Raw genomic sequence first — 57,124 nt, 5'->3', positions numbered from 1 at the left:
GGGTGCGCAGACTGTCATCGATGTTGTGCCCATGACCGTTCAGCCCGAATGGCTAACCGAGGAGGAGGCCGTGAGAGACGGGGTTGAATGGGGACGCCGGTTCATCGATCGCGAGTTCAACACGCCGCAGTCCCGCTCCTGGGTCGCCGAGCGTTCGCATGCGGAAAACTGGTTCCGCAATACCGAGGAATCCGATGGCTCGGAAACACGCGTGAGTGACGCATAGAGCCCGCGGGGCAGGATTCAAGGCAATCCTGGCCGCGCCGTGTGAATGCCTTACCGCGCCACGGCTCGCCGATCAGTGCTTTCGCCCGAGATGTGCTTCGATTTGCCTGGCATTGAGCGTCGACAGGTCCTCGCTAACCTGCTCGAATATCAGCCGGCGTGTGTCCTCGCTGAGATTCGCCTTGACCATGCCGAGGAATTTGGGCTCGATGGCAAGCCTTAATCGACTGTAGAGTTGATGGAGCCGGCCCGCTTCCAGATAATCGGAAACGCGCTTTGCGAATTTCTCACGGTCTTTTTCCGTGAGCATCGTGCCGGTGTATTCCGTGTTGATGAGACTCTCTTTCTCCTGCAAGTCTAGCGTCAGTCCTGGCGTCAGGAAAACCCGCGCGCGACCTCCGTCAGCCACCACAAGCCAGGTCATATCGATCATCATGCACCTCCAGGCAGGGATTAGTCCGCGTGTACGATAGCAGTTCGAGCGCACGACGCCCACGCCCGGCACACCGATTCATAGTATAGGTCTCAAAGTTCACGCCGAAGCCGCTTGTACGCCTTCAAAGTGGCTTCGGGTTTCGATCGGCCGACCTGCATATCCCGTACCAAACAGAGCGCCCCTGTCTGACAAACTGGGCGCCAATGCCCCGCATGGTGGCGCCCCGGGCTCGCTAATCAGAAATTGAAGTTATCGATATTGCTCGCATCGAACGTGGTCGGCGGTCCGAGAATGATTTCGCCCTGCGGTCCAATCGTGCGCTTGCCGAGCTTGCCTGCATCAAACGATTCGCCTTCCTTGCCGGTGATCGTTCCCGAGCACAGCGCGGCCGCCGCATAGGCTGCCAGATAACCTAGCTGATTCGGGTCCCACAACTGGAACGCCTTGACCGTTCCGTTCTTCACGAACGCACGCATCTGGTTTGGTGTGCCCAGCCCGGTCACCTGCACCTTACCCTTACTTGACGACGACGAGATATAACGCGCCGCCGCCGCAATGCCCACCGTAGTCGGCGCGACGATCGCCTTCAGGTTCGGATACGCCTGCAGCAAGCCCTGCGTTTCGACGAACGACTTCTGGTCGTCGTCGTTACCATACGCGATCTTCACAAGCTTGATCTTCGAATATTCGGGCTTTTTCAACTCCTCCTGCATCCACTTGATCCATGTGTTCTGATTGGTCGCGTTAGGCGTGGCCGACAGCACGGCGAATTCGCCCTCGCCGCCCATCAGCTTCGCGACCAACTGGATCTGACCTCGACCGATGCCCTCCGCGTTCGCCTGATTGACGAACAGCTGACGGCCCTCAGGCGCCGTGTCGGAATCGAAGGTCACGACCTTGATGCCTTGCGACATCGCTTTCTTCAGATAGGGCACGACCGCATTCGCGTCGTTGGCCGCGATCACGATCGCGTCCTGACGCTGCGTGATCAACGTGTTGATGTATTGCACCTGCGAAGATGCGCCCGCATCCGACGGCCCCACTACCTTGCCCACGCCGCCGAATTCCTTGATCGCGGCCATGCCGCCGTCGTCGGCAATCACTTCATAAGGGTTATTGATCTGCTTCGGCACGAAGGCAATCTTCAGACCGCTTTTCAGACCGGCAGCGGATGCCGCGCAACTGATCGCGACGAGAGCGACGCAGAGCGCGGCCTTGCCGGTATGACGTAGAGGATTGAACATGAGGCGTCTCCTGCTTTGTTGTTGGACGAATGGCTGTCCGGGTTGTCGGCATTTGGTATTCGGTATTTCTTCTGGAGCCGGTTAAGGAAAACGTTATAAGGATGCAGCGGACTTCGCGATAAAACGCCGGTCACGCGCCGCCCGCCAGCGGGCAACCAGATTGGGAATCAGCACTGACGCCAGCAGCAGCACACCGGTCACGATCGTCAGCGTTTCGCTCGACACGTCGTCGAGTGTCAGCGCGTTTTTCAGCACGCCGATAATCAGCAGCGACAGCAGCACGCCGAACATCGAGCCGCGTCCACCAAAGATACTCACGCCGCCGAACAGCACCGCCGCGATCACCGACAATTCGAAACCTTCGCCGTTGTCGCCGCGTGCGCTGGTGAAGCGCAGCGTATACACCACGCCGGCCAGCGCGCTCATCGCGCCGGACAGCACGAATAGACGCAGCCTGATCTTCGCGACTTCGATACCGGAGAAAGCCGCGGCGGTCGAATTCGCGCCGATTGCGTAGAGGCTGCGGCCGAACGCGGTGGACTGCAGCAGCACGGTAAACAGCACCGCGCCGACAATCACGATCGCAAAGGGCAACGGGATGAAGGTCGAGCCGACCGTATCCATGCCGAACGCCGTATAGGCGGGCGGAAAATCCGCCACGGCCTGATCGCCGAGCAACACGTAGGCAAGGCCCCGGAACAGCGCCAGCGTGCCGATGGTGACCGCGAGCGAAGGCAGATTGAGCTTGACGATCACCAGACCGTTCAGCAGACCCGCCAGCGCGCCGGCAATCAGAACGAGCACGATCACCACCGGCATCGGCAGGCCCATGTGCCATAGCACCCCCATCAGCGCACTGGAGGCGCCCAGCACCGATGCCACTGACAGATCGATTTCAGCGGCCACGATAATCAGCGTCATGGGCAGCGCCATCAACGCGATCTCGGTCAGATCGGCGAGGATATTGCTGACATTCGCACCGGTGAGGAACACCGGCGACAACCACCGCCCGAGCGCAAGCGACAAAGCCAGCACGACAACCAGCAGCACTTCCCATTGCAACGGCGTTTCGCGTTTGCGCGTGAGCAGCGCGGAATCGGGTTTAGCCATGATCGCGTTTCCTCATCATGCGTTTGGCGACGGAGCGGGCCAGCAAGGTATCGGCGGTAATCGCGGCGACGATCAGCGCGCCCTGGATTGCCTGCTCCCAGAATGGTGAGACGTGCAGCACGACCAGCGCGATACTGATCACACCCAGCACGAGCGCGCCGAGCGTGGCGCCGAGAATAGTGCCCACACCGCCGGTGATCGCGACGCTGCCCACCACGGCAGCGGCAACCACCTGCAATTCGATGCCCTTCGCGGTGCTTGCGTCGACGGTGCCGAAGCGTGCGAGCCACAACGCGCCCGCAAAACCGGCAATTGCGCCCGACAGCAGAAAACCCGCCATCACGCGACGCTCGACGTTCACGCCGGCAAGCCGCGCCGCCTCCGGGTTCGAGCCGATCGCGTAATGCTCCCGTCCGCCGCGAAACTGCTTCAGATAAACAGCCAGACCGGCAAGCACGACGAGCGCGATCAGCGCGAGCGTCGGTATGCCGAAGAAGGTGCCGGTAGCGAGATGGGAAAACGCATCGGGCAAACTGGTCGCGTTGATCTGGCCGCCGTGTACCCATGCATAGTCCGCGCCGCGAAAAATGTAGAGCGTGGAGAGTGTCGCCACCAGCGAGGGCACCCGCCCCACCGCAACGAGTAACGCATTGATACTGCCCGCCACCAGACCGATCGCGAGTCCGGCCAGCAACGCAACGATCACCGGCATCTGCGGAAAAGCGACGTACAGACTGCCGACCGCATAGGCGCTGATGCCGACCGTCGAGCCGACCGACAGATCGATATGCCGCATCAGGATCACCACCGTCATGCCGGCTGTCAGCAAGCTGATAATCGACACATTCAGCAGCACGTCACGCAGATTCTGCAGATTCAGAAACTGCGGCTTCGCGAGCCCCGTGCCCACAATCAGCAGGATCAGCACGACAAACAGCGTGGTCTCGCGGCTCTTCGCGAGGCCCGCGACGAAACCGCCGGGCGCGCTGCCGCGCCCGGGAGCCGCCGCCTGAACCGGCGCGGGATGGGTGGAGGAATGGCGCATCATGCCGCGTGCCCCAACGGAGGAAGCGGCTGACCGAGCGCGGCGCCCATGATGCGCTCTTCGTCGGCTTCGGCACGCGCGATATCGGCGCTGATACGGCCCTCGTGCATGACCAGTACGCGATCGGCCATGCCGAGCACTTCCGGCAACTCGCTCGAAATCATCAGCACCGCCATGCCGTCGCGCACCAGTTCGGCCAGCGCGCTGTACACCTCGGCTTTGGCGCCGACGTCGATGCCGCGCGTGGGTTCGTCGATGATGAGCACCTTGGGATGAGTGGCAAGCCACTTGCCGAGCACGACCTTCTGCTGGTTGCCGCCGGAAAGCGTGCCGACCGGCGCATTGGGGTCGGCCGCCTTGAGACGCAAGCGCGTGCCCCATTTATCGGCCAACTGTGTTTCGCTGCGGGTGGAAATCAGGCCATGTTTGACGAGACGTCCGAGCACCGTCATCGAGGCATTGCGCGCGATGCTCAATTCCAGTGCCAGCCCTTGCTGGCGACGGTCCTCCGGAACCAGCGCGAGACCCGCGCGTACTGCCGCCGCCGGACTACCCGCTGCGAGCCGCTGCCCGCCGATCGAGATCTCGCCCGAGTCGAGCGGATCGATGCCGAAGATCGCGCGCGCCACCTCGCTGCGACCCGCGCCGACGAGCCCTGCCAGCGCGACAATCTCGCCGGCGCGGACCTCGAAGGAAATGTCCTTGAAAACGCCCACGCGGGTGAGTCCACGCACGGACAGGCGCACTTCGCCCGGCGGGCGTTCCGCTTTCGGATAGAACGTCTCCAGATCGCGGCCCACCATCTTCGCGACAATGGATTCGGTGGTGAGATCGGCGGTCAGGCCGTCGAACACCTTCGCGCCGTCACGCATGATCGTGACCCGTTGCGTCAGCGTGAACACTTCGTCCAGCCGGTGTGTGATGAACAGAATCGCGACATCGCGTTCGCGCAGCTTGCGCACGATTGCAAAGAGCCGCTCCACTTCGGGCAGCGACAAGGCGGCGGTCGGTTCGTCCATGATCAGCACGTTCGCATTCAACGACAACGCCTTCGCAATCTCGATCACCTGCTGATCGGCAATCGACAGGCCACGCACCAGTTGATCCGCCCGCAGATCGACCCCGAGCGAGGCCAGCAAGCCGTCCACTTCGCGCCGCATGGCGTCGTACTGAATGCGGCCGATCCGGTCGACCGGCTGCCGTCCCATGAAGATGTTCTCCGCAATCGACAGATCGAAGAACAGCGTCGGCTCCTGATAGATCACCGCCAGACCCGCGTCGCGCGCTTCGGCAGGTGTCGCGAAGCGACGCGCCACACCGTCGACGCGCAACTCGCCGGTATCCGGCTGATGCACGCCCGCCAGAATCTTCACGAGCGTCGATTTGCCCGCGCCGTTTTCGCCGAGCAATGCATGGACTTCACCCGGCCACAATGCGAGGTCGCCGTCGGATAACGCGCGGACCCGGCCGAACGATTTGCTCGCGTGCCTTAGTTCGAGCCTGGGCACAGCGGATGGGGATGGCTGCACTACGTGTCTCCTTCTTTTTTACTTTCGGGAATGCGTCAGACGCGCCCGGTACGTCAAATACGATAGATACGCTCCGCGTTGCGGCAAAACAGTGCTGCTTTTTCAGCATCGCTCGCACCGTCGACGATCGACGCATACGCGTGCCACAAGTCCTGGTAAGAACCGAACAACCGGTCGACCGGAAAATTCGACGCGAACATGGCGCGCTCGACGCCGAACGTATCGATCGTTTCGAGCACATATGGCCGCAAACTCTCGACCGTCCACTGATGATCGAACATGGCAAGCCCGCTGATCTTCACCGCGACATTCCTGCACCCGGCGAGCAATCGCATGCCGTCGCGCCACGCGCGATAACCGGCGACACTGCTGCGGTCCACGAACATGCCCGCATGGTTGACGATAAAAGCCGTATCGGCATGGGCGCGCGCCAACTCCGCTGCCGCTTCCATCTGCGACGGATACAGTTGCAGATCGAACGACAGGTCGTGACGGCGCAGCAACGCAAAATGCTCACGCCACTGCGGCTCGCGCATGAAATGACGGCCCACGTAATCGAACAGCTTGTTCTCGTGCACGTTCAGGATCTGCCTGATGCCACGCATATTGCCGAACGACGCATGTGCCTCGAGTAGTTCCGCTGCATTCGCCGCGGACAGATCCACTGCGGCGACAATCGCATCCGGCATGCCGCGCGAGCCCGGACGCTCCGCAATGGATTGCAGCCAGCGGGTTTCCTCAACGGGATCGGCGGGGTCGTGATTCGCTTCCACGTGCACCAGCTTCAACACCTCGATATCGCCCGCCTCGCCAAGCAGATCGTCGAGCAGATAGTCGTGCTTCAGCGCGCGCGCGTCTCCCACGAACGACACGCCCGGGTTTTCCAGCCACGGATAACGATGCGTCTTCAGGTCCCACAAATGGATATGCGAATCGACAACCTGCATGCAACATCCTCCACGCCAAGGCCCAGGCAAAATCAGCTAGGTGAACTCAAATGAAAGACCGGTTCGAGCGGTTGCTGAAGCGGCGTATGGTCGGGGGCCGTGTGCATGATGTCGGCCATGTAATCCCACCATTTGCGCATCACGTCGAGTTGCGGCAGCGCGTTCATCGTGTGATTCGTGGTGCGCGTCAGAACCGCGAATAGGTGGTTAGATTCGGCGTCGAAGAAAATCCGATAGTCGTGCACGCCGGCGTTGTGCAATGCATCAACCAGTTCAGGCCAGATCTGCGCATGACGTCGCTCGTATTCTTCGCGCATGCCGGGGTTGAGCACCATCCGGAAAGCGATTGTTTCCATTGCGGCCTGTCTCCCGTCGTATCCGGGCGCTTTCCCTGAGAAGCGTGGAAGCGTCCGATACGACTATAATTCCTGCGTCGATAGCATCTCAATCCGTTGTTGGGATTGGGCGATCCACAAACCGAATCGCACCGGAATCATGAGCCAACACTCAGCTGCCATCGCACTCGTCAATCGGCTCAAGTTCAAGCACCTCGCGCTGCTCGTCGCGCTCGACGACGCGCGCAATCTCCATCAGGCCGCCGAGGCGATCAATGTCGCGCAACCCAGCGCGAGCCGCATGCTCGGCGACATCGAGGAAGCGTTTGGCTTCCTGCTGTTCGAACGCAACGCACGCGGCATGACGCCCACACCGCTCGGTGTCGTCACGCTGGCCTACGCGCGCCGGGCACTTGCCGAGCTGACCCGGTTTGCCGAAGACCTCGAGGTCAAACGGCGCGGCGGACATGGACAGTTGACCGTCGGCGCCATCATGGGCGCCGCGCCCGATCTGCTGGCCATGGCGGTCGCCGCCCTGAAAACCGAAAGCCCCTTGCTGAACGTGCGCATTCTGGGCGAAACCAGCGACCAGGTCGTGCAATTGCTGCATCGCCGCGAAGTCGACCTGGCACTTGGACGCCTGACCAGTCCGTTGCAGCACAACGACTTCAGTTTCGAGCCGCTCGCCCGCGAAACCTTGCTGCTGGTGGTGCGTTCGGTGCATCCGCTGGCGCAGCGCTCGCGCATTACCTTGCGGGAGCTGATCGACTGGCCGTGGGTCGCGCAACCGGTCACCAGTCCGGCACGCGTGCTGTTCGAAGAGGAGCTCGCGCGTGCCGGCCTTGCGACGCCGGTCAATCTGACCGAGTGCGCGTCGATTTTCGCGACGCTGCAACTGCTCGAGAACTACGACGCCGTGGCCATGCTGCCCGAGTCGGTCGTGCGCGATCATGTGCGCGGCAAGCTGCTTGTCGCGCTGCCCCTCGAAATCGGCAAGAGCCTCGCCGGGTTCGGCATTCTCACGCGCAAGGAAGAAGCCCTCGCCGATCCGGCACTGCGCTTTATCGAACTGCTGCGTGGCTTCTCGCGCAAGCTGAAACGCGACGATTCCAGCACTGCGATCACCGAACCTGGGACCGTATCCGCGCCGGTTAGCTGAAGGCGGCCTCATCGCGTCGCTGTCGCGCATCACTGCAAGTTGACGAACAGTCCGCCGTCCACCAGCAGCGCGGCGCCTGTGACGTAGCGCGCGCGGTCGGAAGCGAGAAATACCACGCAATCGGCGACATCCTCCGGACGGCCCAAGCGGCCCAGCGGAATGCGCTTCTCGAAGTAGGCTTTTTTCGCTTCGTCGGCGAGATCTTCCGCGTTCAGATCGGTCGCGATCGTGCCCGGCATGACCGAGTTGCAGCGAATGCCGTACGGCCCCAACGCTACCGCGCAGGACTGCATCAGCGAATGCACGCCCGCTTTGGTGGGCGTGTAATGCGTTTGCATGCCGCCGCCCACCAGGGCGCTGATCGAGCTGGTCGCGACAATCGCGCCGCCCGTGCCCTGCGCTTTCATCTGCTGCGCGGCGGCCTGCGTGACGTAGAACGCTCCGTTCAGATTGACGGCCACCGTCGACTCCAGGATGTCGGGCGGCATGTCGAGAAAGGCGTGGAACGGGCAGATGCCGGCATTGCTCGCGAGCACGTCGACCCGGCCAAACGCTTCAACCGTTTGGCGCACGAGTTCCTGACCGGTTTCGCGCGCGGCGACATTGCCTTCGACTGCGATCACGCGCCGTCCCAGCGCTTCGATTTCACCGATCACTTCCGCGACGGCCGAGCGCCGTCCGTACGATGCGTCGTTATCGCCCCAGTAGTTGATCGCCACATCCGCGCCTTCGGCGGCGCACGCAACCGCTATCGCGCGGCCAATGCCCCGCGAACCGCCGGTGACGATCACGACCTTATCCTTGAGCAACACGTTCCTCTCCTGTTGGCTGAATCAGTACGATGTCTTGCAGATCGAAATCGAGGCTGCATCGCCTTTCGCGCGCATCCAACGCGCTCAGCGCGGATAGGGCCGCACCAGTGCGCATTCCGGATTGAGCCGCACGCCGAAACCCGGTGTGTCCGGCACTTTCATTCGCCCATTCACCGGCACCGGTTCGTCGAGCAGCAGCGGCGTAAACATCGGCACCACTTCATCCGCTTTCGGCGCCATCATCAGAAACTCGGCGAACGGCGAGTTGTGCCGCGTAACGACGAAGTGATAGCTATATACCGAGGAGCCATGCGGCACCACCATCACGTTGTGGGCATCGGCGAGCGCGGAGATCTTGATGAGTTCGGTGATGCCGCCGCACCAGCCCACGTCCGGCTGGATCAGATCGCAGCACTGCATTTCCAGCAGCATGCGAAAGCCCCAACGCGTCGCTTCATGCTCGCCGGTCGACACCATCATGCCGCGCGGCACGTTGCGGCGCAGTTCGGCGTAACCCCAGTAGTCGTCCGGCGGCAGGCACTCTTCGATCCATTTCAGACCGTACTCATGCGCCGCCTGCGCGAGGCGCGTTGCATACGGTACGTCGAGACTCATCCAGCAGTCGTACATCAGCCAGAAGTCGTCGCCAACCCGGCTACGCATCTCGGCGAGCTTGTCCAGATTCTTTCGAAGACCATCCTCGCCTTCCGCGGGACCATGCTGCAACGGCAATTTCCCGCCGATGAAACCCATCTCCTTCGCGAGATCGGGACGCGCGCCGGTCGCGTAAAACACGAGTTCGTCGCGCACGGGGCCGCCCAATAGCTGGTACACCGGCTCCTTGCGGACCTTCGCGAGCAGATCCCACAACGCGAGATCGACACCCGAAATCGTATTCAGCACCACGCCTTTGCGCCCGTAGTACAACGTCGAGAAATACATCTGATCCCACATTTTCTCGATATCGGTAACAAGCTGGCCTTCGAGAAAACGTGCGAGATGTTTTTCGACGATGAAGGCGCCGATCTCACCGCCCGTTGTTACCGCGAAACCGACCGTGCCGTCGCTCGCTTCGATCTCGACGACCAGCGTGCCGAGCACGTTGATACCGAACGACTGGCGGCTCTGACGATACTCGGGGTAACGCGCCATCGGTGTGGAAATGTGATCGTCGATCCAGTGTCCGTCGGGTTGATCGTGATAATCCGCCCCGCCGCCGCGGACGATGAAGGCACGCACGTGCCGGATAGTAGGCATGGCCATGAAGAGGGCTCCGTTGTTGGTGCGTCTGACGCGCAGCCGAAAATGCGCCTAGCGGGCGCGGTGCAGCAAGTGCTGGAAAGACCCGGATGAATGGGCGCCGTCACGTCGCAATAGCGTGCCGATCATGAGCGCCGCGAGCAGACTCGACACGCCCAATACGATCAGCCCGGCCGAGGTTGAGGAAAAGGTCCGTTCCGCGGCGGTGCGCAGGCTGGGCGCAATAAATCCACCAAGGCCGCCGAGCGAATTGATTAGCGCGATGCCACCCGCCGCCGCGGCACCCGTGAGGTAGCGCGTTGGGAAGGTCCAGAACAGCGGTTGCGCCGCGATAAAGCCGCTGGCCGCGAAGCACAGCGCGATCAGGCCGATCGACGGGCTATGCGCGAGTCCCGAAGCACCGATGCCGAGGCCCGCGAGCACCAGCAGCGCGACAGCCCAGCGCCGGTGCCCACCCGTACGGTCGGCACGACGCGGCACGTACCACGTCACGGCCAATGCACACAGCCACGGCAACGCGGCGACGAGGCCCACGCGCAAGCCGACCGTCGTACCGAGCAAAGCGGCCACCTGTTGCGGCAAATAGAAGATCACCCCGTAGACACTCATCTGGATCAGCAGATAGATCGCCGAGAGCAGCAACACCCGGCGATCCACCAGCGCGGCGAGAATATGATGCGGCCCATGCGCGGAAGCGGCGCGCGCATCGTCGTCGAGCGCGGCGCGCAAGGTGCTGCGCTCTTGCGCGTCGAGCCAACCCGCGTCTTCAGGGCGATTGTCGAGATACCAGAACGCCCATACGCCGACCATGGAAGCCAATGCCCCTTCGATCAGAAACAGCCACTGCCAGCCGGCCAGACCCATCATGCCGTGCATCTCGAGCAATGAGCCCGACAACGGACTGCCGAAGATAAACGCCAGCGGCGCGCCGAAATAAAACACGCCGACCGCTCGCGCGCGCGCCGTTTGCGGAAACCAGTGGGTCAGGTAATAGATCACGCCGGGGAAGAAACCTGCTTCGGCGACACCCAGCAGGAAACGCAGCGTGTAGAAAGCAGTCGGCGTATGCGCGAGACACATCGCCGCCGAGACGAGCCCCCAGGTCACCATGATCCGGCACATCCACGCGCGCGCGCCGACCCGGTGCAGCAGAAGATTGCTCGGCACCTCGAACAAGGCATAGCCCACGAAGAACACGCCCGCGCCGAACGCAAAAGCCGCATTGGACAGACCCGTATCGTGCTGCAACGCCTTCTGCGCGAAACCGATATTGGCGCGATCGAGAAACGCCAGCACGTACATCAGCAACAGAAACGGCAACAGCCGGCGCATGACCTTGCTGTTGATCGCCTCCAGCGAAGCGGGCGAATGCGGATTCATGTCGTCTCCTTCGCAGAGCATGCGGGTCGCGCTCTGCGTTTTTTACTCTTGCACTGCCACGGCCGCCGCTCAGGTCACCCGGCGATAGCTCAGTAAGTGGCGCGGCCGCCGGACAGATCGAATACCGAACCGGTGCTGAACGCGCAGTCTTCGGAGGAGAGCCAGAGAATCAGTGACGCTGCTTCTTCCGGCAACAGAAACCGGTTCATTGGAATCTTCGAGAGCATGTAGTCGATATGCTGCTGCGACATCGAATCGAAGATCTCCGTTTTGGCTGCGGCCGGCGTGACCGCGTTGACGAGGATGTTCTTCGTCGCCAGTTCTTTGCCGAGCGATTTGGTCAAACCGATGAGTCCGGCTTTGGAGGCGCTGTAGTGCGAGGCGTTCGGGTTGCCCTCTTTACCGGCCACCGAGGCGATATTGACGATTCGCCCGTAGCCTTGCTTGAGCATCTGCGGCACGACCGCGCGGCAGGTGAGATACGGGCCGATCAGATTCACGTCGATCACGCGGCGCCAGACCTCGGGGTCCAGCTCCCACGTCGCGCCGTTGCCGCCGGTGATGCCGGCGCAGTTGATCAGCACGTCGATCGCACCATGCGCCGCGAGTGTTTGCGCCACTGCCTGAGCGACCGATGCCTCCTGGGTGAGTTCGACCGTGACGGCCGTTACCTTGCCCAGTTCGCTGAGTTCTTGCTGACTACGCGCGAGCCGCTCGGCGTCGATGTCCCACAAGGCGACCGATGCACCCGACTTCAGCGCTCGTTGAGCCACCGCGTAGCCAATGCCGCGCGCGCCGCCGGTAATGGCGACAACACGCCCCTCCAGATCGATTCGGTTCATTGCTGTGCTCCTGCGGCAGGCCTTGGCGGCTTGCCTTTCAGTTGTTGTATTTCTGCTGATCGTGCTGCGTTTGCTTTCGTTCAGTCAATATACGAGCGGTGCGATACGCTAACAATCCGTGTATTGAAGGAGGTGATAACAAAAGCGAATCGGTGGGTGCCGTCTTCAGGTTTGTTCCGTGGCGACTGGTTCTTCGTAAATCAAACCTGTCCTGAGTAAATAAACCTGTTCTGCCGATTTCCTGTAATTGAAACTGGCCAGACTCCGCCGGCGTATGACTGCCGTTTGTAAATAGACGTGGCCTGGCAACCGTCAATCCGTTGCCTAGCGTGGGCTTCGCGGCAGCGCGGTCTACTAGACGGAAAGTAAGCAGGCGTGCTTTGACGCGGCAGTTTTGACTCACCCGAAGGCTGGAGCTCCTCCAGTCAACTTGTGCCATCACGACAATAGTCATCGAACACGCCCGGCGCATCGTCGCTATATGAGTCGAGCAACCAGCGACCGCGCAAATGAAACTCACTGCCCTATATCAACAAAAAGTCCAGTCCGTAGAGCCATTCATCGATTCACGACCGTCGAGCATGACATGAATCTGCGAGTTTGCTGGCCCAGCGCTTGCCCGCGTTGCCCTATGAAGGAGCACTGTTCACCCAGCGACTATCGCCGTATCCGAAGATGGGAGCACGAAGACATACTGGAAGCTATGGAGCGCCGGCTTGACCGGAAGCCCGATGCAATGACCATCCGCCGAAGTACTGTCGAGCATGTCTTCGGTACGCTCAAGCACTGGATGGATCACGATCTGTTGAGGTCACTCACGAAACAAACGGCAACTTGCTATCGCGCGCGGCGGCCAGCATGGAGAGCGTGATCTTGCGCACTTCCAGCTTGCTCTGCGTGATATGCGCGCGCAACAGGATGATCGCTTCGGTCACCCGGTTGCGTTCGATCAGGTTCAGCATGGTGGAATGCTCGTCGTAGGTGGCGCTCGTGCGGTGCGGTTTGAGGAAGTCCAGTCGCCGCACGATGCGGATGCGCTCGGTCACTTCGTTATGCACGCGCAGCATCTCCGCGTTGCCGGTAGCCGCGACCAGTTGACGGTGGAAGTTCTCGTCCATGCCGAACATCTTCACCGGGTCGCTCTCACGCGATTCGGGTTCGACGCACCATATCGTTTTTAGCGCTTCCACGGCGGCGTGCGCGACGTCGCCACCCGCCCCCACACGTTCGACGGCCGCCACTTCCAGTACGATGCGCAAATCGTAGAGTTGATCGAGCTGATCGAAATTGATCGGCGAGACTTTCCAGCCGCGCCGGAAGCCGACTTCCAGATAGCCCTCGCGTTGCAAACGAAACAGGCCGTCGCGCATCGGCGTGCGCGACACGCCGTAGTGTTGCGCGATGCCGTTTTCGGAAAAGCGGTCGCCGGGAAACAGGCGAAAGCTGAAGATATCGTTCTTCAGTTGCTGGTACACCTGCTCGGCGAGCGGATTGGCTGCCGCCGGCACGGCAGGCATGTCAGGTGCTGCGGGAGTCTCGAGCAGATTCGTCGTATCGTCGTTCATTGATGCCACATCCCCTTTTTTCTTATTATCGGCGTTTCATGGCATGGCGATAAGGCTGACGTGCGCCGCAACGATTTTCCAGCTGTCGGCGGGACCAAACCTCGCCCACGTCTGCATCTGGCGGCCGATCAAAGGTGTCGCGTCGCTGGTAAATTCCGTGCTGACGGTGGCGAAGTCCGTGCCGAACGTCGTCACCACGGTGCGATGCAGTTTGCGCGACTTCGGCACCGGCTCGCAAGTCTCGCGCCACGCGCGGATCGCTTCGCCGCCATGCTGGATTTCGGCGATGCCATAGCGGACCGTCTCCGGCGTGTGCCAGAAAAGCGCGTTCATCGCCGCAACGTCGTTGTCGACCAGCGCCCGCTCGTATTCGATAAAGGCTGCCTGCACTTGAGCTACCACTTCGGGCTGATTTATCTCCATGCCGGGATCGTCTCGTCGAGTTTCGTCAATGAAGAAAGCGGCGCGGTCCAGCCGACAATACCGCCTTGCGAACGCACCATGTCGAGCGTCGCCTGTTTGAACGCGGGGAAATAGCTGGCGGTCGCGTCTTCGATCAGCAAACTGTCGTAGCCGCGGTCGTTGGCTTCGCGCATCGAGGTCTGCACGCACACTTCGGTAGTCACGCCCGCGAACACGAGATGCGTGATGCCGCGCATCGCGAGCTCTTCGCCGAGCCGGGTGGCGTAGAACACGCCCTTGCCAGGTTTGTCGATCACGAGTTCACCGGCAAGCGGCGCGAGCGGCTCGATGATCGCATTCCCGGGCTCCCCGCGAATCAGGATGCGCCCCATGGGTCCTGCATCGCCGATGCGGGCGTTGGGCGCACCTCTGAGCCGTTTCGCCGGCGGGCAGTCAGACAGATCCGCCTCATGCGATTCACGCGTATGCACCACGAGCCATTGATGCCCGCGCGCGAAGGCCAGCAATGCCGCGACGGTCGGCACGATCTCGGCCAGCAGCGACACGTCGTTACCAAGCGATTCGCCGAAGCCGCCCGGTTCGATGAAATCGCGCTGCATGTCGATTACGACCAACGCGGTTTTCGTGGGGGCCAAGGTGAAGGGACCCGGTTTGGCGTCGATCGTCAACGGGGTTTGCTGTGTCATCCGATGGCTTCCTTCATTCTCTCTGTGGGTACGGCGTGATGCGCCGGGGCATCGCCGTGCCCCGCCATATGCTGACCGAGCACGGTCCGGTCCGCGCGCGCCGCAGGCGTCTCGAACACGAGTTTGCCCTCCGCGATCACCACGATGCGGTCCGCCAGTTCGAGCAGTTCGTCGAGGTCTTCGCTAACCAGCAGCACCGCCGCGCCAGCATCGCGTGCGGCCATCAGACGGGCATGGATATCGGTAACCGACGCGAAATCCAGACCGAACACAGGATTCGCGACGATCAGCACATCCACCGGCTGTCCGAGTTCGCGTGCCAGCACCGCGCGCTGCACATTGCCGCCCGACAGCGTGCCGATGGTTCGTTCGGGTAGCGGTGGACGCACATTGAACTCGGCGATCAGCTGCGCAGCGCGCTCACGCATGGCACGCCGGTCGAGCCACCAGCCGCCGCGCCGCAACGGCTCGCGATCGAAGTCGCGCAGCGCGAGGTTCTGCGCCACGCTCATTGCGGCGACGCAGGCGTTTTTCAGTGGTTCCTCTGGAATCGCGAACACGCGCCTTTGAGTCATCTCTTCACGCGTTGCATGGTAGGCCTTGCCCGCCACCTCCATGTCGCCGGCTTTCACGCGACGTTGACCGACCAGCGCTTCCACCAACTCCTTTTGTCCATTGCCGGAAACGCCCGCAAGCCCGAGGATTTCGCCCGCGCGCACGGACAGCGTCGCGTGCTTGACTGCTGTGTGGCCGCGATCGTCTTCGACTGAAACGTCGTGCAACGCGAGACGCACCTGCGCCGTTTCGTCAACGGGTTTGCGTGGCAGGCGCTCCACGGTCACCGCGGCCATCACCGGCGCTTCGTCCTTCAAAGAGACCTCGTTCGGCGCATGCGTAGCGACGGTGCCCATCATCCACGCTGCGAGCTCATCGCGGCTGGTGTTGGCAACCGCGCTCGTGCCGACTTGCCTGCCCTTGCGCAACACGGTGACGTCGTCGGCATAGGCCATCACTTCGCGGAACTTGTGCGTGATCATCAGCACCGTCAGCTCGCCGCGCGAGGTCAGATCGCGCATCAGGCCGAGCACTTCGTCCGCTTCCTGCGGTGTCAGGACCGAAGTGGGTTCATCGAGAATCAGGAAGCGCTGCTGCAAATATAGCTGCTTCAGGATCTCGAGTTTCTGCTTTTCACCGGCAGCGAGCATGGCCACCGGCGCGTCGAGCGACAAGCGGAACGGCATGCGCTGCATGAACGCTGCAAGCGCGGCGCGCTCGCCCTTCCAGTCGATTTTCCACGGCATCCGCCCGTGCGCGAGCAGCAGATTTTCTTCGACCGAAAGGCCGGACGCTAATGTGAAATGCTGATACACCATGCCGATGCCGAGCGCCTGTGCATCACGCGGCGACGCGATGTGGACCTCACGATCATCGGCGGCGATCTGCCCGTCGTCGAGCACGCCGTAGCCGACCAGTCCTTTCACGAGCGTGCTCTTGCCCGCCCCGTTCTCGCCGAGCAGCGCGTGAATCGTGCCGGCTTTGACCTTGATCGAGACGCTATTCAATGCGCGAAACGCGCCGAACGATTTGCTTGCGTTCAGCACTTCCACACCCAATGCCTTCGGCGCCGTGGTCATGATTTATCTGCCTGAAGTGGCGAGCGCCGCTGCTGGCGCCGCCGTCTTGGCCAGTAGCGTAGCCAGCAGCGCATGCGAATCCGATACCGTGCCGAACACACCGCCTTGCATGGTGATCATGTGCAACGCGGCGTCGTGATTGCCCTTGTCGGTCGCGCCGCAGCAGTCGGCCAGCACCGTGCATTCGAAGCCGCGATCGTTAGCTTCGCGCATCGTCGTGTGGACGCAGACGTCAGTAGTGATGCCGGTCAGCACCAGATTGACGATGCCGCGCGTTCGCAGGATCAGTTCGAGATCCGTCGCGCAGAAGGAACCCTTGCCGGGTTTGTCGACGATGATTTCACCTGGCAGCGGCTTTAGTTCGTCGATGATTTCCCAGCCCGGTTCGCCGCGCACGAGGATCTTCCCGCAGGGGCCGTCGTCGCCGATGCCTACACCGTCGGTGCCCGCGCGGCGGCTGCGCCAGCGCTTGTTCGCGGGCAGGTCGGAGAGGTCCGGTCGATGCCCTTCACGCGTGTGGATGATCGTGAAACCCAGTTCGCGCATCGGCTTCAGCACGCGTTTGATCGGCTCGATCGGCGCGCGCGTCAGCGACAGGTCATAGCCCATCTTGTCGACATAGCCACCATGGCCGCAGAAATCCGTCTGCATGTCGATAATCACGAGCGCCGTGTTGTCCGGTCGCAGGTCACCGTCGTAGGGCCACGGGTAGGGTTTTGCTTCAATGAATCTGTTCATGGCGGTGAGATCCTTGTTAGGTCCTGGCGAGGTCTTTGAAGGCACGCATGGCAGGGCAAAATCAGTGGGGCAAGCTCAGCGAGTCAGGCTCAGCTCGCCCGGCGCGCCAGTCAGCGTGCGATCCGGACGGCAATTGACGATCATGATCGCGAGCGTCAGCACATACGGCGCCGCGTTGTAGAGGTAGTAGCCGCTCGTCACGCCGATCGCCTGCAACGCCGGCCCGAGCGCGCCGGCCGCACCGAACAGCAACGCGGCCCACAGGCAACGCAAGGGCTGCCAGCGCGCGAAGATCACCAGCGCGACCGCCATCAGTCCTTGTCCGCTGGAGAGCCCTTCATTCCAGCTCCCCGGATACACCAGCGAAAGATACGCACCGCCGATGCCCGCGAACACACCGCCCACCGCCGTCGCGGCGATGCGCACACGCGTGAGTGGATAGCCCATGGCACGCGCCGTCTCGGCGTGATCGCCGACCAGCCGCAGCACCATCCCCCAACGGGTGTTGCGCAAGCCCCACTGCAAAACGAAGGCCAGCACCATGCCGATCACGAACAGCAGGTTGATATGCAGCGCGTTATGCAATTGTGGCGACGCGGTCCACGTGCCGAGGTCGATGAACGGCAGCATCGGCGCCTGCGGTTCGATGAATGGCTTGCCGAGATAGAACGCGAGCCCGGTGCCGAGCAGCATCAACGCAATGCCGAACGCAATGTCCGACACGCGCGGCAACGAGCACACGAGGCCATGCAGGCAGCCGAGCAGCAAGCCGACGAACCCGGCCGCAAGAACGCCGGCCCACGGCGAGCCGGTCAGAAAAGCACCGGCATAGCCGCTCATCGCGCCCGACACGAGAATGCCTTCGAGGCCGAGATTCACGCGTCCGCCCTTCTCGGTTAGACACTCACCGAGACTGACGAACAGATAAGGCGTGCTGACACGGATCGCACCGGCGAACAGCGACAGCAACAGGATCACGATGGGCGAGTGCATATCAGGCATGGGTCTGCTCCAGTTGCACGGGAAGGTCGGCCTGCGCGGCGGCCTGCAATTTGACGCGCCAGGCGGCGATGCGCCCGCCAAGCGCTTCCCACGCGAGCAGGTTCGCAAACAGCAGGCCTTGCAAGACGAGCGTGGTGGCGTCGGGGAGATCGAGCCGGCGTTGCAGCAGCGAACCGCTCGCCTCGATGCCGCCGATCATCAGCGCGCAGGCGATGATCGCGAGCGGATTCTGCCGTGCGGCGAACGCCACGAGGATGCCCGCGTAGCCATAACCCGCCAGCAAGGATGCATTTGCGCTGCCTTGCACCGCCGCCACTTCGAACATGCCGCCGAGTCCGGCCGCAGCACCGCCCAATACGCACGCGGCAAGAGCCAGCAGATTGACCGGCAAGCCGACGATGCGTGCCGCACGATGACTGCCGCCCACCACGCGCATCGCAAAGCCCTTGGTGCTGAACTTCACGAACACCCACGCCGCAATGCAGGCGACGACGCCCCAGAACAATCCCCAGTGCGTGTCGAGTCCGGGGATCGAGCCGATCATCATCGCGTCGGGCACCGGATAGGTGGACGGCTTATTCAGGCTTGCGGGGTCGCGCAGCGGCCCTTCCACCAGATGTTTGAAGAGCGCGATCGCGATATACGACATCAACAGGCTGCTGATCGTCTCGTTGACGCCGCGCCACTGCCGCAACGCACCGACGGCCCCGATCCAGAACCCGCCGGCCAGCATGCCGGCCACCGCCATCAACGGCGTGGCGATCAGCCAGGGCGTGCCGTGTGGCAGCATCTGCGGGACGATTGCCGCGCACATGCCGCCGAGTGCGAGCGCGCCCTCGCCGCCGATCACGATCAGTCCAACCTGGGCAGGCAGCGCGACGCACAATGCGGTCAACATCAACGGCGACGCGCGCAGCAAAGTGCTCTGCCACGCGAACGACGAGCCGAAAGCGCCCTCAAAAATCAGCCCGATCGCATCGACCGCCGGCTGCCCCTGCACCAGCAGGAACAACGAGAACAGTAGCAGCGTGCCGAGCACCGCCAACGCGGTCGGCAGCGCGGGCAAGAGCGACAGCATCGCTCTCGCGGTAGGGGCATTGGGGCGCATCATGGCTCCTTCGCTCATGCAAACTCACACAATCACGCAGGCCAGGTTCAGATCTGGCCGACGACGCCCGCCACCAGATAGTTCATGCTTTCAAGCGTGTAATCGGTCTGTATGTGGCTCGCACCGGAGGCGATCGCCGTGCCGCCCTTGTTGTCCTTCATCGGTCCTTTGAAGATCACGAAATTGCCGGCCACCATGCTGCCTTTGATCGAGTCGGCGTTCTGCTTCGCCGGCGCGGTGACTTTCGCGCCGTACGGTGACATCTTCACGAAGCCCTCTTTCAAGCCACCGCGCAACACATTCGGTTGCGGCGTGCCGGCCTGTGCGCCCGTGACCAGTTGCTTGTACGGCGTCGCCCAGTCCCATTCCGCACCGGTCAGATAGCCTTTCGGCGCGAGCGCCGCCTGGCTCGCGTGGTAACCACAACTCATCGCGCCGCGCTTTTCCGCCGTTTCAACGACGACCTTCGGGCCATCGACGTGACAGGTCAGCACATCGCAACCCTGATCGATGAGACTGTTGGTAGCTTCCGCTTCCTTCACCGGCATCGACCAGTCGCCCGTGAAAATCACCTGTGTGGTGATCGACGGATCGACGGACTGCGCGCCAAGCGTGAACGAATTGATGTTGCGCAGCACCTGCGGAATCGGTTTGGCGGCGACGAAGCCGAGCTTCTTGCTCTTCGTCATGTGGCCCGCGACGACGCCGTTCAGGTACTGGCATTCGTCGATATACCCGAAGTAGCTGGTGATGTTCGATGGGTTGCCCTGCTTCCACAAACCGCCGCAATGCGCGAAACGCACCTTCGGATATTTGGCCGCCATCTTCAGCACATGCGGATCGAAGTAACCGAACGAGGTCGCGAAAATGAGCGTCGCGCCGTCCTGTTCGATCATCGCTTCCATGGTTTTCTGCACGGCGATGGTTTCGGGCACGTTCTCCTCTTCCACCACCTTCACATCAGGCATCTTCTTGATGACGGCGGCAGCAGTCGCCTGAGCCTGGTTGTAACCGTAGTCGCTGCGTGCACCGACGTAGATCACGCCGACCGTCGTCTTCGGCGCGGCAAACACTGATTGAATCGGCAGGATATTGCCGAGCGTCAACAGGCTGGCGCTCTTGATGAAATTGCGGCGACTGGTCATGGTGTCCAATTCCTGGTGGGGGGTGAAGAGCGTTGGCCCTCAGTTGACATTCAGGCTGTCGAGATAAGCGAGCCAGCCGCCAAACGAGGTGATGTCTAGTGCACCGCTGCCGTTACTGACTGCCGACGGCTCGCAGATGAAGCCCTTCACCGTGAGGCCGTTGGCGAGTTGCACGGAGCCGATACCGAGCGGTGCGGGCACGTCGGCGACAAATTTGCCGAAGCTGCGCAGCGGTATGTCCCAGACTTCCACGGCGATGGGTGCGCCTTGCTGGTCAGTGACGCGCACAAGGCCTGGTTTCGGCGGCTGCGTATTCGCAAGCGCGTAAAGCGTGTAAGAGGCTGCGGTTTGCGTCGCCGTGACAAAGCGCGCGCCGGCTTCCTGAAGCTGCCAGTTCAGCGGCTGGCCACGCAGATGCGCACCGACCACGGCAAGCGCGACGGTCGGCTCCTGAAACGGCAGTGGCGCGATCGTGTTTGCTGCAGGCGCGGTTTTCTTTTCAGCCACCGTCCCGGCCATGTCCGCAGCCTCATTCCCGAACAGCGCCTGGATCCGCGCGCCCAACTCGGCGAGACGCCGGTCCGCGCCGCTCGGCGCGATCAGTGTGACGCCCGCTGGCAAGCCGTCGTGGCGACGCTGACATGGCACGGCCAACGCGCACAGGTCGAGCAGGTTGACGAAGTTCGTGTAGTAGCCAAGCTGGCTGTTCAACTCGACAGGATTGGCCTGCACGTCGGCGCTCAACGGATGCGTCGGCGTGGTCGGGACGATCAGGATGTCGATCGTCTCGAAGAGCTGCTCGGCGTGCCGCTTCAGATCGGCGAGCGCGTACTGGCCATTGAACGCGTCAGCGGCACTGTAGCGATCCGCTTTGCCGATCACTGTGGCGACGACCGGATGGACCGCTTCGTGATGCGTCTCGAAGAATGAACCGAGCGCGGCGCGCCTTTCCGCCACCCAGGGGCCGTCGTAGAGCAGCGCGGAGACCTGTTGGAGCGGCTGGAAGTCGATCGGCGTGGGCGCGAGATGCAGATGGGTGGAAAGCGTATCGAGTGCGGCCGAGAAGGCCTGATTCGCCGCTGCGTCACCATAGAACTCGAGATGATCCGGCACGCCGATCCGCGGCGCGCCACGCAGGAGACCGAGTCCCGGGACCTTGCGCGAGTAGCCGTCGAGCGGATCGAAGTATGCGATTTCGTTGAACACGCGCCACGCATCGTCAACGTCGTGCGCGAACACCGAGATCGTGTCGAGGCTGCGACACGCCGGCACGACACCGCGCTTGCTAACGAGTCCAAGCGATGGCTTCAGGCCGACAAGCCCATTGAACCCGGCCGGCACGCGCCCAGACCCGGCCGTATCGGTGCCGAGCGAAAAGGCCACGCAACCCGCGGCCACGGCAACCGCCGAGCCTGAACTCGACCCGCCTGAGACGCGCTCTGGAAACTCGGTGTTCCGCACCGCGCCGTAAGGCGAACGCGTGCCGACGAGGCCGGTTGCGAACTGGTCGAGATTGGTCTTGCCGATCAGGATCGCGCCGGCGTCGATGAGGCGCTGCACGGCGAATGCGGAGGTGTCCGGCGTATAGCTGAAAGGCTCGCACGCGGCGGTGGTCGGCAAGCCGGCAACGTCGATATTGTCTTTGACTGCGAACGGCACGCCAAAGAGGGGCATCTGTTCGAACACGGCACTGCCCTGTTCTTCGTAGAGCGCTTCGAGCGCGTGGGCGCGGGCCTCCAGGTCTGCAGCGGGCACACGCAGGATCCAGACTCCCGGCCGGTCGATTTCAGCGATACGAGCAAGCGCCGACGCCACGACTTCAGACGGCGTAAGACGCTTGGCGGCATAAGCCGAAAGGAGACTACGGACCTTCAGGGGCGACGAAATGGGCACTGGTTTTCCTTGAGTCCAATCTTGAATACAAGTTTGGACTCAAATTAGCAGGAGCTATGCCAGGTGACTTTCAGGTTCGCCCGAACATGCTGCCAGCCTTACCAGGTTTGGTTTTGCGCCGATCCTCCCGCGAGGAGAACAGGCCACACCCCCGTCCTTCAATCAATGCGTCATGGTGCAGCGCTCCCCAACTCGGGGCTCCCGCGCCCTGCATTCGAGCCGGGCGCTTACGGCGCACCGGCGACGACAAACGCGCGCACCATCTCATGTGCCTGCGCCTTGTGATCTTCCTGCCACTGCGTGGCGAGCATGTCGGTGTTGAAAATCCGCGACAACGTAAAAGCGTTCGACTTGTGAAACGAACACAGACTCACCAGTGCGACATACAGATGAAGCGGGTCCATGTCCTTGCGCAACGAGCCATCGTTTTCGCCACGCGCGATCACCGTGCGCAGCAGGCTCAACACCGGCGACGACATTTCCGGAATCGCGCTCGAGCGCTTCATCACCCGGGCGCGGTTCAGATTTTCGAACGACAGGAGCTTCGACAGTTCGGGATGGGTCGCGAAGTGCCCCTCGATGAAATCGTAAAGCTGCACGATGGCCGTGACTGGCTCGATCTGGTCGACATCGAGCTTGAGTTTGAGTTCGGCTTCCCGCAGGCGCCCCAGCACGAACTCGAGCACCTCCAGATAAAGCGCCTCCTTGCCGCCGAAGTAGTGGTAAATCATCCGGATGTTGACCTTCGAGCGGCTCGCAATCGTCTCCACGCGCGCGCCGCTTAGCCCCTTGTCGGAAAACTCGGCGATCGCAATCTTGAAGATGCGCTGGCGGGTCGCCGCAGCGAGCTTCTGACGCTGGGTTGTGGGCGCGGTCGATGCAGCGGAGGTCGATCGGGCGGAAGCACGTTTCATATCGATGGAAAGCCTGGCGGTGGCGGGGTTGTGTCAAATGGATGCGTCAGGGCTGCGTGACTTCACGGGATTGTAAGCGCGGCCTCAGCGCCGGAACGGCTGGGTTAGCGCAAGCGGCGCGGTTTGCCGGCCGATCAGCCCCGCCACCGCGATCAGCGCAAGCAGATAAGGCAGCATCACCAGTAGCGCAGTCGGCACATGCACACCGATCAAGGGCAACTGAAACTGCAACGCGCTCGCGGCACCGAACAGCAAACACGCACCGGCAGTGCGGCCAATCCGCCAGTTGCCGAAGATGATTGCCGCAATCGCCAGGTAGCCAGCGCCACCGGTCATCCCTTCGGTGAAAGTGTGAATGTCGCCGATCGAAATGAAACAACCCGCGGCGCCCGACATAACGCCTGAAAACAGCACCGCGCCATAACGCAGCCGGGTCACCGAGAGCCCCGACTGATCGACCGACCTCGGCGCGGCGCCCACCGCGTGCAGCGCCACGCCAAGCGCGGTGCGCCGCATCACGAGCGAGGTTGCCAGCAGAATCGCGAGGCCAAGATAGACGAGCCACACCTGGTGAAACACGGGCTCTCCGATGACCGGAATCGCACCCAGACCGGGCGGCGACCAGCCCGCGAGACCGGGAATCACCGCGCTCGAACGTTCGCCGAACAGTTCGCGATAAGCGAGCGTCGTCGCGCCGAGCGCGAGGATGTTGATGCCGATGCCCGTCACGATCTGATTGGCGCGCAACGTCACGCTCAGGAACGCTTGCAGCAAGGCGATCGGCAGCACGCCGAGCATGCCGATCGCGAGACCCAGCGCCGCATTGCCGGTCGCCCATGCACCCGCCGCGCCGAGAAATGCGCCCGACAGCATCATGCCCTCCACGCTCATGTTGAGCACGCCGGCCCGTTCGCTGATCAGTTCACCCGTCGAAGCCAGCATCAGCGGGGCGGCAAACCGGATTGAGGAGCCAACGAAAACCGCTACGAATTCCGCGTTCATCAACGTGCTCCTTTCGGCTCGAGCCACAGCGACCCGCCAGCCAGCGCGACGATCACGACGCCCTGCACCACCAGCACCAGCGCCGACGGAACGGATGCGACCATTTCCATATTGATGCCGCCCGAGCGCAGAAAGCCGAACAGCAACGCCGCCGCACACACGCCGGTTATCGAGCCGCGCGCGAGCAAACCGACCACAAGACCGTCAAAACCATAGCCCGACGAGAAGCCGGCTTTCAGCGAATATTGATCGCCTTGCAGCATCAATGCGCCAGCGAGACCGCCGAGCGCACCGGCCAATGCCAGCGCGCCGACGATTGTCGACGTGATCGGCATGCCGGCGCGGCGCGCCGCCAGCGCGTTCAGGCCGACTGCGCGCAGATACATGCCGAAGCGGCTATACACCAGCGCCAGCGTCACCACGATGCACAGCACGAGCGTGATCGGCAAACCGATATGCAGCCCCGTGGAGCTTGCGCTCGACAGCAGCGGAAGTTTGGTCGAGTCGGGAATATCCAGCGACTCGGGCAGCGTGGCCGCGTTGGTCATCGGCTGGCGCAGCAGCGTTTCGGATTGCACGCACCAGTAGAGAAACCACACCGCAATGAACGTCAGCAGCAAGGTGCTGATCACCTCGCTGGTGCCGGCGCGCGCTTTCAGCCAGCCAGGAATCGCGCCCCATGCCGCGCCGGCCAGCGCGGCCGCCAGCATCGGCATGATGAATGGCAGACCGAGCGGCAAATGCGCGACGTGGCCATAGAGGCTGACGGCAGTGGCGGCGACGCCGCCCATCGCGATCTGCCCTTCACCGCCGACGTTAGTCAACTGCGCGCGGTTCGCCAGCACGAAGCCGCTGCCGACCAAGGCGAACACGAGGCTGCGATTGATCGACGCGCCGATCGCGTAAGGCGAGCCCCACGCACCGTCGGCGAAGGCGGCGAGCGCATCGCCGAGCGGCACATGAACGATTGCAATCAGCGCCAGTGCCGCCGCAACCGCGACGAGCGCCGCGCCCGCCAGTACGGCAGCGGTTCGCACGCGCCGCGAAGCGCGCCATGAGGCGATGGGCAAAGTGGTTAATGAGGTCGTGGGAGTCATGCTGTCTGGCCTGCCATCCATGCGCCAATGCGCTCGCGTTGAAGATTGAGTTGCGACGCATCCGGCACGCAGGTGCCCATGATGCGGCCGCGATACATGACGAGGACGCGGTCGGCCACCGTCATCAGTTCGTCGAGTCCAGACGAGATCAGTAATACGCCAACGCCCCGGTCGCGCGCGGCGCGAATGTGCTCATACACCGCCGCGACCGCGCCGACGTCGAGGCCTCGCGTTGGCTGCGCCGCGACCAGCACGGCAAGCCCCTCAAGCGTGAGCTCGCGCGCCAGCACCGCTTTTTGCTGGTTGCCGCCCGACAGACCGCGAAACGCGACGTCGGGACTCGCGGCACGCACATCGAAACGCTGCATCAGCGCGCGGGCGTCGCGCCGCATCGCGCGACGGCGCATGAAGCCGCGCCGCGTGTAGTCGTCGAGGCGGTTGAGAAAGAGGTTTTCGGTCAGGCTCATGTCGGGCACACAGCCAACCGCGTGCCGGTCTTCCGGTACCACGCCGACACCCACCTTCGTCAACATCTGCGGCGCGGCCTGCGTGCAGTCTTTGCCCTGCACGAAAAAGCGCCCGGCACTCGCTCGTTGCAAGCCGGCCAGCACCGCGCCGAGTTCGCTCTGACCGTTGCCCTCCACGCCCGCGATGCCGACGATCTCATTGCGGTTGACCACCAGCGTGCAGTCTTCGAGACGCGTGACGCCGTCGGCATCGCGCACCGTAAGGCCGTCGATCTGCAAGGCTTCGTCGGCGAGCGGCCTGGCGTAAGGTGAAGCGCTGCGGGGTTTCAGCGGCGCGGGCTTCGCGTCGTGGTCCGCCTCACGGTTCAGCTCATGGCCCTCATTCCCCGGCCGTTGAATCATGGCCCGCACGAGCGTGTCGACATCGGCCGACGGCGTGCTCGAACGAGCGACCACGCGGCCGCTTTGCAGCACCGTCGCGCGGCTTGCGATCCGGCGGATCTCCGCCAGCTTGTGCGTCACCAGTACAACCGCGCAACCGCGCGCGACAACCCGCGCACAGGTGTCGAGCAACGCATCGATTTCAGCCGGCAGCAGCACGGCGGTCGGCTCGTCCAGCACGAGAAGTCGAGGCTCACGGATCAGACACTTGACGATCTCGACGCGCTGTTTTTCGCCGACCGACAGATCCGCGACCCGCGCATCCGGTTCAAGCGCGAGCCCCAGATCAGCCACCAGCGCGCGCACCCGTTGCGCCTCGCGCTTGCGATCGAGCCAGCCGCGTACCTGGCCGAGCAGCAGGTTGTCGAGCACGCTCACGTCTTCAACGAGACTGAAATGCTGATGCACCATCGCGATGCCGTGCGCAAGGGCGTCGCGTGGACTGTGAGGCTGATACGGCTCGCCATCCAACCACATTGATCCCGCGTCGGGCTGATGCACGCCGAACACCACGTTGCACAGTGTCGATTTGCCGGCGCCGTTCTCGCCCAGGAGGCAATGCACTTCGCCCGCGAAGAGTTCGAGCGAGACATCGCTCAACGCCTGAAACTGGCCGAAGCGTTTGTCGATGCCGTCCATGCGCAGGACCGCGGCGGTGCGCGGCGCATCCCGACTTGCGCGGGCCATGGCGCCCTCATCGGCAAACGCCGTTGCGCAAGCGGCAGAAGCTGGAGTAGCGTCCATCTCAGCCTTCCGATACCTTGATCTTGCCGCTCTCGATGTCCTGTTCGATCTGCCTGATTTTCGTCGCCATCTCCGGCGTCGGCTTGCAGACAACCATGCCCGACGCCTTCGGCCCCATTGCCAGGCCGAACGCCTTATAGCCCGGCTGCCACGTGCCGGCCGCCATCTGGTCGATTGCATACTGCACCTGATAGCCGACGCCGGTAATCGAATACGCGATATACAGCGGGTCCGTGCCGCACCGGTCGGTATAGCTGCCGATCACATGCGTGTGCTTCTCGTTGGCCGCCTGCTCCATGCCGCGCAAGCCGAGATTGAGGATGTGATAGTGAACGTCCGCGCCCTGAGAGATGGCCGCCAGCGTGGCCTCCTTCGCCTTCGAAACATTGTCGAAATCGCCCGTGTAGCTCTCGAAGTACTTGATCTTCGGATTGATGGAGCGCGCGCCGTTGCCGAACTCCTTGCCGGCGTTGACGATTGACGGAATCTCCATGCCGCCCACGTAACTGACCGCGCCGTTCTTCGACAGCATCGCCGCGGCCGCGCCGGCGACGTATGCGATCTCCGCCTGCTTGACGTCATAGCCCGCCACGTTCGGCGGCATGTCCTGCCCCTTGTTGCCGCCGACGATCGCGAACCTCACATTGGGAAAGCGCTTGGCGATCTTCAGCACCGACGCCTGGGTCTGCCCGCCCACACCGATCACCAACTGGTTCTTCGACGCGAGGTTGGTCAGCGCCTGTTCCATGTCGGCGTAATTGATGTTTTCGATCATCTGCGTCTTGAGCTTCGGGCCCAGTTCCTTCTGCGCGGCAACGAGCCCGTCGTAGCCGGATTCCATCCAGCCCTTGTCCGATTTCGAACCGGGAATCAGCACGCCGACCCGCAGCGGATCGGCAGCAACTGCATGAACCGCGCTGGTGGATACGGCGAGCGCCACGACGCAGGTGGCGAGGGTTTTGAACTTGACGATCGACATTCTGGCATTCCTCTTGCGTTTGGTTTGGGTAAGTAGGTTATTCATGAACGAAACAGATGCAACTTCGATGCCATGCCGTGCTTTTGACAGACGCCGGACTTCGTTCCGATCTGCTCGAAACAACGGACTGCGCGCCGCAAACGCACCGTGCGGCAAGGTCCTGGCAGCACCATTTTTATGGCGATTCAGACACGATGGAGAACCTCCGATGAAACAACACGACGCATATGGCACAAGCGTTTCCGGCCAGTTGGGCCGCGACGGCCGCTCTCGCTGGAGTGCCAGCGAGAAACTGGTCGACATGTCCTTGCCCCCGCCCGAACCAATCGTCGCGACGCTGTCGTGCGAACCGCAAAACGTGCGCATCGACCTGCGCAGCACCGCGATCGTCGTCATCGACATGCAGAATGATTTCTGCACCAACGGAGGATGGGTTGCCCAGATTGGGGGCGATTTCGCGGTGGACCGCGCGCCGATTGCACCATTGCAGCGCCTGCTGCCGGCTCTGCGTCGCAGCGGCGTGCCGGTTATCTGGGTCAATTGGGGAAACCGGCCCGACCTCGCCAACATGCCGCCGAACCAGTTGCATCTATATAAGCCGACCGGAACTGGCACAGGCCTCGGCGAACCGCTCGCGAGCAACGGCTCGCATGTGCTTGAGAAGGATTCCTGGGCAGCTGCAGTGGTCGACGAACTCAAGCCGCTACCCGAGGATATCTGCGTGGACAAGTACCGCATCAGCGGTTTCTGGGACACGCCGCTCGACAGCATCCTGCGCAACCTCGGCATTCGCACGGTGATGTTCGCGGGCGTGAACACCGATCAGTGCGTGCTGCATTCGCTGACCGACGCCAACTTTCTCGGTTATGGCTGCGTGCTGGTGGAAGACTGCTGCGCGACGTCGTCGCCGGCGTTCTGCACGGAGGCGACCGTCTGGAACGTGAAGAAGTGCTTTGGCTTCGTCACGGATTCGGCGCGCATCGTCGATGCCTTGGCGGATGCTGCATGAGTGCGTTTATCTCTGGCCCACGCGTACGGGTGGCTGCGACTGCGAGCGGGCCGCTCGATGGCCTGCGCTTTGCGGTGAAGGATCTGATCGACGTCGCGGGCGTGACGACCGGTGGCGGCAATCCTGACTGGCGGGAAAGCCACGAGCCGGCGCGCTGTCATGCGCCCTGTGTCGGTGCGCTACTGGCTGCCGGCGCGACGCTCGACGGCAAGACGATTACCGACGAACTAGCCTATAGCCTCGAAGGCGCCAACCATCATGACGGCACGCCGCTCAATCCGCGTTGGCCGCATGCGTTGCCAGGCGGATCGTCTAGCGGCTCTGCGTCGGCAGTGGCCGGCGGTGAGGTGGACTTCGCGTTAGGCACCGATACCGGCGGCTCGGTGCGCGTTCCCGCTGCGTTCTGCGGGTTGTGGGGTATGCGGCCGAGTCACGATGCAATCTCGCTCGAAGGCGTGTTGCCCTTCGCCCCGTGCTTCGACACGGTCGGCTGGTTCGCGCGATCGATCGATGGGCTTGCCGCGGTGGGCGACGTACTGCTGCCGCAAGCGCCCTCTGCGGCTTCCTCGTCCGGGCAGCCGTTGCGCCTGGTTCGTGTCGCCGAGGCGTTCGCCGCTCGTGCGCGCAACGAGCCCGACGATGCTTTACGCCTTGAGGCGTTAGCTGAATTGTTAGGCGCGGACACGTCGCTCGATCTGTTCGCCGGGGACGAAGCGAGCTGGCTCGCGTGTTATCAGGCCGTGCAGGACCTTGAAATCGACGCCTCGCTCGGCGACTGGATCCGTTCGGCGCGGCCGCGTTTCGGTCCATCCATTGCGGCCCGCTTTGCGCGGCTGGAGACGCTCGATCGAAAGCAGGCCGCGCAATGGCGTGCCACCCAGCGCCAACTACGCAGCATGCTGGATGCGATGTTCGAACCCGATGCCGTGCTGCTCATGCCGACCACGCCCGTTGCGCTGTTGCCGAAAGACGCATCGGGCGCCGCAATCGGCCGCTTCTATGAAGCTGCGCTCACGATGAACTCGATCGCCGCGATTGGCGGCCTGCCGCAAATCACGCTGCCATTCACCGACGAAATCGATCGTCCGCTTGCGCTGTCGCTCATCGGCACGCGCGGCAGCGACCGAGCGTTGCTTGCCTTCGCGCGCGATCTATACGCGCAGCACACCTTGGCGAATCTTCAGTAGCGGAACATTGATGCACAATCTGAAACTCGCCAACAGCACCTGCGGCATGGTCACCAGCCCGCACGCCGCTGCTAGCGCCGCGGGTCTGGACGTACTGCGTGCGGGCGGCAACGCGATCGAAGCCGCGATTGCCATCGGCGCGGCGCTGTGCGTGACGTATCCGCATTTCACTGGGCTCGGCGGCGACGCTTTCTGGGTGATCGGCGACCGGCAAGGGACGTTGCGCACGGTGTCGGGCATCGGCCAGGCCGCGGCGCAACTGCCGCCGTACGGCGGCGCGATTCCTTTGCGCGGTGCTGCGTCAGCGATCACCACGGCGGCGACCGTCGACACGTGGCATCAGGCTTATCAAATCAGCCGGACGTCATGGGGCGGGCAGCAATCATGGGCATCGCTGTTCGATCACGCGCTTGACTATGCAGCGAATGGGTTTCCCGTCACGCCTTCGCAGCATTTCTGGCAAACACTCCGCGCCAATGAACTGCGCTCGTTGCCCGGCTTTGCGGCGACTTTCGCACCGCACGGCCGTATTCCTGCCATTGCCGAACGTTTCGCGCAACCCGCACTGGCCAAAAGCATCGAGCGGATTGCCCGCTTCGGCGCTCGCGAATTCTATGAGGGCGAGCTTGCAGAGCGGATCGCACTCGGTTTGCGCGAAGCTGGCTCGCCGCTGACGTTGAGCGATCTGGCGCGAACGCAAGCACGCGACGAGGCGCCATTGCGCGTGGCCTATCGTGGCGGTGAACTGGTCAGCATGCAGCCGCCGACTCAAGGGGTAACGACTCTGCAGATCATGGGCATCCTCGAGCGTTTCGATGTCGCGCAGATCGCCGAAGGCAGTGCCGATTACTATCACTTGCTAGTGGAAGCAGTGAAGTGCGCGTTTGCGGACCGCGACCGCTTCGTGTCCGATCCTGAGTTCAATCACGTGCCGGTCGACGACATGCTGTCGCTCGCCACGCTCGATGCGCATGCACGCTCGATCAATCTGCGTGAAGCGCGCGCATGGCCTCACGTATTCCGACCGGGCGACACGGTATTTATCGGCGCGACGGATAGCGAAGGCCGCAGCGTGAGTGTTCTGCAAACGGTTTACTTCGACTGGGGGAGCGGCATCGTGGCGGGCGACACGGGGATTCTGTGGCACAACCGCGGCGCGTCGTTCAGCACGAATCCAGTGCATCACAACGTCGTGCAACCGGGCAAGCGGCCGTTCCATACGCTCAACCCCGGCATGTATCTGAAGAATGGCCAGCCATACCTGCTGTTCGGTACGCAAGGCGCCGACGGTCAGCCACAAACGCTGGCCGCGATCCTCACGCGCCTGGTCGACTACGGGATGGACCCGCTCACTGCCCTCGCCCGTCCGCGCTTTCTGCTCGGCAGGACCTTCTCCGATACGCGCGATGCCTTGAAGCTCGAAGCAGACGCCGGCGCCGACGTGTTCGCCGAACTCGCTGCACGTGGGCATGAGATGAGTGTGATTCCGGCCCAGAGTCCGCTGGCGGGCCATCCAGGCGTGATCCGCATCGAGCCGGATGGCGCAGCAGCAGGCGCGCACGATCCACGTAGCGACGGCCGTGCGCTCGGGGTTTGAGTCAACTGAGCTTAATGCGATCACGTGTCGTCACGTGGTCGCTCGCGCTGAGGTATTGGCGTGTCCTTGTGAGACAGGTCCACATCATCACAAGGCATGGCAGAGGTGCCGATGTCGCTTCCGCTGTTGCCCAATCAGCAACGCTCTTGCCGACGTGCTGTTCCTGCCGCCCCCGTGGATCTGGAGCGCATGTCATAGGCATCATTCCAGCCTCCGGTTAGACTCGCTTTCTGCCGAACTTGCGAGGAGGTTTGCGACGTGACCCATAGCTCAGAAATCAAAGCGCTTCTGTTTGATGTGTTCGGAACAGTCGTCGACTGGCGCGGCGGGGTCGCGCGCGACTTGCGCCCTTTCCTTGGGCGGCATGCAGCATCGATTGACGCGTATGAGTTCGCGGATGCATGGCGGCGTCAATATGTGCCCGCAATGGGCGAGATACGCAGTGGCCGCCGGCCGTTTGTCCGGCTCGACGTACTGCACCGGGAAAACCTGCTCAAAGTGCTAGCCGACTACGGCATCGACGTCAGTTCGATTCCCGCGGATGAACTCGATGCGCTGAACCACAGCTGGCACCGCCTCGACCCGTGGCCCGATTCCATCGAGGGGCTCCTGCGGCTCAAGCGTCGTTTCATGATCGCGCCACTATCGAACGGCAATATCAGACTCATACTCGACATGGCGAAACGCGCCGCGCTCCCTTGGGACGCGATTCTGGGTGCGGAAGTCGTTCGCGCGTACAAGCCTTCGCCACAGGTCTACCTCGAAACGGCCGAGATCCTTGGCCTCGAGCCTTCGGAGGTGTGCATGGTCGCCGCTCACAATAGCGATCTGGCAGCGGCGCGTCAGTGCGGCCTCAAAACGGCGTTCGTCTTGAGGTCGACCGAGCATGGTCCCGCGCAAAAGACCGACTTGCATGCCGAGCAGGCCTGGGACTTCATCACGACGGATTTGAACGACCTGGCTACGCAAATCGGTTGCCCAACTTAGGTGTTCGGGTATGCATACGGCTGCTTTGTTTCAGCCGCGCCAGATCGGATCTCGTGCCAGGTCTTTAATCGCGCGCGCCGATAAGATGCCCTCCTCAACCGCCACGCACGAGGACGATCACACCTCGCCCTGCTCGTCTTTCCCAATCACAACGCTGGCAGGCGACGCAAACATGTAGCGTGGCACATCCAGGTTTTGCGGTGCGGGTTTATCTTTGAACACACGGCCAGCGAGATCGTATGTCGATCCATGACAGGGGCACAGGAAGCCGCCCGGCCAGTTGTCGGGCAGATTGGCTTGCGGCCCCTCTTGAAATCGCGGCCTGGGTGTGCAGCCAAGGTGCGTGCACACGCCGACAACCACGAGAAGGTTCGGGTGATTCGCGCGCGAACGATATTCATTCCTGCAGTAGTTCGGCAACGGCATGGAAAAAGGATGCTGGGTGGAAGGGTCCGCGACCATGGCGAGTGGCAGGCGGTCAGTGTCCCGACCAGCAGAACCGCCAGTAACTTTGGATGACTTAACGTCAGGTGGTCTCGCCTTACGTGGTTTTAACACCGCTTCCGCAAGTCCGTCGCGATGACGGGCAGCGGGCAGCGCACGCATCGGTTCAGTTCGCATGACATCGCTCCAGGCGACGCGGAAGGGGGCATCACGGGACCGCGCTGGCGTGAGCGCCGCGCATCCCTTTCCCTACAAAACCGATTTCAGCGTAGGACGCGATACTTAAACAACTCTTAAAACCCTCAGCGAGAGTTTTCGTGCCGTGGCGGCGGGTCAGGTACCCGGGCGACGAAGCCCCAAACTGTCGTCGCGAATCCGGGTTTGACGGGCGCCTTACTAATCAGTGCATGCCGGACACGCGATCGCTTTCGCCGCGGCCACCTGTTCGCTCCGCCCAAAACTCGCGAGCGCGGCGAGCCCCAGTAGCGCCAGACCGCTGCCGAACAGAAAGTCGGCGGAGATGCCGACATGGTCGACCACGACGCCGCCAATGAGCGATCCCAGCGCAATGGCAACCTGAATGATGCTGACAAACAGCGCTGAGCCCGCTTCCGGCAAGTCCGGCGTGGCGCGTTGAATCCAGATGCTGAAGCACAGCGGCAGCGCCCCGAACGAAACACCCCACGCGAGGACGAGCGCGGCGACGCCCGGCTGCGATTGCTGCAGGAGCGGCATTGCCAGCAGCGCGAACATGAGCAGGGACACCATCGCGCCAACCGATAGTTTCAGGTTGCGCGTCACCGTCGACGAAACGGCGAAGTTCGAGAAGAAGCCGATAATGCCGAAGCCGAGCAGCAGCCACGTGATCGTCGACATCGTAAAACTCGCATTGCGCAGCAGGAACGGCGTGATGTAGGTGTACGAGGAAAAGTGCGCGCCGAACACGAGCCCCACCATCACCATGCTTCTACGCGGATGCGGCCGGCGCAACAGCGCCACCAGATCGCGCAGCCGCAAGGCGGCATTCGACGGCAAGGACGGCACGAAGAAAAACTGGGCCACGAGCGCGACCGCGACCAGTCCGCCCGTCGCCATGAACGACGCGCGCCACGAAGCGAAGCTGGCGATGAACGTGCCGAGCGGCACCCCGATCACCGTTGCGCAGGTCACGCCGGTGAGAATCGTCGCCATGGCTCTGGCCGAATCCTTCGGCCGAACAAGACGCGCCGACGCTGCCGTCGCCAAGGTCCAGAATCCGCCCAACGCGGCGCCGAGCAGCGCGCGTCCAACCAGCATGAATAGAAAGTCCGGCGCAAATGCGGAAATCAGATTCGACGCCAGCAGCAAGGCGGTGAGCAATAGAAATACCCGCCGGCGATCCATCCGTCCGGCCACCAGCATCAAACCGGGCGCGGAGATGGCGGCAATGACACCCGGCACCGTGACCATCAATCCGGCGGTGCCGGGCATCACGCCCAGATCCGCCGCTATGCGTGGCAGCAGCCCAACGGGTAAAAACTCCGTGGTCACGAATGCAAAAGCACCGATTGCAACGGCCACGACAGCAAGCCACGAGCGCAGGGACGACGACGCCCCATCGTCCGGCGAGGCAGTGCTCGCCGGCAGATTATCTTCCATCAACATAGTATTGTTTGCGAGTAACTAAACAACGGGTGGGATTAGAGCAGTTGCACCGGACTAATCAATTCCCGAACGGCAAATCATGAATAAAAAGCAGGACGATAGTGGCGTGCCAATGATTGCAATTGGAAAAGACGGCGGGTGAAACCCTGAATGGGACACACCTTAACATCGTATTAAATCGCCCGCTGACGACTCCGTAAAATTGCAGTCGGGCGTGTGGGTATTTCGATCAGGGTGATGACGCGGCGCGAATCGATAACAGAGGCGGCGTGCCACTCCTCACCGCCTCCTGAATGGGCGCCTTGCCAAGGGCCCGCTATGGCCCGACTATTGGCCGAAATAGATCCTGCATAGCGACCCGGACGAGCACGGCCGCCCCTGCCGGCCTCCCGCTTGCGCCGTGCCCGCGGCGACGCCGCCATAGGAGACGTTCTGCACCGGCTGGGCGGCCGGCATCATGGTTTCACCGAACGACATGTCGGTGGTGTCTTGCACTGATTCGTTTGCGTTCTGCATCAACACCCGATCCGGCGCGGTTTCATCCTGCTGGCTGCCTGACGCGCCGGCCGTATTCGGTGCCAGTAAGAGAGCGGCGCTTGCCGATATCATCAATAAACGTAGTTTCATGTCCAGACTCCTCGAATCCGGCGCAGCAACTGTCATCCCCTTCAAAAAGAATTGATCCGCGAAAAAACGTCATATCGCCAGATCGAACTGACGGACGGGCGAATGCCTATGCGGGACTGCTGCGGCGAGTCACCGAACTAAACGGGTAAGTAGTTGCCAAACCTGTGACCGATCCGGGGTGTGCGGGTGGCACGTGTGGCTTGCCGGAATCGGTCGCCACCAGGCTGGAAACGCAGATTGTGGTTCCGCTGTTCCGTTATAGGTCGGCCACTGAGGATTTCAAACCCGGCGCGGCGAGCTGCTTGTACCCCGATCAGCGACATGCGACAACAAAATCAGTCAGGCTGGCGCGTGATTTACCCGAACAGTGCGTTATGATGATGGAATAACGCACAAATCAGCAGCCCACGCGAAACACCGGCGAAAGGCGGAGTGCGGGCGTGAGACAGGCGATTCGCAATCAATGTATCGTCATCACCGTTTTTTCCATCGCGGCCGTAAGGCTTACCCAGCCGTACCTGCCGCGCGGCGCAGCGCTTGAATATTTACTGATTGGCGCGGCCAGCCGTATAGGCGGCCACGCTGGGCATAGGCAGTAACGCAATTTATGAGGCACCGTTTTTACGCTGCCAGTAGGATTTCCTTCGATCAATAACCTTACCGCGGGCGGACCCCATTTACATGGGCTCAATGCTGTCGCGGCTCCCCCTTGCAATCTGCAACTGACAGAACGCCACACGCTTTAGAAGGACGAATATCTTATGGACGAAAGGAAGAGAGATAGCATGATTGCGTATCTCCGCCATCGCATGGAAGAGTTTGGTATCAAACCAGAAGACCTCGCCGCCGTGCTGGCGGCCGAACCGAAGAGGCAAGCCGCCGCGCGCTACCGCAGCGCAACCGGAGATAGCTGGGATGGCCAGGGAGAAATGCCTCAATGGCTTAAACAGGCAATTAGCGCAGGTCAATCAATTGACCACTTCGAATTATCGGCCACGCCGGCACCTGCTCCGCAGCCGAGAAAACAGGTGGATTGGGTAAACGACCCATTCGCCGGCAGCCCGCTTGCGCGTCAGACCAACCGCTAAGCCGTCAGATCGTACCGCTCACGCGAGCCGGCGCCTCCGTGTTCGCGGCAGTCTCCCGCGCCGCCGCGAAACGCGGCGACTCGATGAATGCGCTGACCTGTCGCACGATTTGCCAGAACACCTTTTCAAATACGCGGACCTGCTCCAGCTCAGGCAAGCCGTTGGCAAGCGGATCGGCAAAGATCCAGCTACTCAACGAGGGCTCACCCGGAAAGAGCGGCGCATGGTGCCCGGCAACGCATTCGTCCATGGCGATGACGATGTCCATTCGCGGCGCCCACTCGCCGGTGAACTCCAGCCAGCTTTTCGGGCTGAGCACGCCGAGGTCCGAAATACCCGGCCGCAATTGCGCGATCGCAGTCGGGTGAGCTCGCGCGGCCGGCTCCGGCCCCGCGCTGAATACGTCGAACCGGTGTCCCGCCAGTTCGCGCAGTAAAGCTTCGGCAATGATGCTGCGTGCTGAATTCTCGCGACAGAGAAACAGCACCTTGTATTTTCTGGTCACGCTCACCCCGTACCTGTGTTCTTTTTCTCTCTGACGGATTCTGCCGCAGCAGTCTTGCGCGTTCGTGACACTTCCATGACCCGGTTTGTTGCACGGCAAGAATGCTTTCAGTATGCTGTCAACCGCGCGCCAGCCACGCGGCCTTCGCGGTGACTGCAAGCGTGCACGAAAATCCCATAGCAATTAGAGACACATGAACGCTACATCGCTGAACCCTGCTGCCGGCCGGGACAAACTGGAATCCCTCGCTTACGCCAAAGTCACCTGGCGCCTCCTGCCCTTTTTATTTCTCTGCTACGTCGCGGCCTATCTCGACCGCGTCAACGTCGGCTTTGCAAAGCTGCAAATGCTCAACGACCTGCACTTTAGCGACACTGTTTATGGGCTGGGCGCGGGGATTTTCTTCATCGGCTATTTCTTTTTCGAAGTGCCCAGCAACGTATTGATGCACCGCTTTGGCGCACGCGTGTGGATCAGCCGCATCATGATTACGTGGGCGGTCATTTCGGCCGCCACCCTGTTCGTCAGCACGCCAACCCAGTTCTATGTGTTGCGATTCCTGCTCGGCGTCGCGGAAGCCGGTTTCTTCCCCGGCATCGTGCTGTACCTGACCTACTGGTATCCGGCCGCGCGCCGTAGCCGCGTCAATGCGCTGTTCATGATGGGCATTCCTGTTGCCGGCGTGTTCGGCGGTCCGTTGTCGGGCTGGATCATGCAGGCATTCAACGGCGTGCATGGACTCGCAAACTGGCAGTGGCTCTTTCTGCTGGAAGCCATTCCTTCGATCGTGCTCGGCGTCATGACGCTGAAATACCTGCCGAATGGTATCCGTTCGGCGAAGTGGCTCACGGAAGAGGAAAAGACCTTGCTCGAACAGCGGATCGCGCAAGACGGCGCCGGCAAGCTGCACGCCGGGCTGTCGAGCGTGCTGAGCAATGGCCGGGTGTGGTTCATGGCCGCGATTTACTTCTGCTGCATGATGGGTCTTTACGGCGTGAGCTTCTATTTGCCCACGCTCATCAAAACGGCCGGCGTGAAAGATGCACTGGATGTCGGCATGCTCACCGCCATCCCGTACGGCTGCGCGATCGTCGCGATGCTGCTGATCGCCCGCAGCGCTGACCGCATGCGCGAACGCCGCTGGCATTTCGCCGCCGCGAGCCTGATGGCGAGCGTGGGCCTGCTGGCTGCCACGTTTTTCACGTCGAACGTCGTTCTCGCGATGATCGCGCTGTCGATCGGCACGGCCGGAGTGCTCGCCACGATGCCGGTTTTCTGGGCATGGCCTAGCGCGATGCTGGGCGGCAGCGCCGCCGCGGCCGGCATCGGCTTGATCAACTCGGTGGGCAATCTGGCGGGTTTCGTCAGCCCGACTATCGTCGGATGGATGAAGGACGTCACGAACAGCACCAATGCGGGCATGATCGTGATTGCCGCGGCGCTCTTCGCCGGCGCCTGTCTGGCTTTCTTCCAGCCGCGCGAGCAGGTGCGCAAGTAAGCAGCCTGGGCGGCTTCAGTGCCGCCTGTGGAGGTTCTTTAGAACCGCAAGCCGTTCAGGAACTGGAACCAGAGTCCGCCCAGCACGCCGGCAGGGTGGGCATCGCCGGCACTTTCTTCGCGCTTGCGAGGATTGCCATGCTTGCCGGGGTCAGACGGCGTGCCCTGCCTGACGGTGGCGTCATCGTTCATGGCTTGTGCCTGCGCCGCGGCTGCAACCGTAGCTGCAACGTCGGGGGCCTCCGCTGCGTTTGTTGCCGCCTCGGCGGCAGCTTGCGCCCTCTCCGCTTCACGTCGCGACGCCTGCAAAGCCGACACGCTGTCGGCGATCTGCGCGGCTCGCAACGCCTCGCATCGACGCCCCAGCAGCACGCCGAACAGCACGTCGCGATTGTGGCCCTCATCGGCGAAACGCATGGCAAGCGACACCATCCCGGCATAGGCCACTTCGTCCGCGGCCCGCGCCGCCGTCTCGCGTTCGGCCTGCGCCTTCTGCTGGCGTGCGCGCTGCGCTTCCCAGCCGCGCATCTGCTCGGTATAGACCGTGTCATACACCTTGCGCTGCGCGGCGTCGGAGAGGATCGCGTACGCGTCCTTGATTTCCTGGAAGGTGGCGCGCGCAACTTCCTCGGCGCCGCTGTTGCGGTCCGGATGCCATTTCATTGCGGCCTTGCGGTAGGCCTGTTTGATTTCTTCGCCGGTGGCGTGCATGGGCACACCGAGCATGTCATAGAGGGTTGCCATTGCTTGCTCGACCTCGCGGGGAATCGCTTCGCGGACCATCGTAGCATGCGAAAAACGGCTTTATCGTGAAGTAGCCGGCGCTTCTGTCACCGAACCTCCAGACGAAAAAAAAGGCCCCGCTACTGACGTAGCGAGGCCAAATCCCATGTCAAGGAGATGTCATGGAGGAGACGGCTCAATCATAGCCGTGCGTCATCGCACCCCCAAACAATGGTTCGCCATATGCTTATCCCGTGCGGCTTCAACTGCATTGCACAGGATGGCGCATCGGGCTCCGAGCGGGTTCCGAGCGGGTTCCTAAGCGGCTTCGAAGCCGGGTTCAAGGCCTTCGTCAAACAGGCCCCCGAGCCGCCAGTTACCCCGCCCGGTTATATCGTTAGAACAAAAAGTCGCTTCGCCCGGCTCGCCGCGCTCATTAAGATAATGCTTCAAAGTCCGGTTCGCCCCGGTTCGTCTGCGCGCAGCCCCGCGCCAGCGTCCCGTGAGCCGCTACCGAAGGAGCATTTCGTTGACCAGTTTCGATCATCAGCGCCGGCCACTTGTCATCGGCATCGGCGGCACGACACGCGCGGCCTCGTCAACCGAGCGCGCACTCGGCTTTGCGCTGCGTGGCGCGGAAGCCGCGGGCGCGAATACCCGGCTGTTCGGCGGCACCTTCCTGCATAGCCTGCCCCACTACGCCCCGGAAAACCCTCAACGCACCGACGAACAGCTCGAACTGATCGAGGCCGTGCGCCATGCGGACGCGCTGATCATCGCGACGCCCGGCTATCACGGCGGCGTTTCGGGTCTCGTCAAGAACGCGCTGGACACGCTCGAGGAGCTGCGCGCCGACGAGCGGCCGTATCTGGATGGCCGCGCGGTCGGCTGTATCGTCACCGCGTATGGCTGGCAGGCCGCCGGCTCGGTGCTGACCTCGCTGCGCTCGATCGTCCACGCATTGCGCGGCTGGCCCACGCCGTTCGGCGCGGGAATCAACACGCTCGAAACGCGTTTCGACACCGTCGACACCTGTTCGGACGCCAAGGTTGTCGATCAGCTCGCCACGGTCGGCCAGCAGGCCGCGCAATTCGCGCTCGCCTTCAACGCGCATCGCACGCCGACGGCCGCGCCGCTCGGCCAGGCTGCCAGGGAAGCACAACCCGCCCGTTTGCTGCACGCGGTTTAAGCGCGCCTCGTGTGACCTCGTGGACCGCGCCTCGCGGTCCACGAATTCTGCAAGAATCCTCTGCGAACTCCCCTCGGCGGCCGATTTCCTCGACGCGCCGCGCCCGCTCCGTTCCAAACCGTGCGCCACATAACAGACCATCCGCGAACAAGGCTGGATAGTGTCTTTACGCTTGGCGACTATGGACCGATCCAGCCTCCTGAAGACCGTTCCAGAAACTCGCTGATTTGCTTACGAGGAAAGATTGGTTCACCCGCTGCGCGGCGCGGCCTACGCTTGATCCTGCCCGCTGACTCACCGGTTGCCTGACGCACAGGGTTGCGTCCCGCCTGCCGGCTCCCTGGCAACACACGCGGGCACACTCACTGCCACGACCATGAATTCACATATCCGCTACAAAGGCTACGAAGTCGCACCGGCTGCGCAACAACTGCCTAATGGCCTGTTCGCTGCCAATCTGACTATCGAGAAAACCACCGCAAGCCAGGGTCAGGCCTATTCGTTCGATGCGCTCGACTACTTCTTCGACGAAGAACATGCGCTCGCCTATGCGTTCCGCTGGGGACGCATGTGGATCGACAGCCGGAAATAGACCGGCAAACCGGCAAGCGCAGGCCTTCAGCACAGTCCTCATTGCTTATTGCGACACCTGACGTCGGTTTTGAAACGGCTGTGCCAGAATAGACGACACCTGATCTCAAGGAGTCGCCTGCAATGACGTGGACCGTCGATCAACAGTTAGCCCTAACCGCAACCGAAGCAATCGCCGCGATCCAGTCCGGGCGCCTCAAAGCCGCAGACTATATAGCCACGCTGCTCGCGCGCGCGGCATCGCTGTCGAGCCTCAATGCGCTCACCACGCTCGACCTCGACGGCGCACTGGCCGCCGCGCAGCGCATCGATGCATTGCCGCCCGAAGCAAAAGCGCAGTTGCCGCTCGCCGGTTTGCCCATCGTCGTGAAAGACAACATCAACACGGCCGGCCTGCAGACCTCGGCAGGCACGCCCGCTCTGGAGGGTTTCGTCCCGAAGACGAACGCGCCTTCGGTACAGCGGCTTCTCGATGCCGGTGCAATCGTGCTCGGCAAAGCCAACATGCACGAACTCGCGTTCGGCATCACGAGCACAAACCTCGCCACGCACGCCGGACCGGTGCGCAATCCGTACAACCCCACCCTGATCCCTGGCGGCTCATCGGGCGGCACGGCCGCCGCGATCGCCGCGCGCATTGTGCCCGCGGGTCTCGGCACGGACACCGGCGGCTCGACCCGCATTCCGGCGGCATTGACGGGCACGGTGGGGTTTCGCCCATCGGTCGGCAACGGTGGCGCCGAGCGGCGCTATCACGACCCGAATGCCGTCGTGCCGATCAGCCATACGCGCGATACGGTAGGACCGATGGCCCGCACGGTTGCCGATGTCGCTCTGCTCGACGGCGTGATCACCGGGGCCGGGCCGTTGCCCGTGCTTGCCTTGAATGGCTTGCGCATCGGTTTGCCCGCGCCGCTCTGGGACGAGCTCGAAAAACAGGTGGAAGAAGTCGCACGCGCCGCGTTGCGCCGTCTCGAAGCAGCAGGCGTCACCTTCGTGCCCGTCGCGATGAGCGAACTGGAAACCCTGAACGGCCTGGTCGGCGGTCCGATCGCAGTCCATGAGGCGCGCGAGGACGTGCGCGCGTGGCTCGTCGCCAACGACGCGCCGGTCAAGACCGTGGCTGAACTGGCGACCCGCATTGCGAGCCCGGATGTGCGCGCGATCTACGACGACGTACTCGCCGACGTGCTCGGCGATCGTTACGACGCGGCACTGCTGCAATGGCGGCCGCGTTTGCAGCAGTACATCGCAGCGACATTCGCCGACGAGCGTCTCGACGCGCTGCTGTTCCCGACCACTCGCCTCGCCGCGGCGCGCATCGACGACCTGAACGGTTCATCGAGCGTATCGATCGACGGCGCCGCGCCGATCGATACGATGGAAGCGTTCCTGCGCAATACCGATCCGGCCAGCACGTCCGGCATTCCGGGCTTGTCGCTGGCGGCTGGGCTGACCGCCGCCGGCCTGCCGGTCGGCCTGGAGCTGGACGGCCCGCTCGGCGAGGATCGGCGGCTGCTGGCGATCGGCGTCGCGGTCGAGCAATTGCTCGGCGTACTGCCGGCGCCGGCGCTCTGAGGGGCTGCTTGAAGATGCCTCTCAAGGATGCCGTTGAACATACCGCTCAAAAACCGCCGATCCGAGTGCTGCTGACCAGTAGATCAAAGCCGGCTCGTGTTCGGCAAAGGATTCTGCGAACCGTCTCGGCATTGGCGCTCGCCTGCATCGCCGCGGCCTGCGCGCGCCTTGCCGCAGTCGATTCGAATGCACTCTGGAAAATCGTCGATGTGCGTTGCGTCCCGTCGCAACAGGCCACCGGCACGCCGGGCCAGTGCACAATCGTCAATCTCGACAAACGCTATGCAATCCTGAAGGATATCGTCGTCCGCTCACAGCATCTACTGATTCCGACCGATCGCGTCACCGGCATAGAAAGCCCGTTCATTCTGGCGCCGAACGCGTCGGACTACTGGGACGACGCATGGACTTCGCGGCTTTACGTCGAGAAATCCGTCAAGCGGACCCTTCCCGACAATCAACTCGGCCTCGAGATCAATTCGCAATTTCGCCGCTCGCAAAACCAGTTGCATATTCATATCGATTGCATGCAGGGCAAGATAAGCGACGCACTGGCGCGTCACGCGAAGGACGCTCCCGGCGAATGGCATTGGGATACGCTCGACGGCCAGCGCTACCGGATCATGCGCGTCACTTCCCTCACTCAGGCCGACAATCCGTTTCGCATCGTTGCGCGTGATAACCCGAACAGCCAGGCAATGGCGATGCAAACCGTCCTCGTGACCGGCGCCGGGCCATCGGCGGAACAGGACGGCTGGCTCATCGTGAATAGCGGTCTGGATATCGACAATGGCAGCGGCACGGCGGAAGGTTTGCTCGATCATGCTTGCCGCGTGGCGGACGGCGGTTGAGCGCCGCTTGCCCGAGGTTCACAAAGCGTTCTGAGCGCCACGCCGCGTCTGGCCGCATTGCGTAAGGGCCCGCGATGTGTCCCCCGGCTTTTGCATCTATACGCAGATGCATTGCTGAACAAAATGGTTCTAGTGCTGCCAATTGGTCCGTAGGATCGGTCTAAACCTGCATTCCGACCGACCCAGCCGATGGCGATATATCTCGACGACACGCAACGCAAGGCACTCGCCCACCAGGCCGCAAGCTGGGCATGGCGCACACAATGGCCGACGTGGCTGCTGATCGTCACGATTTACGGAGGATGGTTCGGCGTAGCGATGCACGCGCGCTCGCTCGGCCTTCCACTGACGACCGCGCTGCTGGCGCTGTTGGGCGCCTGGTACATGTCCCTGCAGCACGAACTGCTGCACGGTCACCCGACGCGCTCGCCGCGCCTGAACGCACTGCTAGGCTTCGCGCCGCTCGCGGTGTGGTTTCCGTACAGCGTCTACCGCGATGCGCATCTTCAGCATCACGACGATCCGCATCTGACGCGCCCGGAGCATGATCCCGAAAGCTATTTCGTGAGTCCGCCTGTGTGGCAACGCGCCGGTTTTGCGATTCGCGCGCTGCTGACCTTGCGCAATACCTTTGCCGGCCGCCTGCTAGTCGGGCCGGCTTTCGCGATCGCGGCAACTGGCGCGGATGCGCTCGGCAAAATCAAACGTGGCGATTGGCGTGACGTGCCGATGTGGCTTGCCCATCTGGCCGCGCTAGCCGCACTGACGGTGTGGCTTCAGCGCGTCTGCTCGATCCCGGCGTGGGTCTTTATCATCGGTGCGGGTTATGGATCGTTGTCGCTCGGTTCGATCCGCTCGTTTCAGGAACACCGCGCGGCACATGCTTACGAGCATCGCACCGTTATCAACGAGGCTGCGTGGTTCTGGCGGCTGCTGTTTCTGAACAACAACTACCATCTGGTTCATCATGACTTGCCGCATGTGCCGTGGTTTGCGCTTCGGGGGGTTTATGAAGCGTCGCGGCAGCAGTACATAGAGCGATCGGGGGGCTTTCTGGTCAAAGGTTACGGTGAATGGTTGAGGCTTTACGCGGTCGCTCCGGTTGCTCGTCCGGTGCATGGAAATCCGCCTGATTTCATTCGAAATAATCCCCCTGCCGCAGCCAATCTTGCGGGCAAATAGCAGGTAAGACCCATGGTAGCTGCGCGTCGAGGAAAGCTACATGCAGCGGACCTATCCGCTCCTGCCCGTTCGTGAAACCTCAGTTCTCCGATACATCTCCGACGCTTTGCATCATCACTTCGAAGAGCACACGTTTCGCCGCGCTATCGAGCCGCGTATACGCAAGACCGATACCGGTACGGTGACCTGGAAGATCGAGCGGACGCGCCACGACCTTGGGCGGCAGAGCCAGCGCCGCAGCAGCCGGAATAACGCCAATGCCGAGTCCCGCCGCCACCAGCGCCAGCATGGTCGGGAATTCGCCCAACTCCTGAGCGATGTCGAGCACCGCGCCTTGCTGTGTCAGCGCAACCAGCATCTCGTCGTAAAAGCCGGGCGCGTATCGCCGCGAGAGCACGAAAGCGGGCGAGCCGCTTAGATCGGTCGGATGAATCAAGGGCTTCGCGGCTAGCGCGTGATCTTCAGGCACCGCCACCACGAACGATTCCTCGAGCACAATGCGCGTTTCGAGTCCTGCGCCGCTCGCGGGCATGCGTATCAGGCCGAAGTCGAGCTTGTTGCCGTGCAAGGCGGCGATCTGCTCCGGCGTCGTCATGTCCTTCAACTCCAGCGTAATGAGCGGATAGCGTGCGTGCATGCTGCGGATCAGATCAGGCAGCAGTTTCGGCAGGACCGACGACACGAACGCAATGCGCAGCACGCCAATCTCCCCACGCGCGGAAAGCCTCGCGGTCTGCTCCGCGCGCATCGCCTGATGAAGCGTGGCGCGCGCTTCGGGCAGAAAGAGCCGCCCGGTGTCGCTCAACGCAACGTTATGCCGGTCGCGCTCGAAGAGCCGCACCTCCAGTTCCTCTTCCAGTGCCTTGATCTGCATGCTCAGCGCAGGCTGCACGATACATAGACGCTGCGCCGCGCGGCCGAAATGCAGCTCTTCAGCCAGTGCCACGAATGCGCGCAGGTGCTTCAATTCCATGGTGTCTCTCCGCAAGCGGTCGCTTGTCATCACGAATCATGATAACAACGTCATGAAAGACTATTGGCGCGTTTGCTGCACTTGCGTTGAACTTGTGGGCATTCAAGGTTACGGGCTACCTCACTGGGCACCCAGTGCAGTCCGGGAAACGCCGGCCACCACGGCAATACGCCACAAAAGACAAGATCGGAGACATCGACATGTATTCATTCATCGCGAGCCGGACGCGCGGCGCGCAAACGCTCGCCGGTTTGACAATCGCATTCGCGGCATGCGCCGCACATGCCGCGGACTGGATCGTCTCGGGCAATGACGGCAAGTATCAGCGTGTCGAGGGGCGCGATACCTACCCAGCCAATGCTCAACCCGACACGCTCACGCTTCTCGACGCCAGCCGCTTTCCCCCTCAGGTCAAGGTTCAGGTAGAGGTGGAGAACGGTATCCAGGGACCGCCGCAGGCGGTCGCGGTCACGCCGGACGCCGCCGTGGCGCTGGTCGGCGCGCCCACCCGCTATGACCACGCCGCCAATAAACTACTGATGGATTCCTTTGTCCAGGTCGTCGATCTGCACGCGTCGCCGCCCGCTGTTAGCCGGCTCGAGATCGGCAGCCATCCGCAGGGCATCGCCATCGACCGCAGCGGAAAACTTGCGCTCGTCGCGTGCGTCGACGGCAGCGTGATGGTGCTCGGCATAGACGGAAACCGCGTGACGCTGGTGGATACGCTGAAGATCGGCCAGAAGCGTCTGGCCGGCGTGAGCTTCACACACGACGCGAGGCATGCGCTGGTTGCACTGCGCGACGAGCAAGGCGTCGCCGTGCTGAACGTCGCCAACGGCCATGTCACCGACAGCGGCGTGCGTCTGTCGAGTGGCGTCGCGCCCTACACCGTCGACGTATCGAGCGACGGCAAATGGGCCGTCGTGAGCGACGTCGGTCTCGCCGGCCTGTCCGGCTACGCGGGCACGCTCGCGGGCGACGCCGACGCGATCACGCTCATCGACGTGTCGCACGAACCGTTCCGCGCGGTGCAGCACTTCACGGTGCCGTCACTGCCCGAGGGCGTGGCGATCTCGCCCGACGGCAAGTGGATCGGCGTACAGGCCATGGACGGCTCGAACCTGACGCCGGACAACCCCGGACGCCATGCGCGCGGCAAGGTGCTTCTGTTCGCGATCCGCAACGGCCAGGCCGTGAAGATGTCCGAGGCGCCGGGTGGCGAAGCTGCACAGGGCATCGTGTTTACCGCCGACAGCAAGCATCTGATCGTGCAGTTCAACGTCGAGAAGCAGCTCGCCATGTTTGCGGTGAACGGCGGCCATCTGCAGGACACCGGGCAGCGCATTGCGCTGACGGGCGGCCCTTCGTCGCTTCGTACGACCCCGCGCTGACCATCGTCAACTGAACACAACAGGGAAATAGCCCATGCGCTTCATGCCTCACTCGATTCCGACGCTATGCGGCTCGCTCGCCGGCCAGCCATTCACGTTCAACGTCAAGGTGCACAACGCGGCTTATCAGGCGCTCGGCGTCGACTATACATTTGTGAGCTTCGGTATAGAGGACGTCGCCGGTGCGATCAACGCGATGCGCACGCTCGGCATTCGCGGCTTGAATGTGACGATGCCGCACAAACAGGCCGTCATTCCCTACCTCGACGCGCTCGACGAAACGGCGCGCGAAATCGGCGCCGTGAATACGATCGACAATCGCGACGGCCACTTGACCGGCTACAACACCGACTGCACAGGCGCGGTGCGCGCGCTCGAAGAAGTGACCTCGCTACCGGGCCGCCGTATCGCGCTGCTCGGCGCGGGCGGCGCGGCGCGCGCGATCGCCTGGGGCGTACGGCGCGCGGGCGCGGAGATCACGGTATTCAACCGCACCGCCTCGCGTGGAGAAGAACTCGCCCGCCACTTCGGCCTTGCTTTCGGCGGCGATCTGAACGATTTCGACGCGGCCGGCTTCGACGGCCTGGTCAATGCAACAGCCGCCGGCTTCCGTGCGCCCGGCGTCAATCCACTGAAGTCCGAACAACTCGCAGCACATCTGTTCGTAATGGACGCGGCGTTTATCCCCGTGCGCACCAAGCTGATTTGCGACGCCGCTGAGCTTGGATGCCGCGTCGTCGATGGCACGCGGATGCTGCTGCATCAATTCTGCGGTCAGATCGAGCTTTACACGGGCAAGCCCGCGCCGCTCGATACGATGAGCACGGCGTTGCTCGACGAGATTGCACGCGTGGGCTAGAGGAGCATTCGGGTCATGAGTGACCGAAATGGCATTCCCGATTGGAGGAGACGACAAGATGAAAAACCAGCAAACCGTTGCAATGGGCCCGCGCAGCCCAGGTCATGCCACCGGCGCTCGCGCCAATGGCGGCAAGCACGAAGTCACAAACGCCGACCTGTATCGCGCCGCATGGGCTGCGTCGCTCGGCAGCGCGCTCGAATATTATGACTTCGCGCTGTACAACCTCGCGTCGGCGCTGATCTTCGGGCCGCTCTTCTTTCCGTCCAGCACGCCGGCCATCGGACTGATCGCGAGCTTCGGCGCGTACTTTCTGGGCTTCGCCATCCGGCCGGTGGGCGGCATTATCTTCGGCACGCTCGGCGACCGTTATGGACGCCGGTTCGTTCTGATGGCGACGATCCTTTTGATGGGCATCGCCAGCACGCTCATCGGCGTTTTGCCCACCTATGCGTCCGCTGGCATCTGGGCGCCGATCCTGCTCGTGGGATGCCGCTTGCTGCAGGGACTGGGCGCCGGCGCCGAGCAGGCAGGCGCTGCCGTGTTGATGGCCGAGTATGCGCCAGCCAAACGGCGCGGCTATTTCGCCGCGTTGCCGTTCATGGGCGTGTTGCTCGGCACCGTGATGGCGGCTGCGATCTACTTCGCATTGGTCCGCGTCGAAGACCTTTCGCAAAGCTGGCTGTGGCGTGTACCGTTCCTGCTGAGCGCTGTGATCATCGCGGTAGCGATCTGGATCCGGCTGAAGCTCAAGGAGTCGCCGTCGTTTGCCAAACTCGAAGCGCGAAGCGAGGTCAACGAGAATCCGTTGAAGCACCTCATTCAGCATTCGAAACCGACGCTTCTCAAGGTCATCGGCATGCGCATGGCCGAGAACGGCGGTTCGTCGATCTATCAATCGCTCGCTATCAGCTACATCGCGACCGCGACCGGCCTCAAAGGCCAGATCGGCCCTATCGCCCTGCTGCTCGCCGGCGCCTCGGGGGCGATCATCATTCCGCTGGCCGGCATGGCGAGCGACCGGTTCGGACGCATCCCCGTCTATCGCGCCTTCGCTTTTTATCAATTGCTGCTGGCCTATCCGACCTGGTGGGTGCTGAGCCTCGGCAACGCCACGGCAAGCATTGCGATGTTATGCGTCGCGCTGGCCGGCGTCTGGGGCATGTTCGCGACGCAGGGTGCATTGCTGCCGGAGCTCTTTGGCGCGCAGCATCGCTATGCCGGCGTGGCGGTGGGACGCGAAGTGTCGGCTGTGATCGCAGGCGGCGTGGCGCCACTCGTCGGCGCATCCATCATCGCCTGGGCGACGGTGCATTGGGGTGGACACGAAGGGACGCTTCTGGCGTGGATTCCGCTTGCCAGCTACGTCGCGATTCTTAGTTTGATCGGCGTGGTAACGACCTATTTCACACCGGAAACACGTGGGCGTGATCTCGATGATTTGCGTGACGCTGCTGACGCACCAATGAACGGTTTTGCCGCAGCAAAGCTCGCGGAGGAAAGTTGATCGATGCGAGAACTACGGTGCGGGATCGCAACAGAACCCGTGTCACCGCAGTGGCGAATTGATCGTCGGTATCCAGATCGTGGACGTCGCCTCATAGAAATTCTCAGGGCCGCCTACGGGTGGCCAGATTCCATCGGCGAAAGACTTTGCACGTATCGCGATGCGTTCATCCAGGCTTTGCCAAGGCCATATGTGCGTGATGCGCGGCACGCCGTCAAGCGCGTACATATTGATTGTCAGAGGGGAGCGTTTTGACCGCTCAGGCATCGCGGCCTGCCACGCCGCAATAGTAGGCGCCAGTCCACCTGGTCTTAGCCAGTAGGTGCGAAACTCGTAGTACCTGCCGAACGACCCCGGTTCGACGGGAGGAAGGAAAGGAAAGCCGGCGTAGCTCTCCATCTCGATCGTACAGGTGCTGCCAGCCGCACCGAAAGGGTTGGCGTGATGTAACGCGCGCGTTCTTTCCTGAGACAATTCCCCAGCATCGGCGAACCCTCGCAGAATGCGCACGCTCCCTAGCCGCCCGTTTTCCGAGGCCCATGCGCCGAGCCGGCAACCTGTGGTTTCGGGATGATTGAGGTAGGCTTCCGCGTTCGCGATCACCTCCGGCAGCTTCAGAATATGCGACGACAAGGTAACCAGTTCGTAGAGCATGTCAGATTCTCCTAAGTCCGTGAGTGGTCTTCAGTCGACCGCCACAAACGAGACTAGACTTACCCTGGTCGCCTGGGAATTCCTCATCGGTTCACAAACTCTGTTAAAAAATCGCTATGTTCGACTGGCAAGATTTGCAGTACTTTCTGGTACTTGCGGACACCGGGACGCTCTCAGGCGCGGCAAGCAAACTGTCAGTCGAACACGCCACCGTTGGGCGGCGTGTAACGTCTCTGGAGTCGGCGCTCGGACTGAAACTGATTCACCGGCTCCCCCGCAGCACCCGTTTGACCGAGGATGGAAAGGCCATCGCCATGCTCGCCCGATCAATGGCCCACGGCGCCGGGACAGTTGAAACATACGCGCTGCGGGCGTCGTCCACGCTGTCCGGAACGGTCCGTATCAGCGTGCCGCCTACGGTGGGTAACTACTGCATCGCACCGCACATACGCACGTTCCGTGAATCGCATCCGGCCTTGAAGATCGTGATGGAGGGATCGCCCGACATAGCACCGCTGGATCGAGGCGTCGCGGATATTGCTGTTCGGATGGTCAAGCCCGAGGAAGGCAGTCTCGTTGCACGGCGCGTAGGCACAATCCGGTTTGGTCTATATGCCAGCCGTGCCTATGCGGCTCGCCCTTCCGCGCAATGGGAGTTCATCGTCTATGACTCGTCGCTGGACCATGTGAAACATCAAAAGTGGCTACGCAAAAATATCGGCGGGCGGCCCATCGTATTCGAAGCGAGCGATGCGACTGGGCAGCAGATGGCCGCACGCAACGGCGTGGGCGTCGCGCTTCTGCCCACGATGATCGGCGACAACGACGCTGAACTGGTCCGGCTGGACATTGGATCCGAGCCGCCCGAAACCGGGCTGTGGCTGGTGACCTACCCCGACCTGCGCCGTACGCCCGCGATCAAAGCTGTTATGGAGTTTCTGGTCCACTACATCGGTCGTGAAACCCATTACACCGATAAGGACGCCCGCAAGTAAATCGCCATCGCCAGACTAACCCCGCGGACGGCTCTTGCTATTGCCCTCGCGGTGCATGCTGGTCATAGGCCTCTTGCGCCAGTTCAATCTCATGCAAGTGATCGATAGACCAGGCATATACCGCTCCGAACGGTACTTGCAGGGTACGCCCGAGTTCCGTGATCGAGTATTCGACCGCTACCGGCGAGGTAGCAAGCACCTCCCTAGCGATCAGGCCATTCCGTTCGAGCCGCCTCAAGGCCTGCGTGAGCGCCTTGTGCGTGATGCCTTCCAGCCTCCGCTTGATCTCATTGAAGCGTGTCGGCTTCTCGGTGAGAAGCGTAAGGATCATAACCGACCATTTATTCGCCACCTGATCGAAGAACGAGCGTGCAGCGCAGTCCGCAAAGAAGACCTCATCGACCTCACATGCCATCCCGGTATCCTCCTGTATATCTGCGCACCTGAAGGTGCGTAATTGACCGTAGATATACAACGTATAACATGAAGTCAGCCTGATTGCTTCGAACCCGGCATCACCCAGCCGAGCCAGGCAGGCGTTTGATACACCTGTTGCTAATAAGGATACCGAATGGTAATTGCGAAACATGAACTCTCCCGGCGGGGCATGCTCAAGATCGCCGGTGTGGCGGCTGTTGCAGGCGCTCTGGGAGGCCGTACGGCATATGCAACGCCCGGATCGCCGGCAGCGTTGTTCTCGACGGAGCGAGGCAAAGGCAAGAACGTGATGTTTCTCCACGGCTGGACTTGCGATTCCCATGACTGGAGTTGGCAACTGCCGTACTTCGAAAGCAAATATCGTGTCGTCGCTGTCGATCTGCGCGGACATGGCAGATCGGAGGTCATGCCGCCGGGTGCGTACACGCCCGCGGATTATGTCTCGGACATCGAGACGTTTATCGTGAAGAAATATCCAGGCCAGAAGTTCATTATCGTGGGGCATTCGATGGGTGGGCAGATCGCCGCCCGACTCGCCGCCAGGCGGCCGGACCTGGTCAGTGCCGTTGTGTCCGTCGACGGCGCGCTCGGCCTTTCCTACGCCGCTGCCAGGCTTTTTGCGAAAACCAGTCAGGATCTGAGCACCGGCGACCCTGGTGTGGTGGCCCCGGCCCTGTTCGAACTGGTCTATGATCGCCGCACTGATCCGGCATACAAGCGTTGGCACACGCGGCGCGCCGAGGGCATGCCCGCGCATGTTGTCCGCGAATCCTTTGCCCCCCTGTTCTTTGGCAGCGATCAGGTGGGTATTGAAGAAGCGAGCGCCACGTTCTGCAAGAGCCTTACGGTTCCAGTTAATCACCTGTGCCGTGACCCAGAGCAGGCGAGGCGCATGCGCTCCTGGTTCGTGCATCCGAAATCGAAAGTCGACCTTTGGTCCAACACGGGCCATTGGATCATGCAGGACCGCAGCGACGACATGAACGCCGCGGTTACTGCGTGGATTGACATGCTTTAGTCAGCGGCCTGTCGCAAACTGGGGAATTCTATGGCTACGGTGCGAATACCCAACCGCACCAGGCTTGCGACAGGCAGAAGCCTCGATCAGATGATCTGAACAACGTGATTCCGGAGCGGCCTCATCCATGCGATGGCAAAACAGCCGGACTAGCCGGCAAATGGCGACTCGGGAAGCCCATGCACCCCCGGCACGCAAAAAGCGAACACGCCACCGGACAAAGGAGCACGGTGCAATTGCTCCTGACTCAACCGGATGAACGCACTCGTCACAAACAACGTATCCAGTTTTTCCCCACCAAAGCAACAACTCGTAGGCCTCGGCACCGGCATGCGAACGCGAAGCATTGGGCGACCGTCGGGCGAAATTCGTGCGATGTGCCAACCATCCCACATGGCAACCCACAGACAACCGTCCGCGTCCACCGTCAAGCCATCAGGTCTGCCGTCGGCCTCGTCAAACACGATCAACGGCCGGCGATTGGAAATGCTGCCGGAAGCCAGGTCAAAGTCGTACTGGTAAATAGTCGCGGTGCCGGTATCGGTAAAGTACATGCGCCGGTTGTCCGGGCTCCAGCCAATGCCATTGGGTATCGTAAAACCCGAATCCATCTGCGTACATATCCCATCGCCACACACACGGAACAGATTGCCGCGGTTCTGAGCGGCATTGATATCCATCGATCCGATCCACAAGCGCCCAAGCCGATCGCACTTGCCGTCGTTGTAACGCTTGCCGGTCTGACCGGACTCGGGGTGGCTCAGTTGTCGGGCACGTCCGCTCGCAACATCCATCATGAGTAGTCCGCCGGATGTTGCAACCAGCAGATCGCCGGACACACTTGGTGTTACCACGCTCACAATGTCTCTCAACGCAAACGCCGATTCGTGACCATTGTCCCGGTCAATACGATGTACCACGTGCAGAGCGACATCCACCCAGTACAGCGATCGTTCCTGAGGCGACCATACGGGACCTTCGCCCAGTTGTGCCCTGCTATGTCCTACACACAGAATCTCCGACTGTACTTCTTGCGCGGAAAAAGCATCCGCAATTTGATTCACAGTACGCGGCATTTTTGTTCGTCAGATTTGGTAGTAACTCGATTCCGGTCATCCTGACCCTCATGGCCGGCCGCTCCCACCTCTCGCAGCGGAGAACCTAAGAATGTTTCGAACAGTGGGAGACGGCGGGTGCTGGTCAACGGCGCCGCCTCTTTCCGCCTTACGGATCCCGTCAGCCTGGCGAGGGCTGCCGACACTTGCGGGCGAGCGCCGCTCGTCGGTCCGGCTCGTATGGCCTAGTAGGCAGGCTTGGTGGAAAACCAACCGGGACGACTAGCATCGAGATAAGCGCCTCGAATGCTGGACACGCGATATTGGTCAAGCTTCGCAAAATCCGGCGTCACGCCCAGCCCCGGATCGTCGGACGCTGAAAAAACGCCGTCCTTCACGAGAGGCGGTACGCATACGACGTCGTCGGCAAGATAGGCACGTTCCGAATCGATGGAGATCGACATGTTCGGGATACTGCTCGCCAGGTGGATGTAGGCCGATTGCGAAAAACCAAGCTCTCCCCCGCTATGCAATGTGACCGGAATCCCCGCGGCCTCGGCGATCGCCGCGGCCTTGATTGTCTGCCAGAGTCCACCGATTTCGTGGGGATCAAGCAGGATCACGTCAGCCGCGGCGTTGCGCACAATGTTGCCGACGTCGGCCTGCGTATAGGCCGACTCGTCCAATGCAATCGGCACCGGTTGCATCAATCTCAGTTCCGCATGCCCATTGAGGTCGTCAAGCTCAAGCGGCTGCTCCACATACTGCAAGTCGAACGGTCTCAAACGCTCGAGCATGCGCCTCGCCGTACCGGGCGTCCAGGCGCTATTCACGTCCGCACGCAGCGGCAGCTCGCCGACCACCGATCGTACGGCTTCCACATTGGACAGATCCGAAGCCGGCGTCATGCCGATCTTGACCTTGAAGCTCCGATACCCATCGTCGAGAAAGCTTTGCGCGGCGGACTTCAACGCATCCGCACTTGTGCCGAACAGATAGGCGGAGACTTCGACCTGTGAGCGGAAAACACCACCCCACAGTTTCGACAGGGAGGTTTCGACCGCGCGGCCATGTGCATCCCACATGGCCATCTCGACCGCCGCCATCGCCATGACCACCGCGCGCTTGTGGTGGTAGTAGCCGGCGCCGAAAACATGCCGGGTGAAACGCTCCACATCGCATGCGCGATGCTGCAGCGCGATCGGAATGACCGTATTGAGAAGTACGGGTTCGATGAAATCCAGCAAACAGATGGTCTCGCCATAGCCTTTGACACCATTGGCGAGTTTCAATTCGACGATTAATCTGGTGACGGCAGGTCGCGTTCCCGAGCCCCACTCCAATGCTGTGGTAAACGGCATGGCCACCTTCCAGTGCCGGATCTCGACGATTTGCAGAGGATGCAATGTAGTCATATCAAGCCTGTGGTTGAAGCGCCGGAATCCGTGCGCCGTTCGACGAAAAGAGATGAGCTCGTTCGGCCGGAATGAACAGACCGATGTTTTCGCCCGCGCGAACGGGGGAATTTCCATCGATCTTCACCAGTGCAGTGCCGGACGGGATCTGCGTATGCAGATACGTTTCGCCACCCAGACGCTCGGCTAGCATCACGCGGCCACAGAGATGCGCGCTTGACGGCTCAACGATCTGCAGATGCTCCGGACGGATCCCCACCGTAACGGGTCCCATGGAGGTAATCCGTTCATGCGCGCCGACTCGCACCGACGCGCCGCCAGGCATGGCAACGGTCACGCCATCGGCACGCGCGTCACTCGAGGTCACCTCGATGAAGTTCATCTTCGGCGAACCGATGAATCCCGCCACGAAGCGATTAGCGGGTTTCAAATAGAGGTCGAGAGGCGCACCGACCTGCTCGATCTTTCCGTCCCGCAAGACCACAATTTTGTCTGCCAGCGTCATTGCTTCGGTCTGGTCATGCGTCACGTAGACAAACGTTGTTCCCAGTTGCGACTTGATTTTGGATAGTTCGATGCGCATTTCGACTCGCAGCGCAGCGTCCAGGTTGGACAGCGGCTCATCAAATAAAAATAGCTTTGGATTACGAACTATGGCGCGACCGATCGCCACGCGCTGACGCTGCCCACCCGAAAGGTCTTTCGGCCGGCGCTTGAGCAGGTGTTCGATCTGCAATGTCTGCGCCGCCCGCGTCACAGCCGCCAATACCTCATTGGGCGGCGCTTTGGTCATCTTCAGGCCGAAGCCCATGTTCTGCTCTACAGTCATGTGCGGATAAAGCGCGTATGACTGGAATACCATCGCGATGCCGCGTCTGGCGGGTTGGGCATTCGTCACATCCTGGCCGGCGATCGACACCGAGCCGCCGCTGCACTCTTCAAGGCCGGCGATCAAGCGGAGCAAGGTCGACTTGCCGCACCCTGATGGGCCCACAAAAACACAGAATTCACCGTCTTCTATGCGAAGATCGACGCCATGGATAACGGTGCTCGCACCAAACGACTTGCGCACGCCTTTGAGTTCAAGTTCAGCCAATTTCATTCTCCTTGGCCAGTGCCATGCAGCCATGCAAAGCACCGGCATGGTATTTGTCATGCATCAGGAAGCTGGATCGGGGGACGCCCCCACCAGGTTCGGATACGCGTGGACAGAAGCGCGCTTGCCGCCAGCGAAGTCAACCCGCCGTCGACAACCAGATCGACACCCGTGATAAACGAGGCCTCGTCCGAGGCGAGAAAAAGCACCGCATTGGCGACGTCCTCGGGTTGGCCGATACGGCCAACCGGATAGCACTCCAGGTTCAGACGCATGTCGTGCTCGCTCACGCCTTGCATCGTTCTGTCGGTCGCAATCAGTGCCGGCGACACCGCATTGCAGCGAACGCCGCGCACGCCGTATTCGACAGCGATCTGCTTCGTCAATGCGCTGACTCCGCCCTTCGCGGCCGTATAAGCGGCCAATCCCGGGTTCGCGACGATATGGTTGATTGACGCCAGATTGACGATCGATCCACCACCGGCATCCAGCATGTGCGGAATAGCGGCACGACAGAAACGAAACGTCGAACTCAGTGCGGAGTCGAGCGTCGCTGCCCATTCCTCATCGGAACAGTCAACGACGTTTCGCTCGATGTACTTGACCGCGTTGTTGACCAGCACGTCCAGCCCGCCAAAATGCGTCGTCGCCAGTCGTACTGCTTCATCGACGGTGCTCTGGAGGTGAGCATCGGCGCACAACAAACGGACGGCGTCCTTCGGAAGGTGCTCGAGCGCCGCTTCGGCTGCCTCGGGCGACCATTCGACGGCGACGACCCTGGCGCCTTCCCGCACGAAGCGGTGCAGCACGGCGCGGCCGATCCCCTGGCCCACCCCTGTAACGATAGCGACCTTGTTTGCAA

The 57,124-nt window shown here is 62.2% G+C and carries 55 protein-coding genes and 2 pseudogenes (2 of these 57 cut by a window edge); 19 read left to right on the top strand and 38 right to left on the bottom strand.

The features are described 5' to 3' along the window. Positions 1-226: the 3' portion of a DUF6566 family protein gene (locus GH665_RS28335; protein ID WP_153140534.1), read on the top strand. It extends 98 nt beyond the left edge of the window; the window shows 226 of its 324 coding nt (coding positions 99-324); its start codon lies beyond the left edge, outside the window; the stop codon is at positions 224-226. Between the two features lie 72 nt (positions 227-298). Here the strand turns inward: GH665_RS28335 and GH665_RS28330 are convergent, their stop codons facing one another. From GH665_RS28330 to rhaM, 7 genes are all read right to left on the bottom strand, one after another. Further along, entirely contained in the window at positions 299-661 is a 363-nt protein-coding gene (locus tag GH665_RS28330) for a host attachment protein (protein WP_246216394.1), read from the bottom strand. 236 nt (positions 662-897) lie between these two features. Further along, on the bottom strand, positions 898-1,905 hold the full coding sequence (gene rhaS / locus GH665_RS28325; protein ID WP_028194734.1) for a rhamnose ABC transporter substrate-binding protein: 1,008 nt from the start codon (positions 1,903-1,905) through the stop codon (positions 898-900). A 93-nt stretch (positions 1,906-1,998) separates the two neighbouring features. Then, entirely contained in the window at positions 1,999-3,015 is a 1,017-nt protein-coding gene (locus GH665_RS28320; protein WP_153140533.1) for an ABC transporter permease, read from the bottom strand. Beyond that, positions 3,008-4,063 carry an ABC transporter permease gene (locus GH665_RS28315; RefSeq protein WP_153140532.1) on the bottom strand — a complete coding sequence of 352 codons (1,056 nt, stop codon included), beginning with the start codon at positions 4,061-4,063 and terminating at the stop codon, positions 3,008-3,010. Before GH665_RS28315 ends, GH665_RS28320 begins: the two co-directional genes overlap by 8 nt. Further along, positions 4,060-5,589, bottom strand: coding sequence for a sugar ABC transporter ATP-binding protein (locus tag GH665_RS28310; RefSeq protein WP_153140531.1), 1,530 nt, complete (start codon positions 5,587-5,589; stop codon positions 4,060-4,062). The genes GH665_RS28315 and GH665_RS28310 overlap by 4 nt, the downstream gene beginning before the upstream one ends. A gap of 53 nt (positions 5,590-5,642) precedes the next feature. After that, positions 5,643-6,536 carry an amidohydrolase family protein gene (locus tag GH665_RS28305; protein ID WP_153140530.1) on the bottom strand — a complete coding sequence of 298 codons (894 nt, stop codon included), beginning with the start codon at positions 6,534-6,536 and terminating at the stop codon, positions 5,643-5,645. 32 nt (positions 6,537-6,568) lie between these two features. Continuing rightward, the gene (rhaM, locus tag GH665_RS28300) at positions 6,569-6,892 is read right to left on the bottom strand and encodes an L-rhamnose mutarotase (protein WP_153140529.1); all 324 of its coding nucleotides are present in this window, start codon (positions 6,890-6,892) and stop codon (positions 6,569-6,571) included. A 139-nt stretch (positions 6,893-7,031) separates the two neighbouring features. Between rhaM and GH665_RS28295 the strand changes: the two genes are divergently transcribed. Continuing rightward, on the top strand, positions 7,032-8,030 hold the full coding sequence (locus GH665_RS28295) for a LysR family transcriptional regulator (RefSeq protein WP_153140528.1): 999 nt from the start codon (positions 7,032-7,034) through the stop codon (positions 8,028-8,030). 29 nt (positions 8,031-8,059) lie between these two features. On the opposite strand, the gene lra1 is transcribed toward GH665_RS28295, so the two are convergent. The 5 genes from lra1 to GH665_RS28270 all read right to left on the bottom strand — a co-directional run bounded on the left by lra1 (position 8,060) and on the right by GH665_RS28270 (position 12,778). Next, entirely contained in the window at positions 8,060-8,842 is a 783-nt protein-coding gene (lra1, locus tag GH665_RS28290) for an L-rhamnose 1-dehydrogenase Lra1 (protein WP_153140527.1), read from the bottom strand. An 84-nt stretch (positions 8,843-8,926) separates the two neighbouring features. Continuing rightward, positions 8,927-10,105: an L-rhamnonate dehydratase gene (gene rhmD / locus GH665_RS28285; RefSeq protein ID WP_153140526.1), complete on the bottom strand. Its 1,179-nt coding sequence runs from the start codon at positions 10,103-10,105 to the stop codon at positions 8,927-8,929. Positions 10,106-10,153: 48 nt separating this feature from the next. Continuing rightward, entirely contained in the window at positions 10,154-11,482 is a 1,329-nt protein-coding gene (locus GH665_RS28280; protein WP_153140525.1) for an MFS transporter, read from the bottom strand. Positions 11,483-11,571: 89 nt separating this feature from the next. Continuing rightward, positions 11,572-12,324 (bottom strand): SDR family NAD(P)-dependent oxidoreductase, encoded by a 753-nt coding sequence (locus GH665_RS28275; protein ID WP_153140524.1) that lies wholly within the window; start codon positions 12,322-12,324, stop codon positions 11,572-11,574. Between the two features lie 37 nt (positions 12,325-12,361). Next, positions 12,362-12,778 carry a hypothetical protein gene (locus GH665_RS28270; protein ID WP_153140523.1) on the bottom strand — a complete coding sequence of 139 codons (417 nt, stop codon included), beginning with the start codon at positions 12,776-12,778 and terminating at the stop codon, positions 12,362-12,364. Positions 12,779-12,874: 96 nt separating this feature from the next. Here GH665_RS28270 and GH665_RS28265 point away from each other — a divergent pair. Next, positions 12,875-13,117, top strand: a pseudogene (locus tag GH665_RS28265) (IS5/IS1182 family transposase); the annotation flags it as partial. Positions 13,118-13,139: 22 nt separating this feature from the next. Here the strand turns inward: GH665_RS28265 and GH665_RS28260 are convergent. The 14 genes from GH665_RS28260 to GH665_RS28195 form a co-directional block, all read right to left on the bottom strand. After that, on the bottom strand, positions 13,140-13,889 hold the full coding sequence (locus GH665_RS28260) for a GntR family transcriptional regulator (protein WP_153140522.1): 750 nt from the start codon (positions 13,887-13,889) through the stop codon (positions 13,140-13,142). Between the two features lie 36 nt (positions 13,890-13,925). Continuing rightward, positions 13,926-14,312 (bottom strand): oxalurate catabolism protein HpxZ, encoded by a 387-nt coding sequence (gene hpxZ, locus GH665_RS28255; RefSeq protein WP_153140521.1) that lies wholly within the window; start codon positions 14,310-14,312, stop codon positions 13,926-13,928. Continuing rightward, positions 14,303-14,998 (bottom strand): cysteine hydrolase family protein, encoded by a 696-nt coding sequence (locus tag GH665_RS28250; RefSeq protein ID WP_153140520.1) that lies wholly within the window; start codon positions 14,996-14,998, stop codon positions 14,303-14,305. The genes hpxZ and GH665_RS28250 overlap by 10 nt, the downstream gene beginning before the upstream one ends. Beyond that, the gene (locus GH665_RS28245; protein ID WP_167531020.1) at positions 14,995-16,632 is read right to left on the bottom strand and encodes an ABC transporter ATP-binding protein; all 1,638 of its coding nucleotides are present in this window, start codon (positions 16,630-16,632) and stop codon (positions 14,995-14,997) included. The genes GH665_RS28250 and GH665_RS28245 overlap by 4 nt, the downstream gene beginning before the upstream one ends. A gap of 3 nt (positions 16,633-16,635) precedes the next feature. Next, positions 16,636-17,370, bottom strand: a complete 735-nt coding sequence (biuH, locus tag GH665_RS28240; protein WP_153140518.1) for a biuret amidohydrolase — start codon at positions 17,368-17,370, stop codon at positions 16,636-16,638. A 75-nt stretch (positions 17,371-17,445) separates the two neighbouring features. Further along, positions 17,446-18,372 carry an ABC transporter permease gene (locus tag GH665_RS28235; protein ID WP_153140517.1) on the bottom strand — a complete coding sequence of 309 codons (927 nt, stop codon included), beginning with the start codon at positions 18,370-18,372 and terminating at the stop codon, positions 17,446-17,448. Beyond that, positions 18,365-19,480: an ABC transporter permease gene (locus tag GH665_RS28230; RefSeq protein ID WP_153142338.1), complete on the bottom strand. Its 1,116-nt coding sequence runs from the start codon at positions 19,478-19,480 to the stop codon at positions 18,365-18,367. Before GH665_RS28230 ends, GH665_RS28235 begins: the two co-directional genes overlap by 8 nt. A 47-nt stretch (positions 19,481-19,527) precedes the next feature. After that, positions 19,528-20,625: a BMP family ABC transporter substrate-binding protein gene (locus GH665_RS28225; RefSeq protein ID WP_054042313.1), complete on the bottom strand. Its 1,098-nt coding sequence runs from the start codon at positions 20,623-20,625 to the stop codon at positions 19,528-19,530. A gap of 39 nt (positions 20,626-20,664) precedes the next feature. Then, on the bottom strand, positions 20,665-22,518 hold the full coding sequence (atzF, locus tag GH665_RS28220; protein WP_167531019.1) for an allophanate hydrolase: 1,854 nt from the start codon (positions 22,516-22,518) through the stop codon (positions 20,665-20,667). A gap of 227 nt (positions 22,519-22,745) precedes the next feature. Then, positions 22,746-23,432 (bottom strand): TetR/AcrR family transcriptional regulator, encoded by a 687-nt coding sequence (locus GH665_RS28215; protein WP_153140516.1) that lies wholly within the window; start codon positions 23,430-23,432, stop codon positions 22,746-22,748. 84 nt (positions 23,433-23,516) lie between these two features. Continuing rightward, entirely contained in the window at positions 23,517-24,434 is a 918-nt protein-coding gene (locus GH665_RS28210) for an ABC transporter permease (RefSeq protein ID WP_153140515.1), read from the bottom strand. Further along, on the bottom strand, positions 24,434-25,531 hold the full coding sequence (locus GH665_RS28205; protein ID WP_153140514.1) for an ABC transporter permease: 1,098 nt from the start codon (positions 25,529-25,531) through the stop codon (positions 24,434-24,436). Before GH665_RS28205 ends, GH665_RS28210 begins: the two co-directional genes overlap by 1 nt. Next, complete coding sequence (locus GH665_RS28200; RefSeq protein ID WP_153140513.1) at positions 25,528-27,126, bottom strand: ABC transporter ATP-binding protein; 1,599 nt, start codon at positions 27,124-27,126, stop codon at positions 25,528-25,530. The genes GH665_RS28205 and GH665_RS28200 overlap by 4 nt, the downstream gene beginning before the upstream one ends. A 58-nt stretch (positions 27,127-27,184) precedes the next feature. Next, complete coding sequence (locus tag GH665_RS28195; RefSeq protein ID WP_153140512.1) at positions 27,185-28,162, bottom strand: BMP family protein; 978 nt, start codon at positions 28,160-28,162, stop codon at positions 27,185-27,187. Between the two features lie 208 nt (positions 28,163-28,370). Between GH665_RS28195 and GH665_RS28190 the strand changes: the two genes are divergently transcribed. The 4 genes from GH665_RS28190 (at position 28,371) to GH665_RS28175 (ending at position 32,942) form a co-directional block, all read left to right on the top strand. Beyond that, entirely contained in the window at positions 28,371-29,171 is an 801-nt protein-coding gene (locus GH665_RS28190) for a cysteine hydrolase family protein (protein WP_153140511.1), read from the top strand. Then, a complete protein-coding gene (locus GH665_RS28185; protein WP_153140510.1) occupies positions 29,168-30,358 on the top strand; it encodes an amidase in 1,191 nt (396 codons plus the stop codon). The genes GH665_RS28190 and GH665_RS28185 overlap by 4 nt, the downstream gene beginning before the upstream one ends. Positions 30,359-30,368: 10 nt before the next feature. Beyond that, complete coding sequence (locus GH665_RS28180; RefSeq protein ID WP_153140509.1) at positions 30,369-31,955, top strand: gamma-glutamyltransferase family protein; 1,587 nt, start codon at positions 30,369-30,371, stop codon at positions 31,953-31,955. A gap of 258 nt (positions 31,956-32,213) precedes the next feature. Beyond that, on the top strand, positions 32,214-32,942 hold the full coding sequence (locus GH665_RS28175) for a haloacid dehalogenase type II (RefSeq protein WP_153140508.1): 729 nt from the start codon (positions 32,214-32,216) through the stop codon (positions 32,940-32,942). Between the two features lie 117 nt (positions 32,943-33,059). Here the strand turns inward: GH665_RS28175 and petA are convergent. From petA to GH665_RS28160, 3 genes and pseudogenes are all read right to left on the bottom strand, one after another. Continuing rightward, a pseudogene (gene petA / locus GH665_RS28170) lies at positions 33,060-33,401 on the bottom strand (ubiquinol-cytochrome c reductase iron-sulfur subunit); the annotation flags it as partial. A gap of 381 nt (positions 33,402-33,782) precedes the next feature. Further along, the gene (locus tag GH665_RS28165) at positions 33,783-35,030 is read right to left on the bottom strand and encodes an MFS transporter (RefSeq protein ID WP_153140507.1); all 1,248 of its coding nucleotides are present in this window, start codon (positions 35,028-35,030) and stop codon (positions 33,783-33,785) included. Positions 35,031-35,357: 327 nt separating this feature from the next. Beyond that, the gene (locus GH665_RS28160; protein ID WP_153140506.1) at positions 35,358-35,657 is read right to left on the bottom strand and encodes a hypothetical protein; all 300 of its coding nucleotides are present in this window, start codon (positions 35,655-35,657) and stop codon (positions 35,358-35,360) included. 761 nt (positions 35,658-36,418) lie between these two features. Between GH665_RS28160 and GH665_RS28155 the strand changes: the two genes are divergently transcribed. Continuing rightward, complete coding sequence (locus GH665_RS28155; protein ID WP_028194748.1) at positions 36,419-36,745, top strand: H-NS histone family protein; 327 nt, start codon at positions 36,419-36,421, stop codon at positions 36,743-36,745. 4 nt (positions 36,746-36,749) lie between these two features. On the opposite strand, the gene GH665_RS28150 is transcribed toward GH665_RS28155, so the two are convergent. Beyond that, the gene (locus GH665_RS28150; RefSeq protein ID WP_153140505.1) at positions 36,750-37,250 is read right to left on the bottom strand and encodes an arsenate-mycothiol transferase ArsC; all 501 of its coding nucleotides are present in this window, start codon (positions 37,248-37,250) and stop codon (positions 36,750-36,752) included. A gap of 193 nt (positions 37,251-37,443) precedes the next feature. Here GH665_RS28150 and GH665_RS28145 point away from each other — a divergent pair, with 193 nt between their 5' ends. Beyond that, positions 37,444-38,748 (top strand): MFS transporter, encoded by a 1,305-nt coding sequence (locus tag GH665_RS28145; protein WP_153140504.1) that lies wholly within the window; start codon positions 37,444-37,446, stop codon positions 38,746-38,748. 38 nt (positions 38,749-38,786) lie between these two features. Here GH665_RS28145 and GH665_RS28140 read toward each other — a convergent pair whose 3' ends face one another. Continuing rightward, the gene (locus GH665_RS28140) at positions 38,787-39,491 is read right to left on the bottom strand and encodes a J domain-containing protein (protein WP_153140503.1); all 705 of its coding nucleotides are present in this window, start codon (positions 39,489-39,491) and stop codon (positions 38,787-38,789) included. A 508-nt stretch (positions 39,492-39,999) separates the two neighbouring features. On the opposite strand from GH665_RS28140, the gene GH665_RS28135 reads away from it, so the two are divergent. The 5 genes from GH665_RS28135 (at position 40,000) to GH665_RS28115 (ending at position 44,861) form a co-directional block, all read left to right on the top strand. Further along, entirely contained in the window at positions 40,000-40,659 is a 660-nt protein-coding gene (locus GH665_RS28135) for an NADPH-dependent FMN reductase (protein WP_153140502.1), read from the top strand. A 376-nt stretch (positions 40,660-41,035) separates the two neighbouring features. Next, the gene (locus GH665_RS28130; protein ID WP_028645884.1) at positions 41,036-41,251 is read left to right on the top strand and encodes a hypothetical protein; all 216 of its coding nucleotides are present in this window, start codon (positions 41,036-41,038) and stop codon (positions 41,249-41,251) included. 122 nt (positions 41,252-41,373) lie between these two features. Further along, the gene (iaaH, locus tag GH665_RS28125; RefSeq protein ID WP_153140501.1) at positions 41,374-42,828 is read left to right on the top strand and encodes an indoleacetamide hydrolase; all 1,455 of its coding nucleotides are present in this window, start codon (positions 41,374-41,376) and stop codon (positions 42,826-42,828) included. Positions 42,829-42,959: 131 nt separating this feature from the next. Further along, positions 42,960-43,679: a CDP-diacylglycerol diphosphatase gene (locus GH665_RS28120; RefSeq protein ID WP_343038771.1), complete on the top strand. Its 720-nt coding sequence runs from the start codon at positions 42,960-42,962 to the stop codon at positions 43,677-43,679. Positions 43,680-43,868: 189 nt separating this feature from the next. Beyond that, positions 43,869-44,861, top strand: a complete 993-nt coding sequence (locus tag GH665_RS28115; RefSeq protein ID WP_153140500.1) for a fatty acid desaturase — start codon at positions 43,869-43,871, stop codon at positions 44,859-44,861. A 79-nt stretch (positions 44,862-44,940) separates the two neighbouring features. Here the strand turns inward: GH665_RS28115 and GH665_RS28110 are convergent, their stop codons facing one another. Next, positions 44,941-45,834, bottom strand: a complete 894-nt coding sequence (locus tag GH665_RS28110; RefSeq protein WP_153140499.1) for a LysR family transcriptional regulator — start codon at positions 45,832-45,834, stop codon at positions 44,941-44,943. Positions 45,835-46,034: 200 nt separating this feature from the next. On the opposite strand from GH665_RS28110, the gene GH665_RS28105 reads away from it, so the two are divergent. Genes GH665_RS28105 through GH665_RS28095 form a run of 3 tightly spaced genes read left to right on the top strand, consistent with a single transcriptional unit; the run spans position 46,035 to position 49,591 of the window. Continuing rightward, positions 46,035-47,225: a YncE family protein gene (locus GH665_RS28105; RefSeq protein WP_153140498.1), complete on the top strand. Its 1,191-nt coding sequence runs from the start codon at positions 46,035-46,037 to the stop codon at positions 47,223-47,225. 34 nt (positions 47,226-47,259) lie between these two features. Continuing rightward, positions 47,260-48,084 (top strand): shikimate dehydrogenase, encoded by an 825-nt coding sequence (aroE, locus tag GH665_RS28100; RefSeq protein ID WP_246216392.1) that lies wholly within the window; start codon positions 47,260-47,262, stop codon positions 48,082-48,084. Between the two features lie 58 nt (positions 48,085-48,142). Next, positions 48,143-49,591 (top strand): MFS transporter, encoded by a 1,449-nt coding sequence (locus tag GH665_RS28095; RefSeq protein ID WP_153140497.1) that lies wholly within the window; start codon positions 48,143-48,145, stop codon positions 49,589-49,591. Positions 49,592-49,633: 42 nt separating this feature from the next. Here the strand turns inward: GH665_RS28095 and GH665_RS28090 are convergent, their stop codons facing one another. After that, positions 49,634-50,245 carry an NIPSNAP family protein gene (locus tag GH665_RS28090; RefSeq protein WP_153140496.1) on the bottom strand — a complete coding sequence of 204 codons (612 nt, stop codon included), beginning with the start codon at positions 50,243-50,245 and terminating at the stop codon, positions 49,634-49,636. Between the two features lie 116 nt (positions 50,246-50,361). On the opposite strand from GH665_RS28090, the gene GH665_RS28085 reads away from it, so the two are divergent. Next, positions 50,362-51,240: a LysR family transcriptional regulator gene (locus GH665_RS28085; RefSeq protein ID WP_153140495.1), complete on the top strand. Its 879-nt coding sequence runs from the start codon at positions 50,362-50,364 to the stop codon at positions 51,238-51,240. Between the two features lie 37 nt (positions 51,241-51,277). Here GH665_RS28085 and GH665_RS28080 read toward each other — a convergent pair whose 3' ends face one another. After that, complete coding sequence (locus GH665_RS28080) at positions 51,278-51,829, bottom strand: winged helix-turn-helix transcriptional regulator (RefSeq protein ID WP_246216391.1); 552 nt, start codon at positions 51,827-51,829, stop codon at positions 51,278-51,280. Between GH665_RS28080 and GH665_RS28075 the strand changes: the two genes are divergently transcribed. After that, positions 51,812-52,696: an alpha/beta fold hydrolase gene (locus GH665_RS28075; protein ID WP_153140494.1), complete on the top strand. Its 885-nt coding sequence runs from the start codon at positions 51,812-51,814 to the stop codon at positions 52,694-52,696. The genes GH665_RS28080 and GH665_RS28075 overlap by 18 nt on opposite strands. A gap of 149 nt (positions 52,697-52,845) precedes the next feature. On the opposite strand, the gene GH665_RS28070 is transcribed toward GH665_RS28075, so the two are convergent. From GH665_RS28070 to GH665_RS28055, 4 genes are all read right to left on the bottom strand, one after another. Continuing rightward, positions 52,846-53,772, bottom strand: coding sequence for an SMP-30/gluconolactonase/LRE family protein (locus tag GH665_RS28070; RefSeq protein ID WP_153140493.1), 927 nt, complete (start codon positions 53,770-53,772; stop codon positions 52,846-52,848). Between the two features lie 224 nt (positions 53,773-53,996). Next, on the bottom strand, positions 53,997-55,166 hold the full coding sequence (locus GH665_RS28065; protein ID WP_167531018.1) for a mandelate racemase/muconate lactonizing enzyme family protein: 1,170 nt from the start codon (positions 55,164-55,166) through the stop codon (positions 53,997-53,999). 1 nt (position 55,167) lies between these two features. After that, positions 55,168-56,262, bottom strand: coding sequence for an ABC transporter ATP-binding protein (locus GH665_RS28060; protein ID WP_246216390.1), 1,095 nt, complete (start codon positions 56,260-56,262; stop codon positions 55,168-55,170). A 56-nt stretch (positions 56,263-56,318) separates the two neighbouring features. Next, on the bottom strand, positions 56,319-57,124 hold the 3' portion of the coding sequence (locus GH665_RS28055) for an SDR family NAD(P)-dependent oxidoreductase (protein ID WP_153140490.1). 7 nt of this gene lie beyond the right edge of the window; only the last 806 of its 813 coding nucleotides appear in the window; its start codon lies beyond the right edge, outside the window; its stop codon occupies positions 56,319-56,321.

It is taken from the genome of Paraburkholderia agricolaris, from assembly GCF_009455635.1.
Classification (GTDB): Bacteria; Pseudomonadota; Gammaproteobacteria; order Burkholderiales; family Burkholderiaceae; genus Paraburkholderia; species Paraburkholderia agricolaris.
The sequence above is the reverse complement of the archived record's forward strand: the minus strand, read 5'-3'. Positions and strand labels throughout refer to the sequence as shown.

Bases quoted from the DNA above. Each gene is read 5' to 3' on its own strand.
- GH665_RS28330 (WP_246216394.1), bottom strand. From the start codon at position 661: ATGATGATCGATATGACCTGGCTTGTGGTGGCTGACGGAGGTCGCGCG.
- rhaS (WP_028194734.1), bottom strand. From the start codon at position 1,905: ATGTTCAATCCTCTACGTCATACCGGCAAGGCCGCGCTCTGCGTCGCT.
- GH665_RS28320 (WP_153140533.1), bottom strand. From the start codon at position 3,015: ATGGCTAAACCCGATTCCGCGCTGCTCACGCGCAAACGCGAAACGCCG.
- GH665_RS28315 (WP_153140532.1), bottom strand. From the start codon at position 4,063: ATGATGCGCCATTCCTCCACCCATCCCGCGCCGGTTCAGGCGGCGGCT.
- GH665_RS28305 (WP_153140530.1), bottom strand. From the start codon at position 6,536: ATGCAGGTTGTCGATTCGCATATCCATTTGTGGGACCTGAAGACGCAT.
- rhaM (WP_153140529.1), bottom strand. From the start codon at position 6,892: ATGGAAACAATCGCTTTCCGGATGGTGCTCAACCCCGGCATGCGCGAA.
- GH665_RS28295 (WP_153140528.1), top strand. From the start codon at position 7,032: ATGAGCCAACACTCAGCTGCCATCGCACTCGTCAATCGGCTCAAGTTC.
- rhmD (WP_153140526.1), bottom strand. From the start codon at position 10,105: ATGGCCATGCCTACTATCCGGCACGTGCGTGCCTTCATCGTCCGCGGC.
- GH665_RS28280 (WP_153140525.1), bottom strand. From the start codon at position 11,482: ATGAATCCGCATTCGCCCGCTTCGCTGGAGGCGATCAACAGCAAGGTC.
- GH665_RS28275 (WP_153140524.1), bottom strand. From the start codon at position 12,324: ATGAACCGAATCGATCTGGAGGGGCGTGTTGTCGCCATTACCGGCGGC.
- GH665_RS28270 (WP_153140523.1), bottom strand. From the start codon at position 12,778: ATGACTATTGTCGTGATGGCACAAGTTGACTGGAGGAGCTCCAGCCTT.
- GH665_RS28260 (WP_153140522.1), bottom strand. From the start codon at position 13,889: ATGAACGACGATACGACGAATCTGCTCGAGACTCCCGCAGCACCTGAC.
- hpxZ (WP_153140521.1), bottom strand. From the start codon at position 14,312: ATGGAGATAAATCAGCCCGAAGTGGTAGCTCAAGTGCAGGCAGCCTTT.
- GH665_RS28250 (WP_153140520.1), bottom strand. From the start codon at position 14,998: ATGACACAGCAAACCCCGTTGACGATCGACGCCAAACCGGGTCCCTTC.
- GH665_RS28245 (WP_167531020.1), bottom strand. From the start codon at position 16,632: ATGACCACGGCGCCGAAGGCATTGGGTGTGGAAGTGCTGAACGCAAGC.
- biuH (WP_153140518.1), bottom strand. From the start codon at position 17,370: ATGAACAGATTCATTGAAGCAAAACCCTACCCGTGGCCCTACGACGGT.
- GH665_RS28235 (WP_153140517.1), bottom strand. From the start codon at position 18,372: ATGCCTGATATGCACTCGCCCATCGTGATCCTGTTGCTGTCGCTGTTC.
- GH665_RS28230 (WP_153142338.1), bottom strand. From the start codon at position 19,480: ATGCGCCCCAATGCCCCTACCGCGAGAGCGATGCTGTCGCTCTTGCCC.
- GH665_RS28225 (WP_054042313.1), bottom strand. From the start codon at position 20,625: ATGACCAGTCGCCGCAATTTCATCAAGAGCGCCAGCCTGTTGACGCTC.
- GH665_RS28215 (WP_153140516.1), bottom strand. From the start codon at position 23,432: ATGAAACGTGCTTCCGCCCGATCGACCTCCGCTGCATCGACCGCGCCC.
- GH665_RS28210 (WP_153140515.1), bottom strand. From the start codon at position 24,434: ATGAACGCGGAATTCGTAGCGGTTTTCGTTGGCTCCTCAATCCGGTTT.
- GH665_RS28205 (WP_153140514.1), bottom strand. From the start codon at position 25,531: ATGACTCCCACGACCTCATTAACCACTTTGCCCATCGCCTCATGGCGC.
- GH665_RS28200 (WP_153140513.1), bottom strand. From the start codon at position 27,126: ATGGCCCGCGCAAGTCGGGATGCGCCGCGCACCGCCGCGGTCCTGCGC.
- GH665_RS28195 (WP_153140512.1), bottom strand. From the start codon at position 28,162: ATGTCGATCGTCAAGTTCAAAACCCTCGCCACCTGCGTCGTGGCGCTC.
- GH665_RS28190 (WP_153140511.1), top strand. From the start codon at position 28,371: ATGAAACAACACGACGCATATGGCACAAGCGTTTCCGGCCAGTTGGGC.
- GH665_RS28185 (WP_153140510.1), top strand. From the start codon at position 29,168: ATGAGTGCGTTTATCTCTGGCCCACGCGTACGGGTGGCTGCGACTGCG.
- GH665_RS28180 (WP_153140509.1), top strand. From the start codon at position 30,369: ATGCACAATCTGAAACTCGCCAACAGCACCTGCGGCATGGTCACCAGC.
- GH665_RS28165 (WP_153140507.1), bottom strand. From the start codon at position 35,030: ATGTTGATGGAAGATAATCTGCCGGCGAGCACTGCCTCGCCGGACGAT.
- GH665_RS28160 (WP_153140506.1), bottom strand. From the start codon at position 35,657: ATGAAACTACGTTTATTGATGATATCGGCAAGCGCCGCTCTCTTACTG.
- GH665_RS28155 (WP_028194748.1), top strand. From the start codon at position 36,419: ATGGACGAAAGGAAGAGAGATAGCATGATTGCGTATCTCCGCCATCGC.
- GH665_RS28145 (WP_153140504.1), top strand. From the start codon at position 37,444: ATGAACGCTACATCGCTGAACCCTGCTGCCGGCCGGGACAAACTGGAA.
- GH665_RS28140 (WP_153140503.1), bottom strand. From the start codon at position 39,491: ATGGCAACCCTCTATGACATGCTCGGTGTGCCCATGCACGCCACCGGC.
- GH665_RS28130 (WP_028645884.1), top strand. From the start codon at position 41,036: ATGAATTCACATATCCGCTACAAAGGCTACGAAGTCGCACCGGCTGCG.
- iaaH (WP_153140501.1), top strand. From the start codon at position 41,374: ATGACGTGGACCGTCGATCAACAGTTAGCCCTAACCGCAACCGAAGCA.
- GH665_RS28115 (WP_153140500.1), top strand. From the start codon at position 43,869: ATGGCGATATATCTCGACGACACGCAACGCAAGGCACTCGCCCACCAG.
- GH665_RS28110 (WP_153140499.1), bottom strand. From the start codon at position 45,834: ATGGAATTGAAGCACCTGCGCGCATTCGTGGCACTGGCTGAAGAGCTG.
- GH665_RS28105 (WP_153140498.1), top strand. From the start codon at position 46,035: ATGTATTCATTCATCGCGAGCCGGACGCGCGGCGCGCAAACGCTCGCC.
- aroE (WP_246216392.1), top strand. From the start codon at position 47,260: ATGCGCTTCATGCCTCACTCGATTCCGACGCTATGCGGCTCGCTCGCC.
- GH665_RS28095 (WP_153140497.1), top strand. From the start codon at position 48,143: ATGAAAAACCAGCAAACCGTTGCAATGGGCCCGCGCAGCCCAGGTCAT.
- GH665_RS28090 (WP_153140496.1), bottom strand. From the start codon at position 50,245: ATGCTCTACGAACTGGTTACCTTGTCGTCGCATATTCTGAAGCTGCCG.
- GH665_RS28085 (WP_153140495.1), top strand. From the start codon at position 50,362: ATGTTCGACTGGCAAGATTTGCAGTACTTTCTGGTACTTGCGGACACC.
- GH665_RS28075 (WP_153140494.1), top strand. From the start codon at position 51,812: ATGGTAATTGCGAAACATGAACTCTCCCGGCGGGGCATGCTCAAGATC.
- GH665_RS28080 (WP_246216391.1), bottom strand. From the start codon at position 51,829: ATGTTTCGCAATTACCATTCGGTATCCTTATTAGCAACAGGTGTATCA.
- GH665_RS28070 (WP_153140493.1), bottom strand. From the start codon at position 53,772: ATGCCGCGTACTGTGAATCAAATTGCGGATGCTTTTTCCGCGCAAGAA.
- GH665_RS28065 (WP_167531018.1), bottom strand. From the start codon at position 55,166: ATGACTACATTGCATCCTCTGCAAATCGTCGAGATCCGGCACTGGAAG.